This window comes from Imperialibacter sp. (genome assembly GCF_048007035.1).
Classification (GTDB): Bacteria; Bacteroidota; Bacteroidia; order Cytophagales; family Cyclobacteriaceae; genus Imperialibacter.
In genome coordinates this window covers 6074095-6131765 of record NZ_CP180355.1, presented here as the reverse complement: position 1 = coordinate 6131765, position 57671 = coordinate 6074095, and the positions used below count along the sequence as shown (strand labels likewise).

The 57671-nt window shown below is 48.0% G+C and carries 39 protein-coding genes (2 of these 39 only partly in view); 17 read left to right on the top strand and 22 right to left on the bottom strand.

Annotated features, from left to right (window positions below; genetic code table 11):
• From ACMVP2_RS26000 to ACMVP2_RS25955, 10 genes are all read right to left on the bottom strand, one after another.
• Nucleotides 1–4160: the 5' portion of an efflux RND transporter permease subunit gene (locus ACMVP2_RS26000; RefSeq protein WP_416865757.1), read on the bottom strand. The gene continues 574 nt to the left of window position 1, outside the view; the window shows 4160 of its 4734 coding nt (coding positions 1–4160); the start codon lies at nt 4158–4160; its stop codon lies off the left edge, out of view.
• Nucleotides 4153–7320: an efflux RND transporter permease subunit gene (locus ACMVP2_RS25995; RefSeq protein ID WP_416865756.1), complete on the bottom strand. Its 3168-nt coding sequence runs from the start codon at nt 7318–7320 to the stop codon at nt 4153–4155. Before ACMVP2_RS25995 ends, ACMVP2_RS26000 begins: the two co-directional genes overlap by 8 nt.
• A 416-nt stretch (nt 7321–7736) precedes the next feature.
• Entirely contained in the window at nt 7737–8987 is a 1251-nt protein-coding gene (locus ACMVP2_RS25990) for an efflux RND transporter periplasmic adaptor subunit (RefSeq protein WP_416865755.1), read from the bottom strand.
• 23 nt (nt 8988–9010) lie between these two features.
• Entirely contained in the window at nt 9011–10534 is a 1524-nt protein-coding gene (locus ACMVP2_RS25985; protein ID WP_416865754.1) for a TolC family protein, read from the bottom strand.
• 5 nt (nt 10535–10539) lie between these two features.
• Entirely contained in the window at nt 10540–13878 is a 3339-nt protein-coding gene (locus ACMVP2_RS25980) for a hypothetical protein (protein ID WP_416865753.1), read from the bottom strand.
• Nucleotides 13875–14765 carry an ABC transporter ATP-binding protein gene (locus ACMVP2_RS25975; RefSeq protein WP_416865752.1) on the bottom strand — a complete coding sequence of 297 codons (891 nt, stop codon included), beginning with the start codon at nt 14763–14765 and terminating at the stop codon, nt 13875–13877. The genes ACMVP2_RS25980 and ACMVP2_RS25975 overlap by 4 nt, the downstream gene beginning before the upstream one ends.
• A gap of 98 nt (nt 14766–14863) precedes the next feature.
• A complete protein-coding gene (locus ACMVP2_RS25970; RefSeq protein WP_416865751.1) occupies nt 14864–15550 on the bottom strand; it encodes a GIN domain-containing protein in 687 nt (228 codons plus the stop codon).
• Between the two features lie 5 nt (nt 15551–15555).
• Entirely contained in the window at nt 15556–15912 is a 357-nt protein-coding gene (locus ACMVP2_RS25965) for a GntR family transcriptional regulator (protein WP_317491811.1), read from the bottom strand.
• Between the two features lies 1 nt (nt 15913).
• Nucleotides 15914–16711 carry a hypothetical protein gene (locus ACMVP2_RS25960; RefSeq protein ID WP_416865750.1) on the bottom strand — a complete coding sequence of 266 codons (798 nt, stop codon included), beginning with the start codon at nt 16709–16711 and terminating at the stop codon, nt 15914–15916.
• Nucleotides 16701–17531, bottom strand: coding sequence for an ATP-binding cassette domain-containing protein (locus ACMVP2_RS25955; RefSeq protein WP_416865749.1), 831 nt, complete (start codon nt 17529–17531; stop codon nt 16701–16703). The genes ACMVP2_RS25960 and ACMVP2_RS25955 overlap by 11 nt, the downstream gene beginning before the upstream one ends.
• Before the next feature lie 39 nt (nt 17532–17570).
• Here ACMVP2_RS25955 and ACMVP2_RS25950 point away from each other — a divergent pair, with 39 nt between their 5' ends.
• The gene (locus ACMVP2_RS25950; RefSeq protein ID WP_416865748.1) at nt 17571–18149 is read left to right on the top strand and encodes a hypothetical protein; all 579 of its coding nucleotides are present in this window, start codon (nt 17571–17573) and stop codon (nt 18147–18149) included.
• A 91-nt stretch (nt 18150–18240) separates the two neighbouring features.
• The gene (gene trxA, locus ACMVP2_RS25945) at nt 18241–18600 is read left to right on the top strand and encodes a thioredoxin (protein ID WP_350071107.1); all 360 of its coding nucleotides are present in this window, start codon (nt 18241–18243) and stop codon (nt 18598–18600) included.
• An 80-nt stretch (nt 18601–18680) separates the two neighbouring features.
• On the opposite strand, the gene ACMVP2_RS25940 is transcribed toward trxA, so the two are convergent.
• The 5 genes from ACMVP2_RS25940 to ACMVP2_RS25920 form a co-directional block, all read right to left on the bottom strand.
• Nucleotides 18681–20156, bottom strand: coding sequence for a nucleoside hydrolase-like domain-containing protein (locus tag ACMVP2_RS25940; protein ID WP_416865747.1), 1476 nt, complete (start codon nt 20154–20156; stop codon nt 18681–18683).
• A gap of 235 nt (nt 20157–20391) precedes the next feature.
• On the bottom strand, nt 20392–21699 hold the full coding sequence (locus ACMVP2_RS25935; RefSeq protein ID WP_416865746.1) for a nucleoside hydrolase-like domain-containing protein: 1308 nt from the start codon (nt 21697–21699) through the stop codon (nt 20392–20394).
• Between the two features lie 175 nt (nt 21700–21874).
• Nucleotides 21875–23356 carry a DUF4038 domain-containing protein gene (locus ACMVP2_RS25930; protein WP_416865745.1) on the bottom strand — a complete coding sequence of 494 codons (1482 nt, stop codon included), beginning with the start codon at nt 23354–23356 and terminating at the stop codon, nt 21875–21877.
• Nucleotides 23357–23470: 114 nt separating this feature from the next.
• The gene (locus ACMVP2_RS25925) at nt 23471–24853 is read right to left on the bottom strand and encodes a hypothetical protein (RefSeq protein WP_416865744.1); all 1383 of its coding nucleotides are present in this window, start codon (nt 24851–24853) and stop codon (nt 23471–23473) included.
• 118 nt (nt 24854–24971) lie between these two features.
• On the bottom strand, nt 24972–26579 hold the full coding sequence (locus ACMVP2_RS25920) for a DUF5060 domain-containing protein (protein ID WP_416865743.1): 1608 nt from the start codon (nt 26577–26579) through the stop codon (nt 24972–24974).
• 248 nt (nt 26580–26827) lie between these two features.
• Between ACMVP2_RS25920 and ACMVP2_RS25915 the strand changes: the two genes are divergently transcribed.
• From ACMVP2_RS25915 to ACMVP2_RS25850, 14 genes are all read left to right on the top strand, one after another.
• Nucleotides 26828–27439: an RNA polymerase sigma factor gene (locus ACMVP2_RS25915; RefSeq protein WP_416865742.1), complete on the top strand. Its 612-nt coding sequence runs from the start codon at nt 26828–26830 to the stop codon at nt 27437–27439.
• A 54-nt stretch (nt 27440–27493) separates the two neighbouring features.
• Nucleotides 27494–28486, top strand: coding sequence for a FecR family protein (locus ACMVP2_RS25910; protein ID WP_416865741.1), 993 nt, complete (start codon nt 27494–27496; stop codon nt 28484–28486).
• Nucleotides 28487–28562: 76 nt separating this feature from the next.
• Nucleotides 28563–32108: a SusC/RagA family TonB-linked outer membrane protein gene (locus ACMVP2_RS25905; protein ID WP_416865740.1), complete on the top strand. Its 3546-nt coding sequence runs from the start codon at nt 28563–28565 to the stop codon at nt 32106–32108.
• 7 nt (nt 32109–32115) lie between these two features.
• Nucleotides 32116–33684 carry a SusD/RagB family nutrient-binding outer membrane lipoprotein gene (locus ACMVP2_RS25900; protein ID WP_416865739.1) on the top strand — a complete coding sequence of 523 codons (1569 nt, stop codon included), beginning with the start codon at nt 32116–32118 and terminating at the stop codon, nt 33682–33684.
• A gap of 333 nt (nt 33685–34017) precedes the next feature.
• A complete protein-coding gene (locus tag ACMVP2_RS25895; RefSeq protein WP_416865738.1) occupies nt 34018–34806 on the top strand; it encodes a DeoR/GlpR family DNA-binding transcription regulator in 789 nt (262 codons plus the stop codon).
• 187 nt (nt 34807–34993) lie between these two features.
• On the top strand, nt 34994–36409 hold the full coding sequence (locus ACMVP2_RS25890; RefSeq protein WP_416865737.1) for an L-fucose/L-arabinose isomerase family protein: 1416 nt from the start codon (nt 34994–34996) through the stop codon (nt 36407–36409).
• A 42-nt stretch (nt 36410–36451) separates the two neighbouring features.
• Complete coding sequence (locus tag ACMVP2_RS25885) at nt 36452–37276, top strand: transketolase (RefSeq protein ID WP_416865736.1); 825 nt, start codon at nt 36452–36454, stop codon at nt 37274–37276.
• Between the two features lie 5 nt (nt 37277–37281).
• The gene (locus ACMVP2_RS25880; protein ID WP_416865735.1) at nt 37282–38259 is read left to right on the top strand and encodes a transketolase family protein; all 978 of its coding nucleotides are present in this window, start codon (nt 37282–37284) and stop codon (nt 38257–38259) included.
• A 5-nt stretch (nt 38260–38264) separates the two neighbouring features.
• Complete coding sequence (locus tag ACMVP2_RS25875) at nt 38265–39227, top strand: D-ribose ABC transporter substrate-binding protein (protein ID WP_416865734.1); 963 nt, start codon at nt 38265–38267, stop codon at nt 39225–39227.
• Between the two features lie 20 nt (nt 39228–39247).
• A complete protein-coding gene (locus ACMVP2_RS25870; RefSeq protein WP_416865733.1) occupies nt 39248–39868 on the top strand; it encodes a DUF2291 domain-containing protein in 621 nt (206 codons plus the stop codon).
• A gap of 2 nt (nt 39869–39870) precedes the next feature.
• Entirely contained in the window at nt 39871–41391 is a 1521-nt protein-coding gene (locus tag ACMVP2_RS25865) for a sugar ABC transporter ATP-binding protein (RefSeq protein WP_416865732.1), read from the top strand.
• Nucleotides 41388–42362, top strand: coding sequence for an ABC transporter permease (locus tag ACMVP2_RS25860; RefSeq protein WP_416865731.1), 975 nt, complete (start codon nt 41388–41390; stop codon nt 42360–42362). Before ACMVP2_RS25865 ends, ACMVP2_RS25860 begins: the two co-directional genes overlap by 4 nt.
• 77 nt (nt 42363–42439) lie before the next feature.
• Nucleotides 42440–42802, top strand: a complete 363-nt coding sequence (locus tag ACMVP2_RS25855; RefSeq protein WP_416865730.1) for a four helix bundle protein — start codon at nt 42440–42442, stop codon at nt 42800–42802.
• 76 nt (nt 42803–42878) lie between these two features.
• Nucleotides 42879–44357, top strand: coding sequence for an FGGY family carbohydrate kinase (locus tag ACMVP2_RS25850; protein ID WP_416865729.1), 1479 nt, complete (start codon nt 42879–42881; stop codon nt 44355–44357).
• A gap of 130 nt (nt 44358–44487) precedes the next feature.
• Here the strand turns inward: ACMVP2_RS25850 and ACMVP2_RS25845 are convergent, their stop codons facing one another.
• The 7 genes from ACMVP2_RS25845 to ACMVP2_RS25815 form a co-directional block, all read right to left on the bottom strand.
• A complete protein-coding gene (locus ACMVP2_RS25845) occupies nt 44488–45972 on the bottom strand; it encodes a mandelate racemase/muconate lactonizing enzyme family protein (protein ID WP_416865728.1) in 1485 nt (494 codons plus the stop codon).
• Nucleotides 45973–46228: 256 nt separating this feature from the next.
• Nucleotides 46229–47746 (bottom strand): SusD/RagB family nutrient-binding outer membrane lipoprotein, encoded by a 1518-nt coding sequence (locus tag ACMVP2_RS25840; protein WP_416865727.1) that lies wholly within the window; start codon nt 47744–47746, stop codon nt 46229–46231.
• 11 nt (nt 47747–47757) lie between these two features.
• Nucleotides 47758–51324 carry a SusC/RagA family TonB-linked outer membrane protein gene (locus tag ACMVP2_RS25835; RefSeq protein ID WP_416865726.1) on the bottom strand — a complete coding sequence of 1189 codons (3567 nt, stop codon included), beginning with the start codon at nt 51322–51324 and terminating at the stop codon, nt 47758–47760.
• Between the two features lie 42 nt (nt 51325–51366).
• Nucleotides 51367–52371 (bottom strand): FecR family protein, encoded by a 1005-nt coding sequence (locus tag ACMVP2_RS25830; RefSeq protein WP_416865725.1) that lies wholly within the window; start codon nt 52369–52371, stop codon nt 51367–51369.
• Nucleotides 52372–52470: 99 nt separating this feature from the next.
• Nucleotides 52471–53067, bottom strand: a complete 597-nt coding sequence (locus ACMVP2_RS25825; RefSeq protein ID WP_416865724.1) for an RNA polymerase sigma factor — start codon at nt 53065–53067, stop codon at nt 52471–52473.
• Between the two features lie 386 nt (nt 53068–53453).
• Entirely contained in the window at nt 53454–54566 is a 1113-nt protein-coding gene (locus ACMVP2_RS25820; protein ID WP_416865723.1) for a type 1 glutamine amidotransferase domain-containing protein, read from the bottom strand.
• A gap of 84 nt (nt 54567–54650) precedes the next feature.
• Complete coding sequence (locus ACMVP2_RS25815) at nt 54651–55691, bottom strand: helix-turn-helix domain-containing protein (RefSeq protein ID WP_416865722.1); 1041 nt, start codon at nt 55689–55691, stop codon at nt 54651–54653.
• A 199-nt stretch (nt 55692–55890) separates the two neighbouring features.
• On the opposite strand from ACMVP2_RS25815, the gene ACMVP2_RS25810 reads away from it, so the two are divergent.
• On the top strand, nt 55891–57671 hold the 5' portion of the coding sequence (locus ACMVP2_RS25810; RefSeq protein ID WP_416865721.1) for a M13 family metallopeptidase. Its footprint extends 241 nt past the window's final position; the window shows 1781 of its 2022 coding nt (coding positions 1–1781); the start codon lies at nt 55891–55893; its stop codon lies off the right edge, out of view.

The window sequence follows — 57671 nt, the reverse complement described above, 5'->3', positions numbered from 1 at the left end:
TCCCGTTCTTTCTTGTTGCTGATTTTCCGCAGGATGGCCTGGTAGTCGAGGAACTGGTAGGGCGTCATGTTTTCGTAGGTGCCAAAGGCCTGGGGCAGGTAGCCGATAAGGCCCTGGAGCTCTTCCCGCTTCAGGGTGGTGTCGTGGCCGTTGATCCAGATTTTGCCATAGCTTTGGTCCATGATGCCGCACAAAATCCGCATCAGGGTGGTTTTACCAGCGCCGTTAGGGCCCAGCAAGCCAAACATGCCCTGTTCAATGGTGAGGCTCACGCCCTTCAGCGCTTTGAACTGCGACTTTTTGGGTTTCACAAAGGGAATGGCCAGTACCAGCTGCCAGTACAGGCGCCGGAGGCTCTTGAAGCGACCGGTAATCTGCTGCGGGTCGACCGCTTTCTTTTTCAGCTTATTGGCCATGCGCACCAGGAACAAGCCAATGAACCAAAGGACGATCAGCACAATGCCTAAGCCTTTCACCTGGATGTCGGCATAGAGGTAAACGGCGCTGACAATAGGGAAGACCCAGTAGAGGAGTCCGCTCAGGAAGCTGAACAACCGTGGCCGTTTGTCACCCGCCCACTGCTCCACATCGTGGAAGATGGAAAGCAATAGCGCATGCAGGCCGATCATGAACACCAGCTGCCAGAAGGCTTTGTCGAGGAAGAAGTAGATAAAATAGACGAGGAAACCCATGAGGGCCACCTGCCAGATGAGGTTTTGGAGTATGCTCTTGCCAGTGATGATTTCTTCGCCCCGCTCGTCGAACAGGTGCTTGTTGCCTTTCCATTCCCTCAGCCAGCGGCCGGGCCTGCCATACACCTTGGTGAGGTTTTGCACCTCAATATGCATTTTCTCGTTTTTGCCCACCATTTTGGCATTGGCCTGGCGCAAAGAGGTCATGATGAAGTGGGTGCCACCCGGCACAAGGATCAGCGCCGACAGGAACCAGATGGACTGCCAGAGAAATCCTTCTATCTGAGTGAAGATGAGGATGGCCAGGGCAGCGATCAGGGCAATTTGCCCAAACTTGGTCACAGGCTTTAATCCACGGAACCAGTCGAGCACACTTTCGAAGCCCGCACTCATGGTGGGGATGTAAATCAGCGTGAGGATGGTGGCAAAGGCCAGTCCGCCCATCACGGTGATGGCAAAGGGCTGCCCAATGCTGACCACGTATTCTGCTTCACCCATGGCCAGTGGCAGCATGGCCACAATGGTGGTGATGGACGTGATGAGGATGGGCCTGATGCGGGAAATACCGCTCATGATCAGGGCCCTGTATTTGTTGTAGCCCTGGCGGCGCAGCAGGTGAGAATAGTCGATCAGGATGATGCCGTTGTTCACCACCACGCCCAGCAGGATCAGGAAGCCGATGAGGGTGTTGGCGTTGAGCAGGGAGTTGCCTGTTAAGGTAAGCCCGATAAAGGCCCCAATGGCAGCCAGCGGAATGGAGAACATGATCACCACGGGCAGGTAAAGCGATTCGAACACAGCCGCCAGGATCATAAAGATGATGACGATGGCAGCTGCAATGAGGAAGTAAAACTCGTCGAACAGCCCTTCGTCGTGCACCACGTCCACCACTATGCCGGAGGGGATATTGATGCCCGCCACTATCTGGTCGATTTCCAGCCGGGAGGCTTCCAGCAGCGACTCGGAGTTCACTACTTCGTCGATAAAGCTGTAGGTGATCTCAATGCGCTTTTCCTGGTTGAGGCGCCTGATCCGGCTTTCCCCGGCGGAGTAAATGACCGAACCCACGTCGGCAAGTGTGTGGGTAGCGCCTGCGGCATTGGTAATAGGCATTTCCCGCAGGGCTTTCATGTCTTTGGCACCCACTTCCACCTGGTCCTGCGTGCGGATGGTGATTTCAAACTCTTCGTCGCCGCTCACAAAGTTGGAGCCGGAGGCAAAGGAGGGCTGAAAGTCGTTGAGGCCGGTGGACACGTCCTGCTGGGTGATGCCGTTTTCGCTCATCCGCAGCTGGTCGAACAAAATATGGGCTTCCGGCCGCTCCGGACTCACATTCACTGTGCTGCGCTGCACCGACTGCAGGCTGGCAATGAAAGTGTTGATGTCGTTGGCGATGGATTGCATCGCTTCAAAGTCGTTGCCTTTGATGATGACCTGCTCAGAGGCCGTGCCAATGCCCAGCATGCGCTCGAAATCGTCGGAAGGAGAGAAGCCGCCACCATCCTGGCCTGAGGTGGCAGGTGGCTCGTCGAGGGAGATGTCGAGGTTGTCAAAGTCGTCGGCAATGGCATTGAGTCGGGTTCTCAGGTCGGCGGCAGAAATGGTGTCGAGCTTGTTGAAGCCTTCCACCACCTGCACCGTAAGCACCGAGCTGCCTTCCGATACCTGGCTGATGAGCTTCTCTACAACAGGAATGGCCATCACCTTTTCTTCCACCTTTTGCGTGAGCAAATCAGTAGAGGCCAGTGTAGCACCCTGGGGCATGGTTACGAACATGTTCATGTTCTCGGTTTCCACCTCGTTGAGGCTGGCTACACTGACCAGCAGGCTGAGGCCAATGGTGATGAAGAAGAGCACGATGCCGCCGATGATGGTAAAGGCGGGCCTCCTGAAGCACGACTTCAGGATGACCATGTACATCTGGATGGTGCGCTGACGGATAGAAGCGTTTTTGATTAGCGGGGCTTTTGCCTCGTCAGTCTTGTCGATGGCCGCATGGGCCAGCATGGGAATAAGCACCAGGGCCACTACCAGCGACACCAGCAGGGTGGAGATGATGGAAACGCCGATTTGGGTGCCAATAGTGGTCGCCAGGAAGTTGGTAGAAAAAATAAAGGGCAGGAACACCGTGACGGTAGTCAAAGTCGCTGCGATGACTGAGCGCATTACTTCTTTCGTTCCCTGTACCACCGCTTCTTCGGCTGGCTTTTTGTTCACCACATGGCGGTAGATGTTTTCGATCACCACCACGCTGTTGTCGAGCAGCATGCCTATGGCCAGGGCCATGCCAATCAGCGTGAGGCTGTTGATGGAGATGTCGTAGGCGTAGAAGAAGTTGAAGGCCGTGTACACAGAAATGGGAATGGCCAGGGCTATGCTGAGGATGAACTTGAGCCTGCGAAGGAACACCCACAGCACGAAGATGGCCAGCAGTCCGCCCGTAATGGCCAGTTGCTGAATCTGGTCGATGTTTTTGCTCATCGCCTCGGCCTGGTTGTTCTGCACCACTATCTGCACGTCCATGGGTTCCAACTCTTCGTTGAGCTCGTCGATGGCGGCGAGTGTCTTGTCAGAAAGGGCAATCAGGTTGGCTTGCCGGTCTTTGGACAGCCTGATGGACACAGCGTCCTTGCCATTGACCCGGCTGAGCGTGGTTTGTTCTTTCACGCCAAAGAAGACCTGGGCCACGTCGCTGAGGAGCAAAGGGCCTTTTTCGGAAACTACCAGGCTTTCGATGTTCTTGATGTCTTTGAGCTCGGCGGTGACGTTCACAAACACTTGCTGGCCATTGAGCTCCACCTGGCCTACAAAGGCGCTCTTGTTGGAGTTTTGCGACAGCACGCCGCTGATGGTATTGGGCGTGATGCCATGGGCTTCGCACACGGCGTTGTCCATGATGATCTCCACAGTCTTTTGCCTGCCCCCAAACACTTCCACGCCACCCACACCGTCGATCTCGTTGAGACGATCGGTGATGTACTGGTCGGTCACATTCCGTACCCTGTCCACACCGCCGCTGCCCAGCACCTGTACATCCATGAAGGCATTGGAGAACTGGTCGGTGTCTACTTTGATGATATTGACAACAAACTCCGGCGTGAGGTCGGCTTTAATGCTCGCCACCTTTTGCTCCAGCTTGAGGTAGGCGTATTTGGTATTGGTGCCCTGCACAAAGGAGATAAAGATCATTCCTTGCCGGCTGTCGGCCGTGGCGCTGATCTCGTCGATGCCTTCCAGGGTGCCAATCACGCCTTCCAGCGGAATGATGGCCTGGCTTTCCATGTAGGTAGGGTCTACCTCCGAGGCGGCATTCACCTGCACAATGAGGATGGGCAGCTCCACATTGGGAAAGAGCTCTACGGGCAGCTTGTTGTACGAGATATAGCCCATCACCGAAAACCCGATGAAGAGCATCGATACCAGCACTTTTCGCTTGATGATGGTATGTAAAAGTCCGTTGTTAGGCATGAGAGGCTTTGGTGAGGCGGCGTTTTACATGGGCCAATCGTTCGACAATGTTTTCAATGGTTTCGTAAAAACAAGGAATCACGATCAGCGTGAGCAGGGTGGACGTGATCAGTCCGCCAATCACCGCTACGGCCATGGGCGCCCGGAGGGCGGCGCTTTCCCCAAACCCGAAGGTAAGAGGCAGCAGGGCTAAAATGGTGGTGAGACTGGTCATGATAATGGGCCGAAACCGTCGCTGGCCTGCATCGAGGATGGCGTCCCGGATGGGCATGCCGTCTCGTTTGTTCTTGTTGATGCTGTCGACCAAAATAATGGCGTCGTTCACGGCAATACCCGCCAGCATGATGATGCCGATAAAAGCCATCATGTTCAGGGGCATGCCCAGGATAAAGAAGGAGAGGAGGGCACCCACACCCGCCAGCGGAATGGTGAGCAGGATGGTGAAGGGGTGGAGTAGTGACTCAAACTGAGACGCCAGCACCATGTACACCAGCACAATGGACAGGATGAGGGAGAAGGTGAGGTTCTGCATCGATTCCCGGCGCTTGAGCTCCTGGCCTGCCACGGCGATCTTGTACTGAGGCGGCACAGTCAGGAAAGATAATTCGTCTTCGAGGGACTTCACCACCTGATCGTAGGGCTTCTCCTGGTTCACCCGGGCACTGATGAGCACCACCCGGTTTTGGTTCTTGCGGTAAATGGAATTGGTGGCATACTCCGTGGTGATGCGGGAGATCTCGCCCAATGGGATTTCCTGCTCACCGCTTTTGATGCGCATATTATCCAGGTCGGCCAGCGATACCTCGGGCACTTTGATCTCAATGTCCTGCATTTCGCCGCTCCGTTCGATGGTGCCGGCATGCTTGCCTTCCAGCTGGTCTTTGATTTGGGTAACCACGTCTTCGATGGACAGCTTGAACAAGCCAGCTCTGTATTTATCTACATCCACCTGGATCTGGGGCACGCCCTGCTCCAGGTTCGACACGGGCTCGTAGATATCTGCGTTGCGGGTCATGATCGCTATTACTGAATCGGCCAGCGGCCCCAGGGTTTTGAAGTCGGTGCCGCTAACTTCTACTGCCAAAGGCATTTGCTCATCACCCAGCACGGCGTTTAAGGCACTTTCATCGTTGGAAAAGGTGGCTTCCAGTCCCGGAATGCTTTCAAAATAGGTAGACAGCCTGTCGGTGATGGCTGCAATGGCCAGCTCAGTGCTTTCGTTGAAGATCAGCTTCAGGTTGGCCTGGTTCTCTTCATAAACGTTCTCGTTTTCAATACCGGACTGGCTTTGCTCTGGCCCGATATGGGCATACACCTTGTCGAGCTGCCCGTCGAAAAGCTGAAACAGCTGGGCTTCTACCTGACCTATCGTGGAAGAAGTGCGGGCGAGTGCCGTGCCATTGGCCAGCTTGATGTCTACCGAGATGGCCCGTGTGCCCGACTGCGGCATGTATTCGCTGCCTATTACCGACACCAGCTGAAACGAGCCCACCACAAGCACCAGAGAAGCGATGATAAAGGCGATGCGGTATTTGAGCACCTTGTCAAGGAAGCTTCGGTAGCGGGTGAATTTCAGCGGCTGTACTTCCAGTACTGTCTTGTCGTTTTTGAAGACCCTGGCAAAGAGGGTAGGAATCACCAGAATGGCCACAGCCAGAGACGATACAAGTGAGAAAGCCACCGTCCAGGCCTGGTCACGGAACAATTCACCGGAAGGCCCCTGCAGGTAAACAATGGGCAGGAACACAATGATGGTGGTAAGGGTAGAGGCGGTAATCGCTCCACTCACCTCAGCCGTACCAGCAACGGCAGCATCCACAACGCTGAGGCCTTCTTCCCGTTTCCGGAAAATGGCTTCCACCACCACAATGGCATTGTCGACCAGCATGCCAGCGCCCAAAGCCAGACCACCCAGCGTCATTACATTCAGGGTGAGGCCATTGAAGTACATCAGGTTAAATGTGGCGATAATGGAAACAGGAATGGCGATGCTGATGACCAGCGTAGACCCGATTCGGCGCAGGAAAACAAAGAGCACCAGCATGGCAAACAGGGCACCGTACAAGCCCGACTCTTTCACTTCGTCGATAGCTCCCTGGATGAACCTTCCCTGGTTTTGGATGATCACGAACTCGTAGCCGGGCACGGAGGTCTTCAGGTCTTCGAGTACCTCGGTCAGCTCGTTCACGGCGTTCACCGTATTGTACCTGGTTTCTTTGTAAATGGACATGCCCAGGCTTCGGCGCTGGTTCACCCGCACAATGCTGCCGGCTTCTTTGTCCATGATTTTGAGCTTTGCCACTTCCCGAAGGAGCACTGGCGATTCATTGCTGTTTACTGACTGATTATTAGTGGTTTGTGTGGCTTCAGCTGAAGTAGTTGTTACGGGTGTAGTACTGGCAGCAGCCTGACGAGTAGTGTAGCCCACCACCAGACTTTCGAGGTCTTCAGGGTGCTCAATGATGCCGAGGCCTTTGATGATGTATTTCTTGCCCAGCTCTTCGATGAACCCACCGGAAACGTTGCGGTTGTAGCTTTGGATCTTGGCGACCAGGTCGTTCACTGTGAGCCCAAAAGAGGCCAGCAGGTGAGGGTCGGTCTCCAGCACAATCTCTTTTTCCTGCTCTCCCGACAGGCGCACTTCGGCAATGCCAGGCAGGCGGATGAGCTCGTTCCTGAAGTTGGTTTCGGCCACCCTGCGCAGGGCGTCGAAGTCGTTGGAGGCCGGGTTGTAGATCCCCAGGATCATGACCGGTGTGGCATTGGGGTCAAACTGGGAAATGGCGAACTCGTCGATGTCATCATTCAGCGAAAAGCTCGACAGCGACTTCTGCAAGTCGAGAAAGGCCTCGTCCATGTCCTTGCCCCAGTCGTAGTTGACGGTGACCCTGCCATAGCCCGTCTGGCTGATAGAGCTGACCTCTACGGCTCCACTCTGACGGATGGCAATGGACTCAATGTTCTCGATGAACTGCTTTTCAATCTCCGATGGAGGGCGTATGCCAGCTTTGAGCTCCACAAAGAGGGTGGGGTTCTTCAGGTTGGGGAACAGCTCTATCCCCAGCTTGTCGAAGGAAATGGATCCAAGAAGGATGACCGCCATCACCATCATCAGAATGGTAATAGGATAGGAAACGGCCAGGGAGACTATTTTTTTCAAGGCAGGAGGGGGTTTGTTGTGTAAAGTGAAAAAAGAGGCTTCGAAGTGAAGTTGACGTGCTTCGACGGTGATTTTACCCCGGCCCTAAGCCGGGCACCCCTAAAGGGCGCACCTGAGCGATTCGCTTCCAGTTGGCTACCGAATCCGCTGTTTAGGGTACGAACTATAGGAAACGAAATGGTCCACCACACGCCCTTTAGGGTAGGGGGTTGAAATTCGGCCAGGGAGACTATTTTTTTCACGCTTTTGGGGTTATTCGTTAAATGTTAATAGTTATTGGTTACTTCCTTCTTTCCCGGGCCTTTGCTATTTGACCCGGCGGCTGACGGTTTCCTTCGCACGTCCCATCGCTACCGTACCGACGCCTGATATCCCGACTTCGGTCTTCCGTCTTCCAACTTCGGTCTTCTCACTTCCTACTGAATCACACTTACCTTGCTCTTATTCCTCAGCGTTTCAAAGCCGGTCACCACCAGCCGGTCGTTGAGCTTCAAGCCACTGAGCACTTCAATGACGTCCTGGTTTTCCAGCCCTGTGGTGATTTTCGTTTCCGTGGCGATGCCATTTTCAACCGTGAATACCACTTTGCCATCCTGGCGGGAAATGATGGTTTCCTTGGGGATGACGATGGTGCTGTCACGCTGCTCAGAAAGGATGGCTGCTTTGATGAACATGCCGGGGCGGAGCAGTTTCTTGTCGTTGTTGATCTGTAATACGCTTTGAAAGGTCCTGGTCTCCGTGTCAATGACCGGGGAGATTTGACTGATCTTGCCCACAATGGTGTCTTTGGCCATGTTGTAGTTGGTGATTTGCACCAGCTGATTGAGCGTGACCTCCGGCAGGTGCTTCTCAGGCAGCTTCACATCCATAAGCAGGTGTTCGTACTCCATCACTTTGAAAAGCTCCTGGCCCTGGTCGATTCGCACACCATCGGTATGGTAGGGAATCGATACAATCACCCCAGTAAAGGGCGCTTTGACAAACATTTTGGCTTTCTGAATCTCTGCATTTTCGTAGTTGTATTTCGCATTCACATAGTCGATTGACGCCTGGTTGAGCTCTGTTTGGGTTACACCTCCTTTTTCGAACAGCGACTTTTGCTTGTTGAGGTTGTTTTCTGAGACCTCCAGGCTTAGCCTTTTTCCATCCAGCTGCAGGTTGTTTTCAAACTCCCTGTCCTCCAGCCGGATAATCACCTGTCCCGCCCGCACAGCATCACCAAGGGCAAAGGGTCGGCCAGTGGCGGGATTGGTTTGAAGCCTGTACAAACCAGTCAGCTCCGATTTGATGCTGCCTTCTTTCGAGGAATACACCGTGCCGGTGGTTTCGATAAACCGGGAGATGGACTGTGGTTTGATGATGGTGACCGAAACAGGAATTTTGATCTCGGTTTGGATATTGGATTCCTCGTTGTTGCAGGCCATTGTTGCAGTCATAATCATGAGCAGGAGGAATGCTCTGGAAAAGTTGATGCTCTTGAAGAACAAGAAAAAAGACCGTCCACCATCATCCTGAGCCATTTCTGCACTGGAAACTGCGGTGGGGGAAATGGCGTGAGGATCCCCTGGCAGGAGATTCCTACGCCCTTGCAGCCCGCTGCCCATCGCTATGGGCTCTGAATGACGGTCTTTTTTCGTGTTCTTCGCTGTGTATGTCGTCTGTCTCATATTGAGTATGATACTAGTGGTTCTTAATTAGAGTTAGGAATAACAGGTTGCTGATTCTCAAAATCGTAGAGTGACAGAATCTTCATGTTCAGCAACTCAATTTTATAGTTGATGAGTGCGCTGGCCAAGGCACTTTTCTTGTCCGACAGCTGACTCTGAAAGCGGTTGAGGTCGATGCTTGTCAGGTCGCCATTGCGGTAGCGCTCCAGGTTGATCTCGTAAGTCAGCTGCGCATTCTTTACGTTTTGCTGAGCTATTTCTATCTGATTCTCCAGGTTCTGCAGGCTCCGGTAAGTCTTTCTGATATTGATAATGATATCGTTCTTCTGGTTTTGCAGGTCTACTTTGGTGATCTCGAGGTTAGCATTGCTGGCTTCCATACGTGCCTTGTTTTCGCCCCAGTCCCAAATAGGGATGGAGAATGAGATCGCCACTCTTGGGTTGACAGTAGGGGAGTCATACACCTGCGGGGCATTGATGTTGTCGCCGAAAATACCCATCGACAAGGCCACGGCTCCCTTGAATTCGTTCAGTGATTTGGTTCTGGTGAGTTCAAACTGTGAGCGTTCAATGTCGATGGTGCGCTGCCTGAGCTCCACCCGGTTGCGTAAGCCCATCTCAATGGCCTGGTTGAGGTCGACCTCCCGGGTCACGAACTTGATATCGACCTGTACGGCGATCTCCTCATCGAGGCCAATGCCCAGCAGCAGCTTCAGGTCGTCGGCTGCATTGTCAAGCGTTACCTGGTTGTTTTCCAGCGTTGAGCGGGAGGTGGCGAGGTTGAGTTCTGCCTGGTAGAGCTCTTCCATGGCGAGCAGGTCGGCGTCTACTTTGTTTTTAGTGATTTCGTAGCTGATCTCCTGATTTTCCAGTTCTGCTTTGGAAATCTCCAGGCTGTTCTGACTTTGGTAGAAGGAATAGAAAGTCTGGGTGACGTTTCGCTCCAGCGTGAGCAGCTGAAGGGCATTGCTGATTTGTGCATTCTCCAGGTTGAGCTCCAATTCCCGTGTCTGCAGCTTGTTTCTGTTGTAAGTGAAAATGGGTTGGTCTACCTGTAAGTATAAATTATTACTGTAGGTCTTTGTTCTAACATCTTGAAATTCAGAATAGTTATCTCTGTAACCAAACCTATTGATAAGGGAAACAGTGCCATCGGTAGCAGAGATGGGCTGAGAAACCGAAAAGTTAGCAAAGGAGTTATAATCCTCGTTGGTGTTCCACCGGGAAACCAGGTCGTTGAACAGCCTAGTCCGGTTATAATCGAAGGGCGTCACGTCCAGCCCAAACCTCGACTTCATTGCCAGCCGCTGGGCATCGAGGCTTTTTCGGTTGCTGTACAGGTTGAGCCGGGATTTCTTGATATCCGGACTGCTGGTTTGCGCTATCTGAATGGCCTCTTCCAGCGTGAGCACTTGCTGGGCAAAAGCACCCGATACCATCAGCAGATTCAGCACGATGGCTGCCACTATCGCCCCAAGTATGAGGAGTGGCCGGTGGAAGGCGTTTGGTTTCATAGCATTCGCTTTGGTTTGTCTTTTAAAGCTCATATCGTTTATTGTTTCACCCATTTCACGGCGTCGGCATACACGGTTCCCAGCTCACAGTCGTCTGAAAGCACCACCTTTCCGCCTGTGGTGCTGAAGTAGTAGGAGCCGAGGTAGTTCCAGCCCGACTCCGCTTTCGAAATATTGAATTTGATGTCGTCGCTGCCGTCGCTATGTTGGATGGTATAGTTGTAGTCAAACTGTTTGTTGTTGTCGTCCCGCCCGTTGAACTCATTCTGGTTCTTGCCCATCATGTATACATACACGTCGTAGAACCCTTCGTCCTGCAGCGAGACCTCCCAGGTGGCCAGTTTGTCGCCGCCGCCTGCCCTTGTGAAATGGGCTGACCGGACAGACTTGCCATAGAAATTGGAGCCCGTGGTGGCCCTCCATTTCGAACGGGAGCGGTGCCAGTTGCCAAAGTATTTCTGATCAGAGGGGCTTTTGCTGTCTAGATAGGCCCTCAGGTAGGTAGGTTCCACGGGGCTAAAGGTGTTGAACCCCGAATCCTCGTTGTCGACGATCACCTCGCTTTGGCTGGTGGCCACGGCAGGCGGTAGCACTCTTTCACCTTCGAAAAGCGTAGTCAGCTTGCGGGGACTGAATATGCCTGTGGACATGGTGATCACCGAAGGGATATTCCTCGAAATGAGGGTATTAATCGTTATTTTGTCAGGCTTCTCATCCAGCACAAAGCCCAATTGTTTTGCTTCGCCTACCCTGATGACGGAGAGGTAGCCTGGCACATCCTCTTTTACCTGCTGACTCTCCCTTCGCCGGGAAAATTGATTGTCGTTTCCACTGTCATCTGCATTGAATTTTACCTCAATCACCCCGTCGTTGTCACCGGTATTTTTAATGTCCAGCAGTATCTGATAGCGTTTTCTGTCGCCGTCGAGCACCTCAAACTTCTGAACATCGGCTATTTCAAACGCTGGTTGTGCGGTGCTGAAATACACCTGCCTGATGACAGGGTCAATGTCGAGGCCAAAGTGTTGCTGTAGCGCTGCCCTGAAATCTTCATAGTTGGTCAGCTGATGCCGGTGACTGTTGACCCAGTTCTGCACAAACCCCTTGAATTCCTCCTGGCCCAGCAGCTGTCCCAGGTAAGCAAACAGGTATTGCCCCTTCAGCGAAATTGATTTGCTGATTTTGTTGAAGTCCGTTTCGTTGGTCAGGATGTCGTTGATCATCGACTTTCGCAGCAGCTCGTTGCATTCCTCTTCGAAAGAGATGCCATTCATGTTTCGGGAATAGTCATTCTCGGCCTGCAGGTCTTTTCGCAGGAAGCTGGAAATGCTTCGGTTGAGCAATGGCCAGTCGCTGCTCACAACGCCGGAATTATAGCTGTACAAATGGGGGAAAAGCGAATAATCAGGCTGATCTTCGTCACGGCCACCATAGAACCACACAGTACCCGACTGCTTGGTAAAGACCTTTTTTATCAAATCGTTGAAGACATTGGCTTGTTTTTCCTTGTCGCTCAGCACCTGGTTGTCCCGTTTGGCTTGCTCGTCCATGTCCTTTAGCTGCCTCCTGAAATCAAATTCCCTAATATCGCCTCCTTCTTCCGGCCAGTACACGGTTTCTGGCTGCAGATAGGCCTGCTGGCTTTCGTAGATTTTGTTATAGGCAGTGAACAGGACGGGCGTTTCCACAAACTGCAGCCTCCGAAAAGGGTAGGTGATCTTTTGCCCATACTCATATTCATTCACGATGTCACGGATGAGTAAGCTGAGCGTGTCGGTCAGCTGGCCGAGGTGTTCCGACGTATAATTGCCGTCGGGGTAGTGATAGACTGCGTAGGTCACGCTGTCAACAGTGAGCTCCTTTTTTTCGTAGGCACCAATGGCCAGCGAAAGCTGCGGAAGAGGGTATTCGGGCTTAAACCGGAAAACACTGCCGTCTTGCGTCACCTGGCCCTGTGAAACGGGCATCAGGCCTTCATTGGTTTTCACTTCCAGCGCAAAATCGACAAATGCCGTTCTTCCCTTCCTGGGCGACTCCCGGCTATAGCCAATCTGAGTGTCAGGGTACCATAGCACGTCCGTAGTCAGCAGTACATAGTCGGGTTGCAGGAAGGCATACTTCTTCGGCAGGGAAAACATCAGGTAGTCCTTTGGCGTTTCGTATCGGTCCTGACCCACTTCGAGGTGGGCCACCGACTCCCATATTGTGCCCTGGTAGTCTATTTTCACTTTGGCTTCTTCACCGGGCTGTATGATGATGCCACTGCCGGCCGACACCACCTGCAAATGCCTCTCAAACTCCACGCTGCGATCATTCACTGTGAAGCTGCTAATGTCCAGGCCAGGGTTCAGTGTGAAGTAGAAGCTGGTCAACGGCTCTCCGTGGTTGTTCTTCACTGTTAGGGTGGAAGAGGACACAATCCTGTTTTCAACCTGCTCAAGTTGGATGTGGTGTGTGAGAATGTCGATGTTAGGTACTTCAGCCCATTGCCCGTTCACCGCAATCATGTCTTGCCTGAGAGCGATCGGTGTTTGCCGCATGTCGAGCAGGTGAACCATGATAAACGACGAAACACCCACCAATAACACGCCGATGAAGCCTGTCACCAGCTTGGTTGTTTTGTGGCTGGCGAGGCGATCAAGGAAGAAGGCAGTCAGGAACAGGGAAGCCACGCCGGCCACCAGGTAGAACGACCTTTGCCACAGGGCCAGGTCAAGGTGAGCAAAGCCGGTGATCTCTGAGGCAAACATGGGCAGCCTGAAGGCCATGAAGTCGAAGATGTAGGAGAACTTATCGAAATAGTAGATGAGCTCTACAGCTGACAGCCCCAGCAGCAGCACGATGGTGATGGGCTGGTTGCGCAAAATGGTAACAAACAGAAAGGCAATGCCAGTGCAGAAAACGACCGTCGGCAAGCTTATCAACAAGGGATAAACGGCAAAGGCCAGCGGATTGAAAGTAGTGTTAGGGTTGGTGAGGTTGATGATCAACGGGATACACAAAAGCACCAGGTTCAGCCAGAAGAAAAGGTTGAACAGGGCCAGTGCTTTGCCCAGCACATAATCAAGGTTGGAAATCGGCCGGGCGAAGAATACCTCGTTGGTATCGAGTTTCTTGTCTTTTTTGATCAGACCGGTGGCCAGGAAAACCGCGGCCGCAACCTGCGCAATGCTGATCATGGCCATGGTGGCGTAGGGCATCATCCAGCCATTGGAAAGCTCAAACCGTCGGGGGGTGTCCACTTCAGAGAAAACCGCCAGGTTAAAAATGAATACGAAGCCGATGCCAGCCAGCGACACGATTCGGAAAAACCAGTTGCGCCAAACCACTTTGGACTCGTAACGGGCAATGGTCAGTATGTTCGAAATAGCACTCATACCAGCGAAACGCCCAATTGATTTTCCATAAAATAGACGTAGGCGTGCTCCAGATTGGGGTTCACCGTTTTTGCCTTTGGATGCGGTTGATCGGTAGCGATGAGCTGTGCCTCCCATTGGCCCTCCACGGGTATGGTAGACACGACCGAATACTTGTTTTTGATCTCCGTAAACTCTTCGTCCCCGAGTGTTACCTGCCACACGTGGCCACGCACCTGCTCAATCATGCCTTCCGGTGAGCCTTTGAAGGCCACTTCCCCTTTGTTGAGCATGGCCATGTTGTGGCAGGTGCTGCTGATGTCGCCCACAATGTGGGTAGAAAGGATGATCGTAACGTCCTTCTGGCTGAGGTCGGACAGGATGTTTCTGAAGCGAATCCGCTCCTCAGGGTCAAGGCCTGTGGTGGGCTCGTCAATCACCAGCAGCTTGGGGTCGCCAATCAATGCCTGGGCAATGCCCAACCGGCGCTTCATACCACCGGAGAGCTTGTTGGCCATGCGCTCCCGCACATCCAGCAGACCCACCTGGTCCAACAGGTGGTCTACCTTGATCAGCCGGTCTTTCTTTTTCAGGTTGGTCGCCAGCCGGGCGGCGTAGTCAAGAAATTCCCAGGTCTTCAGCTTGGAGAAGAACGTAAAATCTTGAGGGAGGTAGCCGATCATCGCCCTGATCCTGTGGCGGTGCTCGTTGATGTCCATTCCCTCAATGAGTATAGACCCTGAGGTAGCACTTTGCAAAGTCACCAGCGTGCGCATGAAGCTGGACTTGCCAGCGCCGTTGGGCCCCAGCAGACCAAACATGCCGCTGCCTATGTCGAGGTCGACATTGCGTATGGCTGCGTGCCCGTTGGGATAGATTTTTGAAAGCCCTCTTATTTCAATGTTCATCAGCTACAGTATACTTACAATAGGTGCTTGTTTTCTTTCTTAGATTACAAGCTTGGTTCTCTGGAATACGAATTCAAATCGTGATACACAGTCCGTCCTTAGTCCTGGATTTGGATTTTGCTGCTTTTGTCTTTAGTGAATTGTATGTCATCAACCCCGTCAATCCTCAAATAAGAGTCATTAAGTATGCTGCCACGAAGCTGCACAACCGGTGACCAGATCATCACTTTCGAGTGATCCATCTGCACTGATAGCGAGTTCACGCTTAAACCACTTGCATCCAGGTTCGCATTGTCTGACGCTGCTATACTCAGGCTCGTTACATTGACATCTCCATCTATTCTGATGCTGCCACCGGACTGAGTAATTGACAGCGTCGGCTGACTAAACTTCGTTATACTGGCCGATGCCCTGGTGGCTTGCAACCCTCTGAATGTATTTTCGGTCACAAAGACAGTCACCTGAACCGGCTTTCCACTGATAATTTCGTTGATTTTGAGGTGCAAAGTGTCTCCTGTCATCTCGTAATTGAGACTCGATAGAAAACTACCATCAATGCTTTTTACTTCTATGTGCGGCTCGTTCGACGAGCTTATGGTTACCCTGTGTTCCGAGTCTGACAGCACAATGTACCCGACGTTGCCAAGGGGTGCTTTTTCAACTTGCACTTCCGTACCACTCAAATCTCTTTTGTATCCCCGAACACGGATCTCGGTGAACGCTGCCATCATATAAATGAGGATGAATCCGAAGAACCCGATAAGTATCTTATTGCTGAGCTTCATGGTGGTCATTTTAAAGTTTCAATGTGTTTTTTCAATTCGCTTGACGTAATGCCAAGCATGGCCGCATGGCGCAGGAAGTCGGGGAGTACCTTGCTGAAGAACTCCTGCTTCTTACTTTCGAGAATAATCTTTTGAGCGTCTTTGTTCACAAAGTACCCAATGCCTCTTTGGTTTTCGATGATGTCCATGGCTTGTAATTCACTATAAGTTCTCATGATCGTATTGGGGTTGACACCCATTTCTGCCGCCAGCTCCCGCACGGAGGGAATCTTCTCCCCAGCAGGAAACTCACCACTCACCACCTTGTCGGTGATGGTGTCTGCGATCTGCAGAAAAATGCTTTTACCGTTTTGAAATTCCATACTACACCTCCCTTTCTTTAAGTTTCCTGTAGGCCACAAATAGCATGACCGCATTGGCAATGATCACCGCTATGGCGAAGAAGCGGAAAGCAGCACGCTCACTTGTTGGCACGAGCCACATCCCTTCTTCAGGGTCAGGGTGATATTGATTGAGACCCAACGGTTCTGCCACCAGATAAATGACCGTAGAGTAGAAAATGACGATGACAGCCACCGAGAAAAGTGTTTTGACCAGGGGCTGCTTTGAAAACATGGCAGCACCGGTGAACGGAACCACAAACAGCAGCAAGCCCATGCCCGTGATCATCACAATGAACCAACCGACGGAATCAATCCCATTTGGCATTTCCACTGCAACCAGTTGTTGAATGCCAATAGGGTCGAAGGAAAATTCAGTGAACAGCGTGAAGAAGTATCCCTGCAGGTTAAAAGTGATCCAAAACAACAACGGAAGCACTAGCAACATGAGGCCAATTCTGGTGATCAATTCGAATACGAATTTTTCCGTCAGCGAGGCAGGCACCAACAGGTAGTTCATTGTGCTTTCTTTCGAACGAAAGGCCGGAAATGAATAGCCCACATAGAGTAGCCCAAACACAATCACGAACCCTATAAGGAATCCCCTGAAATTGTCCAGATCATGAGGTCGAAGCCCCTCGCTGGCCTGAACGAACGACAGCAGGATAAATACCACACCAACATAAGCCCCTGCGGAAAAGCCCAGCAGTTTGTTGTTATGAACAAAGTGCTGCCTGCACAGTAGCAGGAAACGACGGCTGTTAAATATATTACTGGACATAGCTTTTCAATTTTTCATTGCCATTCAAAATGGCGTTAAACAATAATTCGATGTCTACAGACGAGCTGCCATTTGCTTGAGAAGTAATCACTTTGTAGCCACCTGGCACCATTTCGCTGTAAAGTATGTCATCTCCTTCAGCTGTCGAGCTGTTGGAAAAATGAAGCCGTGACGAAATATCGAAAAGGTCTTTCTGCATGATAAACTGGCCACTGTCGAGCATAATGATGCGGTCAATCAGGTTTTCCACGTCTTTTACCTGATGCGTGGAAATAATAACGAGTTGGTCCTCATCCAAAGCCCCTGCCAGTATCCTACGAAAGATGGCTTTAGAGGGTATGTCGAGCCCGTTGGTGGGTTCGTCAAGCACCAGTAGTCGGCATTTTGTAGAAAGTGCAAAGCAGATCAGAAACTTCTTCTTTTGGCCGTAGGAGAGCTTCTGTAAGCTTTCGGTTTCAGGAAGCTCAAAGTCTTTCAGCAGCCTTTGGAGCAGTGCGCCATCAAACCTGGGATAGAAATCCGCATTGGCTTTGATGAAATTAGCAATTGAGATTCCTGGTAGGTAGAACTCCTCCGATACGAAAAACATGTCCTCAAGAAAGGAGGGTTGTCGCTTCCCAGGCTCGTAATTGTTCACGTTGACCGTGCCGCCGTCGGGGAACAGCAATCCGATCATCAGCTTCAATAGCGTGGTTTTGCCGGCGCCGTTCTTGCCCAGCAAGCCAACAATGCTGCCTGCGTTGATCTGGCAGTCAAGCTCCCGAAACAGCGGTCGGCGCTTGTTGCCATAGTTAAAGTTGAGATTCTTGATGTCAATCATTGTATGTGATTTACTGTATTACTTCACTAGTACGGTGCAATGGTAGAAAAGGTTTTTTGGAAATGCAAAAGGAGGGGGGAGTTTTTTGAAAAAGGTGGGAAGTGGGAGAAAGAAGACATTCGGATATTCAGACGCTCGGATGTCCAGATAGGAGTCGGGAGACGGGAGAGCGAAGACAGGAGATGGAAGAACGAAGATCGGAGTCGGGAGAAAGAAGACATTCGGATGTTCAGACGCTTGGATGTTCAGAAAGGAGTCGGGAGAAGGAGACAGGAGACCGAAGTGAGGAGTTGGGAGAAAGAAGACATTCGGATGTTCAGACGCTCGGATGTTCAGAAAGGAGATCGGAGAGCGAAGACGGAAGACGGAAGACTGAAGACCGGAGTCGGGAGAAATAAGACAATCGGGTATTCAGACGCTCGGATGTTCAGAAAGGAGACGGAAGACCGGATTGCATGCAAAGCCGGCAGGCTTGACAAGTCAGTGAAGATCTTGTTGTTCGTTTTAATTGAATTATATATCACGCAAAGGCGCAAGTTTGCTGGAGCAAACCGCAAAGTCGTTATATGCTATGCTTTGAGCCTTAGCCCCTTGGCTGAACGGAAACAGGTTTTGTGATGTTGACTCTGCTTCTTCGGCTTACGTGACATGTGTCACAAAATTCCTTCAGAAGAACTAGTACTTTTGTAGAAACTTAAAACAAGCAACCATGGCAACTGTCAAATTGACTACACAACAATTCAAAGACGATGTTTTCGACTATACTACCGAAAAAGAGTGGAAATACAAGGGGGAGAAACCAGCGATTATCGACTTCTACGCCGATTGGTGTGGGCCCTGCAAAATGGTAGCACCGGTGCTTGAAGAACTTTCCAACGAGCACCCTGAGGTGACCATCTACAAAGTTGACACCGAGGTAGAGCAGGAGCTGGCGGCCGTTTTCCAAATACGAAGCATTCCCAGCATGCTCTTTATACCCATGACAAAACAGCCGATGATGCAGGCTGGTGCTTTACCCAAGCATACGTTGAAAGAGGTCATTGAAAAAGAGTTGGTGGCCTCGGCGTAGGTCTCCATTCGAATGGCCTTTAGAAAGAAAAACTGCACAGGATCGCTGTGCAGTTTTTTTTGTCCTAATGCCGATGGCATCTATTCCTCCACTTTGATCATTACACGCTGATACCGTGTCAACCTGGGCGTACCGTGGTCGGTAATGGCGAGAATAACATGAATTGTGCCAGTGCCCGGAGCCATCACCCGAGACTTCGGCACCACAAACCAGGCGTTGGGCTGATCAAAGTTCTGAATAGGGATTGGCTGTCCATCTCTCGCACTGGAGGCTGGGAAAGTACCCGCTTCATTGTAGTAGAACCATTCATACGACAGGGCGTCGCCATCGGGATCGCTCGACCCAACGGCACTGAGGTTAACACGCTCCCCGATTCTGGCCGTTAGCTGAGCAGGATGGCCCAGCTTTGCTACTGGTGGATGGTTGGCTTTGTCAACGGGCTGTATTGTCCAATCCATTCTGGCCGAAAAGTCGTTCTGAAAAGCGCCTCTCCAGCGCCAGATTGTGGCGTGATTGGTGGTGTGCCACTTGCCGTCAGTACCCAGTACTTCGTCCTGGGCGTCGCTCCAGAAAGGTCTGCTTTCTGCATAGAGGTGCCACTTCTGCAAGCGGGGCGTATAAAACTCATACCTGCCACCCCATCCACCCCAATCGGGGTGCTCGGGGCTATTGAGGCCATTGCTTATCAGATTGAGAAAAGAAGGAGTGTCACCCTCCATCAAATATTCCCATCTTGGGTACTCTTTTCCCAGCGGGCCCTTCTTGCGAATATTGCTTTCCAGCCACTCATTGGTCACCACAGAAAAGTCGGCTCCGGTAAAACGCCCGTGGAAAATTTCTCCGCTGATGCCACTCCATGTAGCATGGTGATAAGCGCCTCCGGCGCTGAAACCGGGACTTACCACATAAAACAAGTCTGGGAATTCCTTTCGCATCCATGGGCCGGCATCGTCCTGATCAGAAATAGTATAGACACGGAGCTTTTTTACAAAACGAGCCAATGCATCTTTTGACCTGGTTTCACGTACCTTCCACAGCGCCTGGGCCAGCACACTGGAACCGCCCCATGCAGTGACCCAAAGCGGGCGTGGGTCGTCACGATCGGCCGCTTTAATTAGTAATTCGGAACCAGGAGAGTCTTTTCCTTTGCCTACGCCCTCCATGCCATAAACCGGCAAACCTTCGGTAATGATCTTCGCCAGTTCGTCGTGAGTAGGAAAGCCGGGCTCGTGGGTTTCCAGGTTGTCACTCACCATGCCGTAGGCGTTCACTATTTGACGGATCCGCTCCGGAGCTACCCTGTTCTTTTGGTGAATGGATGTGGTGGCCACCAAACCCTCGACATCGTATTGGTTGGCGTACACTAAAAACCGAACCATGGACATAGCGTCGTCGGGTTCATTCTCAATATCGGTGAGAACAAATACCCTCGGCTTCTCCTGAGCGGTAGCCAGGCTTGCTGAAAAGACGAGGAAAGCCAGCAAGGCCAGAGTCACCTTCATGGAAAACTGGCTGAGAAACCCTGGCGAGTTTTGTTTTGCGTTAATAGTAGGCATTGAAGTAGGTTTATTTGTTTGCAAAATCAATTAATTTATAAGTTTCTACAGATTTTCACCACTTTGTTAGGCCCAGTGTGGTTTGGTTAAGAGGTTCGGTGTCCCAATTCTATTTTTTACCCCAAACCCTAAGCCGGGCGCCCCTAAAGGGCGAACGAATTGTCACTAGTAGGCCCCTTTAGGGATGAAGGGTGAAATGCTCTCAACCAAACCACACGAGGCCTTAGTCCCGCACTTATTCTTCCAACCAGGAAAAGCGCTCGGCCCAGTCCGAAAGGAAGTCCTCACGCCATTTCGATACAGTTTTAGCTCCCTGGTATTCTCCTATGTATAAGTCCTCCCCGGTGCGGTCGCTCCACCAGTTGTTGAGTGGGATGTTATCGGGGTTTTCTATTCCCGGCCAGGGGTTGGCGCTTACAAAGGCACCCTTTTGCCCATCAAGCTGCTTTGAGGTGCTGCCAATTACATATTCCCATTTCCCAATTTTCTGAGGTACAAACCGTACTTTGTATACGCCATTTCCCTCATGAAAACCTCTGATACGTTGCCTGGAAATCTCCATCCAGATTTCAGGGTTCTCACCACCATCTGCTTCACCCGTGTCAAACGTCCATTCCATGAAGCTGTAGGTAGGCACGGTATCCGCCACCGTTGTTTGTTGCTCAAAATTTCTGACAGCGCCGTAGGGCAATGGAGTAAAGCTACCACCCCAGCTTTCGCCCTCGGGGTTGTCGGGATCACCGTTGAGTAAGTAAGCCACCGTAGGCGTGTCTCCCATTTTGATTGAACCTTTGTAATAGTTGCCAAAGTCGGCCCCAAACGCTCCTTTGTCCTTGACCATGTGCTCATAGAAGTTGTCATTGTCCATTTCCGGCCGGGCATCTGCATCCAAAAACCAACCACGGTAAGTGCTATTGGCTTCGATCATCCACAGGTCAGGAAAATTTCGGGCGATGTACTGATAGCTATGAACGCTCCATTTCTTATTGGGGCCGCCAATCCAATACACCCTTATTTTTGCCGCTATTTCCGGGGCGTCGTGCAGTGCTTGCGCTACATCTTCGATGCCTCCCCACATCAACACCCAGAGGGGCTGGTCGCTATCCATTTTCGCTTTTTCTATGATCCACTGCGAGCCTTCGGTCGGTTGGTCCCATCCCTGGGCAGGAGCTGCGTCTTTTGCGCCTTGCTTCGTTACAGCCCTCAATATGTCGGGGGTCGGGAAATTGGCGTGTTGCTGAAGCTTTGGCAGGTCTCTTTCATACAGGTCAATCATTTGCATGATATGTTCCTTTCTACCTGATCCGTAGGGGGATGAAATCAGGCCCTCTGTTTGGAACCTGTCGGCGTACATCAGGTAGTGGATCATGGATTGAAAATCATCCGGGTCAGTTCCGCCAATATCGGTGCTGACAATTACCCTTGGTTTTTCGCTAGTTACTACATCTTTGGTTTCCTTTTTAGGATCGGACGAACACCCGATTAAAAGAACCATAGCGATGAACATGGGGGCTATTGAGGACGAAGCAGGAGGGAAGTTCATGATCTTACCATATAGTTGGGTGTAATAGATATAACAACAAAACGAAAGCAAACGAAACATAAAGAAACTATAAAATACCAATACATAGCAAGCATTGAGCAAGCGGACGCCGGGAGGGTAGTGAAAAGCTCTCCTTTGACGATGTAGCTTTTCTCTTCAAGGACACTTGAAACTTTTAGTCTCTCATGCGAAGCACCAATATGGCATCTTCCCAGCCATTGGGAGGAATCATATCCCTTACTTCGCTTTTGTCAAAACTACCTGCATCTTCTTTTTTTCCATCACGAGGATAAAACCACTGTGCATTGGCCGAACCGCTCATCGTATTTTTGATATGTGCACCGGAGTTATTAGAAAAGTAAACCAGCACTTTGTTGCCTGCTGAATGGACGACACTGGGTTTCAAGCTCTCGCCTTCACCAACAGAACCTACTAGAATTCTTCCTTCAGGAACCCAATTAAACCACTCATGCTCTAGCAAAAATGCTTTAGTAACGCCTGCAAAATTAGCCCCGCCGGGAAAATCAAGAGCCTGTTGCCAGGAGTAGCCACAATTGTAATCCCCCTCTGTTCCACGCATCGACCAAATGGGGCCTGCACCATAGGTGTGCCCGGTTCCTCCTCCAAAAAAAGTATGATAGATCTGCCTTCTCACTTTAACCGGAGTTACCCATCCGCATTCATGGTTGTACGAACCATATTCATACGAGCCCTCCAAAAACAGACTTGGTTTTGGGCTGTCAAGTTGATAATCGGTGATCATCATTGGATAAACCTGATCTACTATTCTCCATACCTCCACACCATTGGCTGTAAGCCATTCATCTTTGTGGAACCAATTGGACGAATTAAAAGTGGCGTCACCATCGGGGTGGTAAGTCATGAAAACTTCCTTCCAGGCAGGATGTGCCTGATTCCAAACAGGTTTTTGTCCTGTTACCCCATTTGCAATTCCCTCCGCCATCGCTCTGAAGATGGAACGCTTGTCAAATTCCTGAAAAACATGATGTGTATCGTACGCTTTTACCTGCGCTTTGGCATCTCCACCTATTACCCAAAGAATATGCGGTTCCGCTTTGTAACGCTTCCCTAAAAAAGCACCATAGGTTCTCGCTTCTTCTTCATTAAATTCCTGATGGGAGCCATTAAATTGCTCGGTAACATAAGCCCGTCCCCAACAAGGCAATAGTGCCAGGTACATATTCCGCTTTTTTATGGCCGCCACTATATAATCTACATGATCCCAGTAGTCGTTTGGAGCATCAGGACTTCCTCCTTTTACTATTAAGGGCTTAGAAGTGTCAGGGGCGTCTTCCTCGCCTTCGAAGGGTCGGTGTCCATAGGCATTGGAAGCATTGTGCGGGCCGCTTGGAATGCCGCCACCATGTGGATACCAATACACCACTGATTGAATGACAGTAAAGCCGAGTTTTTGACGATTGTCCAGGTATTGATCGACTTCCTCTCTTGTTAGCTGTTGAAACAATCCCCAACCAGTATCACCAATCCACAGAAAAGGATTACCATCTTTATGCTGAATGTAGTGTCCGTTAGTTGATACTTCAAGTTTACCATGTTCTTGCCATGGCGATTGTGCTTTTGCTTGATAGATGGATACAAATAGGATGCAAACGATAGCTAGATTGCGTAATTTCATTTTATAGGTGTTTATTAATACAATTCATTAAAGGCTATTCTGACTCTGCCATTACTTTACCAAGCGCTTGTTACGGTATGCTAACTCTGCTTCTGTAGTGGCTTAAGCGATGTTCTATTCTTTAGAAGATGACAACCATGCCCTGTTCATGTCTTCGACAAACTTGCTTGCATCCACTCCATTAAATTGAATGACAGTTAGACTACCCACCGCAAACTCTCCCATGGTCGACTCGTCATAGTCGGATACATAGTAACCAACACCGGGAGTGAATTCAATAGCAGGCAGTGCGTCCCAATCTTCTTTGGTTTCTTTGGCAATGAAAATGGATTTACCTTTTCGAAGTCCATGAAGCTCTTTGAGCGGCATTTGAGACTTAGCCATAGTGCCCCAGGTCACTGTAAGCTCATCTTTAGGAATAGTAGATTGATACCATGCGCCGTTGTAGCTAAATGTAAGCCCAGGATGCGTTGCATTGACGTAGTCTTTTACCCAATACATAAAATCATATTCTGAAATGTAGGGGGCTTTTTCGTGGGCATCTACCATGTTGTCAACAAACTTGCTGGCATCATCACCACTGAATTGAATAATAGTGACTGGTCTGACTTTAAAATTCCCCATGGTGGATGAGGAATAGTTGGCAACATAATATCCGATGCCCGGGTAGTATTTAACCCCTGGAAGGCTAGTCCAATCTTCCTCGCCTTGTTTAGCAATGAAAAGCGATTCGCCTTCAGTGAGCCCCTCAACCTCTCGCAATTCTGTTTGTGTTGGAGTTACCGGCCCCCAGCTCAGTATGAGGTTATAGTCGGGAATTGAAACTTGCATCCAATCATTGTGATGATCATAGGTGGTGTTTTCGTAATTGTCTGGTATGTATTGCTTTAGCCAAACAGCAAATTTAGTTTCGACGTCAGGGTGAATCTTTTCTTCGGAAAGTGACAACCAGGCCTTGCTCATGGCTTTAACAAACTTGCTTGCATCGCCACCTCTGAATTGAAGTACAGAAAGCTTCGCTACTTCTAAACCACCCATGCTAGACGAGTCGTAGCTCGGAAGATAGTAGCCTACTCCTTTAGTATATGCTACGTTTGGTACATTAGTCCAATTGTACGCTGTTGGTTCGGAGATGAAGATGGACTTGCCTTGATAGTGTCCATGAACTCCTTTTAAAGCCAATTGTTCCTGGGGCAGAAACGCCCAACTAATAGTGAGATCCAGTTCCGGAATAACCGCTTGAAACCAGTCTTTGTTATCGACCACTTCAACATCAGGGTACTGACTGGGGATGTATTCTTTGAGCCAGTTGGTAAATTGGAGACCATTTGCAGGCGTTTCCTCTTCGGTCAATACTTGATCGGAGGTTTTCTTTTCACTGGAACATGAAGCAAAACCAACTATCACCACCACCACGATGAGGGCAGACAGACGAGTAAATATTTGTCCCTTTTGTTGAAATTGGGTAGTACCTTTCTTATTTGTTATATGAGCCATTGTAGTTTTTTTAAATTCAATTTGTAGTAGATGTGTTCAAGATTTGAAGGTTCGGACTTGTTAAGTCCGGGCCTTTGTTACGCTTACTTAATTTTCGTTTCCTGTCGAATAATGCCTTTTAGTTTGAAATAAGCCGAAGTGCCGTAAAGGGTATTTCAGTCTCAAATAGAAACTTACCTGGCTTCACTACTTTGGGCGGATCGATTGTCATATTCCATGTGTCGATTACTTCCAAAGTATAATCTTTTGTGCCAACAAGGTTTAGTTCAATCGACTGTGCGGAGTCTGCGGCATAAGTCAAATAGTACTCGCCTTCTTTGGCCAGGGTGTAAATGTTATTATTGAGCTGCTCAATCAGCTCATTCGAATTTTTGTCAGGAATTGTGTCGGGAACGGCCAGCCCGGAAAGTGATACCAGTTCAGGAGTCATTTCTGTAACAGGTGCCTCTTCCATAATTCTCCTGAAAAAAGCTATCCTGTCAGGACTGTCACCCATTAAAGTTCCTCCTTTGGCCCACCAGCGCACTTCCGTTTCGCTGTCAGAGTCATTTTTAAAGGTGTCTCCATGCATACCATACACACCACTGAGGCCAGCCTGCCAGAAATAGCTGGTCATCTCTTTGGCTGTCAACCTGCCCCAACTACTCGGCACATCCCCTTCATAGCGCATTTCATCAAATAGCACTGGCTTTTGGTACTGTTTGCGCCACTTTATCGCATTGAAGAAAAAGAAAGTCTGTGTGCTAACGTGGGTTACCCAGGGGCGGGTGTGGTCATAAAAATGGCTTTCATCATGGTACCAGTTATGTATGCTGCGAAAGCGCTGATGTGGGTCTTCTTTTTGAAGCAATGTGCCAATTCCTTCCCAGGCAATCGTTTCCTTAATTCTCGGCACATCCCACTCGTTGGCCAGCGACCACCAAACATTTCTGTAGGCTGATAGACGGGCAATCATGTAGCGAACGTATTTTTCATTCATTTCCTTTCCCATTTCGCTATATCCCCATCGGTCGTAAGGGTGAAAAAGAATGACATCGGCCTGAATCCCCATTCCCATCAATTGCGCCACCCTCTTGTCAAAGTTTTGAAAAAATTCGTAGTTCGGTTGCGTGAGATCGTTAAGGCTGTCCTTTTTTTGAAAAGGGAGGGCCCAGGGCTCAGTGTCGTTTCCATAACTGTAGCTCTTGGGAAACACACACATGCGTATTTTATTGAAAGGTGACTTAGCCAGGGTATTGAGCGTCTTTTCCTGGATGCTTTGCTTGACGCTCGTCCATTGATAGGCTGTGGTTCCAACAGAATAGAAAGGTGTTCCGTCGGCATATTCAAAATAGTAAGTGTCCACTATCTTCAATGGCCCATGATTGTTTCCGTTGGGTTCAATGCATTGAAATGACCCTTTGCTGTCGTTCAATTCCCCCTGATTGCTTCGGGTAACGTATGTCCAACGTCCTTGCTCGTCTGGTGAGAACCTTATTTTGTAGCTGCCATTTCCGTCATAAAACCCAGGGACAGTCACGGTCTGTGGCCCATTTGTGAAAGTCGCTTCAAAGCTGTTGTCCATAAAAGGGCTTCCTTCCGATGGGCCTGCCATATCTAATTCGAAAACACCCCATTGTTCGATAGTTTGAAGGGGTTCTTCCGATTGACACGACACAGCGAGCCAGGACGCAACCAAGAGCAAAGTGACTGCTCTCCATATTTTTCTTGTTTGAATTTTTTTCATGGTTAGGATATCTATAAGTAGGGAGTTTTCTACTGAACCGAATAATACGCCAGGCTGCTTTATCGGCTGCTTTCAGTTAACTGGCTAGTGTTTATTAGTGAATTCACTCGATGAAAATATTTGGCTGCTTCTGTCTTCGTTAAACTGGGTTTATGTTTGCTTATGAATGCATGCTAAAAGAAAAAATAAGAAAATAAAAGAAAGTAAATGAAAATTTATTAGTTTTATTTGTTTCAAACTTATTTCACATGCCTACACCCAAGCGAAATGACAAGATCTTAGAGAGCATTGTAGACGGTGGTTCAGACAGCGTCATGAAGCGTGAGGAGTTTCAAACCATTTACAACGAATACTGGGAATCACTTTATGCAATTGGATACAATAGGTTGAAGTCAAAGACGGAAGTAGAAGACCTGATTCAGGAGCTTTTTCTGGAAATCTGGAAAAATTTTGAACACATCAGGATCAAAGAGAATCTGCGTTTTTACCTGTATTCAGCCATAAAATACAAGATTATTGACCATTTTCGTAAGAGAAGGCTGGACCAGACAACCTTGTCCGAATGTTCGCCACATCTGCTGGTGGCATCCTCGTATGAGCCCGACGAAGTGCTTTCCTTTAACGAGCTTAGTGATAAAATCAAGGCAGGGGTTGAGGAACTTCCGGAGCGCTGCAAACTCATATTTACGATGAGTAGAGACATGGGTAGAACGTCATCCGAAATAGCAGAGGAGCTTCAGGTTTCGAAGCGGACTGTTGAAACGCAGATATATCAGTCTCTAAAGCACCTAAAGGCACAATTAAGCAAATATACGGCAACTATTCTTTTTCTATTTGTTGCGTTTTTAGCTGATAAGTAAAAAAAACACAAATCTCACTACGTAAGATGACCTCCTTTTACGACTTACTACCTGATGAAGCTCGAGCATTTTAATAACCACGTTGAAACATTGGCCGCTAAAATTCTGACTAACACCGCGTCGGAGGAAGAGTTGAAGCGCTTTAACGACTGGTATGCCGGTTTTGATGATGCCAGGGTCGAGCTAGTTTCTAATGAATCGAGAGAGGAGCTTAAAAATCGACTTTTAAGCAGGATAGAGGCCGAAGTCGCAAACTTGCAGCCAAAAAGACAACAGAGATGGCACCTTCATAAAGTAGCCGCAGTCGTCTCTTTTTTGGTTGCATTTGCTGGAGTTATGTATTTCATCTCGTTCAATGTTGAAAATCGCAATGATGCCTCAGGCGATGTTGTTTATGAATCTAAGTCTACCGAAGCAGGGCAAAAGAGGGTGATTAGATTGCCAGATGGAAGCTCGGTAAAGTTGAATGCCGGGAGTACACTCAAATACCCAAAGTCGTTTTCGAGGAGCAATAGGAGAGTGGAGCTGGTTGGTGAAGCATTTTTCGACGTGTCAAGAGATACACTGAACCCATTTGTTATTGACCTTAATGGGGGGCAGGTTAAGGTTTTAGGGACGTCTTTTAATATCCGTAGCTATGCAGCTGAGCCCGACGTGGCGGTGGCAGTAAAAACCGGGGAGGTGATAGTGACAAACAGTTTTTCAAATTCATCGGTTAGGCTGATGCCTGATGAGTTGGCGAGTTACGTTCCCAACACAAGAGAAATCACAAAAACAAGGATTCAAAATACGAATGTAGTTTTCGGTTGGCGGGAAGGGAACCTGGTCTTTAACGAGGCCGGGCTTCCCGCTATTTTGAAGGCCTTATCCAGTTGGTACGGTGTCACTTTTGAGGTAGAAGGAAGTGTGAACGGGGGTAAGAAACTCAATGCAAATTTTAACAATGTATCCCTGGAAGAAGTGCTCACATGCCTTTCACATAATTACGAATTCAAATATGAAATCAATGAAAAACAAGTAACCATTAAATACCAGGAGACTAAATAGAAAAAGCCGGACGTGAGTTTGGGGAAACTGCCCGGCTTTTAAAGTTAAGTCTTTGACAACTTAAACTATAACAATTATGAATGCAAAATTACGAAAATTAATTTTACACGTGTCAAAGTTTGTGGCGTATGTAACAATATTTTGTTACTCGCTCACAATGGCTTTCGGCACTGAGACATCCGCCCAGCAGAAGCTGCTTGGAGAAATCTCGGTTGATTTGGCTTATCAAAAGACAAGTCTTATTGACGTTATCAAAGAGTTGGAAAGCAAAACCGACTTTTCCTTCGTTTACTCAAAAAAAGAACTGGCAGAAAAAAATGTGTTGGTTCCTGAAGGGGAGTGGAAGATGGATGTATTAATGTACTCGATATCTTCTCAGGCAAATGTGGCCATCAGAAGAGTCAATCAGCAAATTTCTATCAAACCCCTAAAACCGGATGCCAAAGCACCCAGCGTTGAAGAGGACATCAGGGTGAGAGTTGGAGTGTCGGGAAAAATAGTCGATGAAAATGGTGAGTCGATAGCCGGAGTCACAATTGTGGTGAAAGGCACCTCCACCGGAACAATTTCAGACGCAAATGGAGCCTATTCCCTAGAGGTTCCCGAAGAGAATTCTGTACTTATTTTCTCATTCATTGGCCACGTTACCCAGGAAATTAGCGTTGGCGGACGATCAGTAATAGACGTCACCATGGCCGTCGATGTTTTCTCATTAGAGGAAGTGGTAGTTACCGCCCTGGGTGTTGAAAAGGCATCCAAGAAATTAGGCTATGCGGTGACCTCCGTTAACACAAAAGACCTGGTCGATAACCGAACAACCAACGTGATGGAATCACTTGAAGGTAGGGTTGCAGGATTAAATATTACCCCTCCAGCTGCTGGTGCAGGCTCCAGTATGCAGGTTCGTCTGCGTGGGCAGGCTGCATTTGCGGGAGCAAATAATTCCCCTCTTTTTGTTATTAATGGTTTACCCATTGATCAGGGTGCCAGGGGTGTTAATGGTCGTGACAACAACCGGGACCTTGGAGACAATTTACAAAACATTAACCCCGACGATATAGAAAGCATGACTGTGCTGAAGGGTGCAACTGCTGCGGCTATTTATGGTTCCAGAGCTGCCAACGGGGCAATCATCATCACAACAAAATCGGGACGTAAAAACCAGGGTATTGGCGTCGAGTATTCAGCCAGCTACTCAGCCATGGAGGCTTTGAATTTTATGGACGAACTTTTCCAGACAGAATATGGCGCTGGCGACGGAGGACTCAGGCCACAAGACAAGGGGTCGGCAGCATCCCAGGGTCACTATGGATGGGGAGAAAAATTGGACGGTGCACCGACTATCAATTTTGACGGAGTGAGCAGGCCTTATTCTGCCTATGAGGACAGGCTTTTTGATTTTCTCCGCACAGGATCCAACTGGACCAATACCATTGCGTTGTCAGGCGGTGGCGATAAAGGAAGCTTTAGAGCATCCTATTCCGATGTAGACGCTAAAGGCATAACCCCGAATAATGAGTATAAAAAGCGAATTTTCAATGTGGGGTTAAACCATGACATCACCAGCAAGCTGAAAATGCAATTGAATGTCAACTATGCAAATGAGGAAAACATCAATTCACCCCAGATAGGAACGCAAGGCCCCGGAGCTGTAAACTTCTTTACGAGGATGGCGATATCGAACCCACTTGAGTCCTATAAGCAAAGCGCTGTCGATCCGGTTTCCGGGTCAGAATACAGGGAATCTGGTTTCTTTGGTACCATTGTTAACCCTTATTATTTGCTGGAAAAAGGGATGTATTTTAACGACGACCGCAATCGATTGCTGGGAACCACTACACTTAGGTATCAAATCACAGATTGGCTGTATGCCCAGGGAAGATACAATTATGACCAATCAAACAATTTCGCTGAATGGAACGACGTGGCCGGCATTGGAGATTCTGACTTGTTGAATAATGATGGCACTTATGGTGGTAGCTATAACATTAGAAACACCATGACAAGGGACATCAATTCAGACTTCCTGATTGGTGGAAATAAGGAATTTGGAGTGTTTTCGGTAGATGCGAGCGTTGGTGGAAACACCTACAGAACCCAATGGCAAAGAACTGAGCAGAATGCACGCAATTTCACGGTGCCAGAGCTGTATACCTTGCCCAATGGTACTTTGCGTGACCAGGGCATTACCCCCTACAACTACAGCGTATCCCGTGTTAATTCTCTCTACGGCTGGACAGAGTTTGGCTATAACGGAATGCTTTACGTGAATTTTACAGGCAGGAACGATTGGTTTTCTGTTCTGAATCCTGAAAATAATTCAAAGTTCTATCCCTCCGTTTCGGGAAGTTTCATTTTCTCCGAAGTGCTTCAGAGCCAGCCATGGCTTTCCTATGGTAAGTTGAGAGCTTCGTGGGCGCAGGTAGGTAGTGCAAATGGCGTAAATCCGTACGACGGACGACTCACTTATTCAATTCTGGCCAATCAGTTCAATGGTCAAACTTTGGCCGGGGTTTCAGGTCAGGCCGCACCAAACACTGCTTTGCAACCATTTACTGTAACAGAGAAAGAATTGGGTGTAGAAATGAGGCTGTTTGAAGGCAAGGTATTGGTTGATTTAGGTGTATTTGAAAAAATAACCACAGACCAAATACTTAACGTACAAATTTCTGAAGCATCGGGGTTTGCTGAATCCAAGCAAAACAAGGCTTCATTGAAAAACGCTGGCTTCGAATCACTACTCCAGGGCTCACCAATTGAAGCAGGCAATTTTAAATGGACAAGCTCGTGGAACAATACAGTTCTTTCTACCGAAGTACTGGATCTTGGCGGGCCTGAAAGCCTCCTGCTCATATACTTTAATGGCACAGGAAACGAGTTTCTTGGAGAACTGCGCTACACAGTGGGGATGCCCATGAATCAGCTGTATACCAGGTCCTACTTGAGAAATGATAACGGTGACGTGGTTCTTAATTCGGCTAATGGTCGTTTGCTTGCAACGAATAGTTCTACACCTGGGGCAGAAAACACCAACGGTTTCCTTCCGGTAGGCAGTTCAATGCCAAAGCTTACAGGTGGGTGGGCAAACACCTTTAGCTATAAAAACTTGTCACTTGGCGTTCATATCGACTATAAGTTTGGCGGCACTGTATTGTCTTCGACCTGGCTTAATACTACCCGTCAGGGACACTCTATACTGTCTCTGGAAGGTAGAGAAGGCGGGCTGGTTTACCCTGGAGTGATTAACACAGGCACACAGGAAAACCCGGTATATGTAGACAACAACATTACTGTGCCGGTTTCAGACTTAAGGGCTTTTTATTCAGACTATAGAAACCTTCAGATAGGTGACCCTTTCACATTCAAAACAGACTTTGTGAAGCTGAGGAATATATCGCTTTCCTACAATTTCACTAGTGCCTTGAGTAAAGTTGGCGGTTTGGATTTTATCAAAGGACTTACAATGACAGCAGCGGTACGTAACCTTGCCATCCTCTACAAGGATATGCCAGGTTTGGATCCTGAAGCCATTCAGTCGTCTGGAGATTTCAGGGCAGGTTACGAAAACTCCTCCCTGCCTACCACACGCAATTACACATTCAGTTTAAATGTTAAATTCTAGAAGCGATATGAAGACTATAAAAACTTATATATTTCTTTTCACTGCCTTTTTTCTTCTAGGCAGTTGCGACAAAGATTTTGTAGAAATCAACACAAACCCCTATGCGGTAAATGAAGTCGATCCAGGGTTATTGTTTGCAAACTCTCAGCGATTGGCACATATAGGTGGTTGGGCTGGCGAACACACAATCGTTCAGCATTTTGTGAACGCCTATAATTCAGGTGCCACACTTGGATTTAACTTTAATGCCGACATAGATGGAATCAGCAACCCGCAGTGGGATGCTTCCTACCCCGATGCGCTTAAAAACTTAGGGCAAGCCGTTGTGCTTTTGGGTGAGGATGGCGCTCAATCGAACTTGCTTAGTATGATAAGGATATGGAAGGCACAAATTTTCATGGGATTGGTAGATCATTATGGCGATGTACCCTATTTCAATGCTGGCAAGGCTGTCACCGACGGTATCTTTTACCCTGAATATGACGATGACGCAGCAATTTATGATGACCTGTATACTGAGATCACTGCGGCATTGGCTGCCCTTAATCCGTCGGGTGACTTTGTGTCAGCGGATCTCTTTTACGGCACCAATGGTTCTGTTCCTTCGGGCGATGCATCCACCCAGGTAGCAAAGTGGAAAAAATTGGGAAATTCGCTTTTGCTGAGATTGGGGATGAGGTACTCGAAAGTAAATGCATCATTGGCGGAGAGTATCGTGTCTGAGGCGGTAGCCGGCGGCGTAATGACAGCAAATGCTGACAACGCTTATCTCACTTACGACGGCTCTCTATATTCAAATGGTGGAAATGCCTCTTTACGTAATTTCTCCTACTTCAATTATGCAGCGGAGCCTTTGGTGGATCAGCTCAAAAGCACCAATGATCCGAGAGGAAAGTATATTGTGGCCAGCTATGACGAACCCGCCGCCATTACCGACGGCGTTCCTGATACTGTGCTGGCCAACCAGTTTGGTGTTCCGGTTGGGGTGCTAAGTGGCACTATTGCTGCGGATATTGCGATGACAACCTACAGAGGCCCAAAAGGTGGCGGGTTGAACTATTCACAAATGAACATCTACAGCGTAGCATCTCCGGTTGCCCCAAGGGTGTTTGTTACCTATGCTCAAACGTCATTGCTTTTGGCTGAGGCAGCTGCGATGGGCTGGATATCCGGAAGTGCTCAAGATTTTTATGAAGATGGCATTGCAGCAGATATGCAATGGTATTCGCAATACCCCAACTCAGAAGTTACAACGTCTGAAATTGCCACCTACCTTTCTCAGCCGGGCGTTGCATTTGATGCAGCGAATGCCCTGGAATTGATCAACACGCAATATTGGGTTGTGAATATTAGCAATGGCTCAGAGGCATTTGCCAATTTCAGACGGTCAGGTTTTCCCACATTGAGTCGCAACGATTTCGATGATTCATTGCTGGCCAACGGCGGCGATGGGTTTGTGCGCAGAATGTCTTACCCTGATCGTGAGAGCTCGGCCAATGAAGCAAATTATTCAGCCGCAGCGGCAGCCATGGGTGGTGATGTGTTGACCTCAAGAGTGTTCTGGGACAAACCATAATACAATACGCATTTAGTCCAGTTTAATTCAGGCGGCTATGATGTGACATAGCCGCCTCTTTTTTTCAATTTAACAGGCTCGTTTGCCACACAAATTCAATTGAAAACTGCCGACTTCATCCCACAACCCGGCTGACATCTAGCTGGAAGCGTTCAGAAGGTCATACCGACTTGGATTCCGTTAAACCTGGCCAGTTTTCGAGGCGAAAAGACTGCCGTTTGTTTATGGAGAATTATAGCAGAAAATAGATATATTTAAAAACGTTAAAGAAAGTAAACGAAAAAAATAATAAATAAACGAAAATATCTATTTTTGTCAAACGTGTAATTCAATATGCTACCTAAGCAACGAAAAGATAAAATATTAGACCTGTTAAGGGAAGATGGTTCCGCCAAGGTAATCGATTTGGCCAGGATCTTTAAGGTGACAGAAGTGACGATCCGCCAGGATTTGGAAAAACTGGACAAACAGGGGCTGGTTGTTCGGGAGCATGGTGGCGTTTACCTTAAAAACGTTGAAGATCAGGTGCGAAATTTCTCCTTGATCAATCAGGACAACCTGAATGAGAAAGAAATTATAGCGCAAAAGTGCCTGGAGCTTATTCATCCGGGAGATGTAATCATCCTGGATTCAGGGTCAACCACTACCGAAATTGCCAAGAAGATTAAGGACATCAGTGGCCTCACCGTTATCACCAATGCATTGAATATAGCATTGATGCTGGGTGCCAATCCGAACATTGCCGTGGTGATGACAGGAGGGGAATTCAAGCCGCCCACCCTCTCACTTACGGGGCAAAAGGCCGCTGATTTTTTCAAAGGACTAAATGTTCAAAAGCTGTTTCTCGCAACATCGGGAATTTCGTTAAAATCGGGCCTGACCTATCCCAGTATAAGTGACCTTGTAGTTAAGAAGGCCATGATTGAAGCAGCCGAAACCACCTATTTGGTGGCTGATTCTACCAAGATGGGAAAAAGTGCGTTTGCCAGCCTTGGGGCATTGTCGCTTATCGATTTTATCATTACTGACGAAGGTATTGACGAAAAACACAAACAGGTCTTTAAAGACAATGAGATCGAACTGATCATTGCCGAAAAAGGTGCTAAAAATGAATTCAAATAATAGGTCATGGAAAGAGACTCCGCCTCGGCGGAACGATGTGGCTGATGGAAAATTGATTTAATACAGATGAAATAGCCATAAGGATAACCATACCCAGCGGAATGAATAAAGTCGGCAGACAGGCGACTATCACTTCTGAAAGGTCTTGGCTATTCCATCTGGCCGCTAAAAATTAAGTTTTATACAGATGAAAAAGCAGAATATCACATTAGGAGTCATTATTGGAAACAGGGACTTTTTTCCAGACAAGCTCGTTTCAGAAGCAAGAGTAGACATCCTGAAGGTGCTTAAAGAGCAGGGCTTCAATGCGATCTTACTTGGTGAAAATGACACAAAGCTTGGTGGTGTAGAAACGTATCAGGATGCACGTAAATGTGCTGACTTGTTTGTAAAACACAAGACCGACATTGCGGGAGTACTGGTGGTGCTGCCCAATTTTGGCGATGAAAGGGGAGTGGCAGATACGCTTCACTTGGCTGATTTGAAAGTACCTGTGTTAATTCAGGGGTATCCCGACGAACTAAATAAACTGAACGTAGCAAACAGGAGGGATTCGTGGTGCGGAAAGATTTCAGTTTGTAACAACCTGTACCAGTATGGAATCAAGTACACCATCACGACCAAGCATGTTGTACATCCTACTGATCCCTCGTTTGTTGACGACTTAATGAAGTTCGCTTCGGTTTGCCGTGTAGTGAAGGGCATGAAAAATGTGCGCATTGGTGCTATTGGTGCCCGGCCAACTGCTTTCAATACGGTGCGATACAGTGAGAAGATTCTCCAGAAAAATGGCATCTCAGTTGTCACATGTGACTTGTCGGAGATTCTGGGCAACGCCAATAAGTTGAGCAATACCGATCAGCGTGTTAAAGACCATCTGGAGAAGATTCACAACTATGCATCAAGCGGAAAAACACCTGCGGAGGCGATGTTCCAGATTGCGAAGCTTGATGTGGTGCTGAATGACTTCATGCAGGCCAATAACCTGGATGCCAATGCTATCCAATGCTGGACATCATTGCAGCAAAATTATGGTTGTAATGTCTGCACAAGCTCCAGCATGTTCAGCGAGGGGATGATACCCAGTGCCTGTGAGGTGGACGTAACCGGAACCCTCAGCATGTATGCCTTGCAACTAGCTTCGGGCTCGCCAAGCGCACTTGTCGATTGGAACAACAACTATGCTGACGACGATGATAAATGCGTTTTGTTCCATTGTGGCAACTGGGCAAAATCGTTCCTGCCCGATATTGAAATCAGCAATGCACCTATTCTCGGCACGACCGTAGGAGTAGAAAACACCTATGGCGCATTGGACGGCCGAACTCCCGCCTCACCATTAACATTTGGGCGAATCACTACTGACGATACCAAAGGGGTGATGAAGGCCTACGTAGGCGATGGTCAGCTGACTGACGATGAATTGAAAACTTTTGGCAACAGGGCTGTTGCCAAAATTCCGAACCTTCAGGGTTTGATGCAACATGTTTGTAAAAACGGTTTTGAACATCATGTGGTAATGAATGCATCACAAACTGCTGCTGCTTTAAAAGAAGCATTTGAGAATTACATGGGATGGGAAGTTTATCACCATGTTGGATAATAGATATTCTGTATTCACACTGAATACTACTAGTAGAAGAAAATGACAGATAGAGAGTTAAAGTTGAAGTCCGTATTGTTGAGGAAGAATCTTCTCAAATATATTTATAAGGCGAAGGCTGGGCACACAGGAGGAAGTCTTTCATGTATTGATATCCTGAATGTGCTTTATAACCGGGTGCTAAAAGTTGATCCTGCCAATTTCCGTACTCCTGACCGTGATCGATACATCCAGAGTAAAGGCCACTCCGTTGAAGCACTTTTCGTCACGCTGGCAGATAGAGGTTTTTTTCCAGAGTCGGATTTGGAAACGCTTTGCCAATACCAATCACATTATATCGGGCACCCCACCAGGAAAGTTAACGGAGTGGAGCAAAATACCGGCGCTTTGGGACACGGTCTGCCCATTTGTGTAGGAGAGGCTATTGCGGCAAAGCTGGACAATAAGGAGCACCGGATATTTACCCTGCTGGGCGATGGCGAATTGCCCGAGGGGTCTAACTGGGAGGCGATTTTGTCTGCTGCCCATTACAAGCTAGACAATCTTTATGCTGTTCTTGACAACAACAAACAGCAGATCACCGGCTCGAATAGCGAGGTGATGAACACGGATTCTGTTCGGGAAAAGCTGGAGGCCTTTGGCTGGGCGGTGAAAGAGGTAGACGGACACAACCTGAAGGAGCTGGAGGCTGCTTTGAACAGTGGCCCATTTGAAAAGGGGAAGCCTAACTTCATTATCGCTCACACCATCAAGGGAAAGGGCGTAAGCTACATGGAAGGTGTAATTAAGTGGCATCATGGTGTACCCACTGCCGAGCAGTTTGAACTGGCTCAAAAAGAACTGGATGAAGCAGGAGCATTAATCTAAAGGTCATGGAATTAGATATTATAGAAGAGAAAGGTTTGAAAATGGGTAAAGCCAATCAGGAGGTTTTTGCCGAGACCCTGGAAGCATTGGCTGCCGCAGATAGAGATATAATAGCAGTAACCAGTGATTCACGTGGTTCGGGAAAGCTGGTGCCGTTCGGACAAAAATTTCCATCACAGATTGTAGAGGTGGGCATCGCTGAGCAGAACCTTGTGGGCGTTGCTGCTGGGCTGGCGTCCGCAGGAAAGAAAGCGTTTGCGGTATCTCCGGCTTGTTTTCTTACAGCTCGTTCACTTGAGCAAATTAAAAATGACGTGGCCTATTCTGACAACCCGGTAACCCTGGTTGGAATCAGTGCGGGCGTGAGTTATGGAGCGCTTGGCACCACACATCATAGTTTGCATGACTTTGCCGTGTTACGGGCCATCAACAATATGATTATTGTGGCTCCCGCCGACAATTTTGAAACTGAGCAGGCTGTGCGCTTTGCTGCTGCCTTGAATAAGCCTGTCTACCTTCGATTTGGTAAGAAGGCGATGCCATTTCTAAATGAATCAAACCATGAGTTTGAGTTCGGAAAAGGGCGTATTGTAAAAGAAGGGAATGACCTGACAATTATCGCTACGGGAGAAACAGTTTACCCTGCCTGGCAGGCGGCCAAGTTTTTGGAGGATACACATGGCGTGAAAGCAACTGTAGTGAGCATGCACACAGTGAAGCCACTGGATACTGATTTGCTTGATACATTGATCCCCGACGGTAAGCCGATCATTACGGTAGAAGAACACATGGTCAATGGTGGTTTAGGTGAGGCCTGTGCTTCGTACCTGTTTCAAAAGGGAGCCAGAAACGCCTTCCATATTATTGGCATACCCGATGAGTACACTGTGACGGGTTCACAAGGAGAAATTTTCAGCCACTACGGCATATCACAGGCGGGCATTGCGAATCAAGCTAAGGTGCTTTTAAAAATAAACCAGTAGTCAAAATGAAGATACCTGCTCCACTACTTCGCCTATGTTTTGTTTTGTTTACTACGGTTTTATTGTTGGGTTGTGGTAATTCAAAAGACAAATCGGTTGATCAGCCCAAAAAAGTGGCAGTGATTATCTCAACGCTTAACAACCCCTGGTTTGTAGTACTAGCCGAGACTGCCGCCAATCGGGCGAAGGAGCTGGGATACGAGGCGACTATTTTTGACTCCCAGAATAACACAGCGCTCGAAACCGATCATTTCGAAAATGCCATTGCTTCCGGTTACGATGCCGTCCTTTTTAACCCCACCGATGCGGATGGTTCTATTGCCAATGTGAGGATGGCAAAGAAGGCAGGCATTCCGGTCTTCTGTATGGATCGTGAAGTCAACGCAACGGACGCTGCCACCAGTCAGATACTATCAGATAGCTATGCTGGTTGCGTGGCAATAGGTAAATATTTTGTGGAAAAACTGAATAAACATGGCAAGTATGTCGAGATACTTGGAATGGTGGGCGATAATAATACTTGGAGCCGTTCGAAGGGATTTCATTCCGTTGTTGATCACTATACCGACCTGAAAATGGTGGCTCAGCAAAGTGCCGACTTTGACAGAAACAAAGCCATGGAGGTAATGGAATCGATACTACAAGTTCATCCCGATATCAACGGCGTGTTTTGCGGCAATGATGCCATGGCAATGGGCGTTTACCAGGCGCTGGTATCAGCTGGGAAAGCCGATCAGGTGATGGTGTTTGGGTTTGACGGAGCCGATGACGTGATCAACTCTATTCAACAAAAAAAGATATTGGCAACGGGCATGCAGTTCCCAAAACTCATGGCTAAAACAGCGGCCAATTATGCACAAGAATACTTTAATGGCAAGCGGGATTTTGCGCAGAAAGTGCCGGTGACTGTTGAAATGGTCAACCAGGAAAATGTCAACGAGTATTCGGCTTACGGGAGCGATGAGTGATCAGTAACTAGTAATGAATAATGGGTAAAGGAATAAAATATTTTGCAGGAGTTATCATTGCCGGACTGGTGATTTACAATTCGGTATACTTCCGTCCGTTGGATGAAAAGCTGGCAGAAGGCGATGATGTGGCTTTTGACGCCAAATCCTTCGTTGATGGCATTTGGTCCACTGATTTGCTGGCGGTTTATGATTCAGCTACAGATGTCACAACTCTTTTAAATGAGCTGAGAGAAAACCCTGCATCTACATTTACAGATAAAGGGCAGGCCCTTGGCATTGGCAATATTGGTTACTTCAAGGTGCAAGGCGAAGGTACTGTGCTCAGTGTCAATGAAAACAATGTATTGCTGCAGGTAGGCGACGAAATTGTTGAAATAGAAACAGAATTCATTTTTGGAAATGCTGTTCGTGATGCATCCGGACTTATTAAAGTCAACGATTATGACGAAACAGCTGATTTTAATTCGATCTCAGAATCGATCAACGATAAAATAAGAAAGTATGTGATTCCGGGTTTTAGAGCCAGCGTGAAGCAAGGCAATAAAGTGAGCTTCAAGGGTGCTCTTGAGCTAAATAAGGCGCATTTGAATCTGAGTCAGACTGAAGTCATTCCAGTGTCCATCCAAATTATTCAATGAAGATGGAAGCTCTTCTTGAAGTCCAAAATATTACCAAGAAATTCTCAGGAGTTACGGCACTGAACCAGGTCAATTTAAGACTTGGTAAAGGCAAGGTGACGGCACTGATAGGAGAGAATGGGGCTGGTAAATCAACTTTGCTTAAGATCATGTCGGGTATATACACCGACTATGAGGGAACAATTAATTTCAAAGACCAGGTTGTCCAGTTCTCGAAGCCAAGAAATGCCCAAGACCTCGGTATTTCCATTATCCACCAGGAGCTAAACCTGATTCCTTACCTTACGCTAGCGCAAAATATTTTCCTCGGACGAGAATTGATCAACGCATTCGGTTTTCTGGATGAGGCGAAAATGAATCATAAAACAAGGGAGCTGCTTGTCCGATTAAAATTGGACGTTGATCCCGATGCCCTGGTGAGTTCATTGAAAGTAGGTCAACAGCAGATTGTAGAAATTGCCAAAGCCCTTTTGACAGAATCGGAGGTGTTATTTATGGATGAGCCCACCTCGGCAATTGGTGAAAGTGAGGTTGAAGTGCTGTTCACCATTATCAATCAGTTAAAGGCTGAGGGCAAGTCTATTGTTTATATATCGCACAAGCTGGACGAGCTTTTTGCCCTAGCCGATGACTATGTTGTATTGCGTGACGGACAGGTTGTTGGTCAGGGTGAGATGAAGCAAATTTCCCGGGAGAAACTGATTACCATGATGGCCGGTCGTGAGGTCAAAGTAAATAAGAAGTCAGAGAGGACGATATCCCAAGAGCAAGTACTAAAGGTACAAGACCTACTCCTAAAAAACCCAGAAAACCCTCTGCGACCAATTCTGAAGAACATCAATTTCAGTTTGAATAAGGGTGAGGTGCTGGGCATCTATGGCTTGATGGGTGCAGGCCGTACCGAACTTTGCGAAAGTCTGTTTGGGCTTCACCACCGGTCATCAACAGGAACGATAATATTGGATGGAAAGGAAACCAGCTTTAAATCACCAGGTCAGGCGATTGATGCTGGAATGGCATTGGTTCCAGAGGATCGAAAAAAAGATGGCATTGTTCCCGGAATGTCGGTGGGTGAGAATATAAGCCTTACGGTGATAGACAAGGTCTCAAAACTCGGTTTGCTCAATGCGTCGCTACAATCAAGGCTATACAGCAAGCATGTAGATGCGCTGAAAATAAAGGTCAGTTCCGAAAGCCAGCTCATCAAAAATTTGAGCGGTGGCAATCAGCAAAAAGTAGTTCTGGCAAAATGGATTGAGCGCAACCCAAAGGTGCTTATGCTCGATGAGCCAACCCGTGGCATCGACATCAACGCCAAGAACGAGATTTACGAGCTGATCAAAAAACTTTCCCATTCTGGTATATCAGTACTGGTTGTGTCATCGGAAATTCTTGAGATACTGGCTGTGTCAGATCGAATATTGGTCATGTCCGAAGGTCAAATCACAGCGGAATTTAGTAGTGAGGAAGTCACAGAAAATAAGATAATGAATGCCTGCATTCCGGAAAATTTGAACAAATGATATCGCTTAAAAAATATTTAAACCTTGCCCGCTATCAATCACTGATTGCCTTGTTCTTCTTGTGCCTGGTGTTGGCCCTGATGACAGACAATTTCATGACCGCAGACAATTTCTGGAATGTAATGCGGCAAATTTCTGTGAACGTCTGCATTTCAGTGGGAATGACGCTCGTGATTCTAACCGCAGGCATCGATCTTTCAGTGGGGTCTGTTTTGGCATTGTGTGGTGCGATCACCGCCGGACTGTTAAAGAATGGAATCGGCATCCCATCGGAAAATCTATTCATTGGCTTCACAGTCTTTGGCGTAGTGGTTGCGGGAATATTGTCGGGTGGTGCGATGGGTTTCATCAACGGGTACGCCATTACGAAATTCAAAGTTCCTTCTTTTGTGGCCACCCTGGCCATGCTTACTATGGCACGAGGCTTTACTATGCTATGGACCAAGGGCCATCCCATCACTGGCCTTGGAGATTCGTTTGGTTTTCTTGGCACTGGTTGGTTTCTCGGCATCCCTATGCCGGTTTGGATTTCCGGCATCATCGTACTCGGTGCAGTTATTCTCACGAGCAAGACCCGCTTTGGCAGGTATGTTTACGCCATTGGCGGAAATGAAAATGCTGCACGACTATCGGGAATTCCAATTACAAAAATCAAGATATGGGTTTACGCTTTGGCGGGAATGCTAGCCGCTGTTGGTGGTGTATTGGTTACTGCACGATTGGACTCAGCACAGCCCAATGCCGGTATTAGCTATGAGCTGGATGCCATTGCCGCTGTTGTAATCGGAGGAACTTCCCTGTCGGGTGGCAGAGGGTCAATTTGGGGCACTGTTTTAGGCGCAATGATAATAGGCGTGCTTAACAACGGTCTTGTATTGCTTGACGTGTCACCATTCTGGCAGCAAGTCATCAAAGGTTTGGTGATACTTATGGCTGTAATCATTGATAAATCGAATCAGAAAGGTGAGTGATCAGAAATGAGTGAGCAGTGATGAGGGTGGGGAGCGGTAGTTAGTTGTCTATAAAATGAAAACTTGAATCCTTTATTATGTTTTTAAATTTAGCTCATACTAAACTTGATGTCTTTCAGCAATCACGAAAGCTGACGCTGGAATGCTACCGAATCACGAAAGTGTTTCCTTCTGATGAAAAGTATGCCATGGTGCAACAAATTAGAAGGGCGGCTTTGTCTGTTCATTTAAATATTGCTGAGGGCTGCTCACGCAGGTCATTGGCAGAGAGAAGGAGATATTTTGAAATCGCTCGTGGTTCCGTTATTGAAGTGGACACTGCATTCGATATCGCAGAGCAACTTCAATATGTAAAGCTAAAATCAATAGAGCACTTAGGTGAGCTTATAATAAGTTGTTTTAAACAGTTAACAGGGATGATAAGTACGAAAAATGAGTAATCAGTTGACTTAAAGCTACTACAGATAGCTACTGCTTATTCATTACAGCTCATTCATCATTCATCACCCACTACACATGCCTTACATATTAGCCATAGACCAGGGAACGAGCAGCACGAAAACAATTGTTTTTGATACGCAGGGAAAAGCAAAATTCAAAGCTACTGAGCTCCTCAAGACACACTACCTCGAGGGCAACAGAGTGGAGCAAGAGCCCGAAGTGATTTATCAAAATACACTGGCCTCTGTCAGGAAATGTCTCGATGGATTCGAAGCAAGTGGGGGAGATGTGAAGGAGATCAAAGCTTGCGGTATTTCGAATCAACGTGAAACATTTCTGCTTTGGGATAAAACGGGAACACCTCTTTACAACGCTGTTGTATGGCAATGCAAACGATCTGTCGAAGTTTGCGATCGGCTCAAAAGCGAAGGACTTGGGCCTAAGATCAATCAAAAGACCGGTCTGATCATCGACCCATACTTTTCGGGGACGAAAGTAATTTGGTTGTATGAGAACGAACCCAAAATTAAAGAAGCTATTGATAAAGGTCAGGCATACTTCGGAAATGTAGACTCGTGGTTGCTGTACAAAATGACCGGAGGCAAGTCGTACATGACCGACTACACCAATGCTTCCCGCACCATGTTTTTCAATTTAAAGGATTTGCAGTGGGATCGTGAGTTGTTGGCGGACTTCGGATTGTCGCAGCTAAACCTACCTGAGGTGAAACCATCATCTTTTGCTTTTGGTGAAACCAATTTCGATGGCTTGATCGATCATCAAATGAGCATCTCTGCTATGATCGGAGATTCTCATGCGGCTGCCTTTGGTGAAGGTTGTTTTGAAGTGGGGAATGCCAAGGCAACCCTGGGCACAGGCAGTTCAATTTTGATGAACATTGGTAGCACACCAAAGGCTTCTCAAAATGGCATGGTAACAACCATCTGCTGGAGTATGGCAGATCGGGTGGACTATGCATTGGAGGGGATTATTGTTTCGGCAGGCGCTACCATTGAATGGGTAAAAAACCAATTGGGGCTATTCGAAAATACGGGTGATCTAGAGAAAATATGCCTTTCATTGGATGACAATGGTGGAGTATACATTGTGCCTGCTTTCAGCGGTTTGGGAGCCCCACATTGGGACATGAATAGAAAAGCAAGTGTGGAAGGCTTGTCGTTTGAGTCGACCAAGAACCATGTAATACGTGCAGCCGTTGAGTCGGTGCCTTATCAAATCAAAGATGTTATCGTGGCGATGGAAACTGACTCAGGGACTTACCTTACCGAACTCAAAATAGATGGAGGCATCACATCTAACAAATTCGTAGTTCAATTTCTGGCAGACCTGTTAGAACGTAAGGTTACGAACATTGAAATTACCGATGTTTCGGCGTTAGGAGCGGGCTATCTCGCTGGTCTGCATGCCGGCGTTTACGACAGCATAGAAGCGCTCAAATCCCTGAATCAAGGCACGAGAAGCACCTATGCCGGTGCCGATGCTGAGAAAGTGAGAAATAGCTACGAGGGCTGGAAGCGTGTCACTGCTAAGTAAGCGGGCAAGGTGCCTTTCGGTCTCATAAACAAATTAAGGAGGCAGATGCCCCGGTCGGTGTAGCCATCGCTTCAACCAACCTACGGACAGAGGTCGATTGAAGCGTTGACAATAACACTGTTACTTCATTTTAACTCCATGTCCTGTCGTGAGAACGCTTCATATCCCATTCCTTGGTCGGAGCAAAGTAAGAGGCATCACGGGCATCCAGATGCTGTTTTACCACATCGTCCACCAATTCAATACCAAGCCCTGGTGCGCTGAGAGGAACGGGGGCAAAGCCTTTGTCAATCAGCTTTCTTCCGTCTGTGGTTTTCACCATGCCTTCCCACCATGGCAGGTCAACGGAATGATGCTCCAGTGCCAAAAAGTTCTGGGTGGCGGCAGCACAGTGTACGTTGGCCATAAATGAGACTGGCGTGCCAGCCTGGTGCATGGCCATGGCGATGCCCTTTTCTTCGGCATAATCGCCTATCCGTTTGGTCTCAAGCAGGCCACCTGAAGAGGCAAGGTCGGGGTGGATGATGTCCACGGCGTGGACGTCGATCAGTGGCTTGCAATTTTCCAGCAGATAGATGTCTTCACCAGTGGTAGTTGGCGTTTCCAAAGCATCGGTGATCGTTTTATGTTGCTCGGTATATTGCCATGGCACCATGTCTTCAAGCCAGGCAAGACGGTATTTTTCCAGGGATTTGCCCAGCCGAATCATGTTGTTCAGGTCGAAATGGCCATAATGATCGGTAGACATTGGAATTTCGTCGCCCACCACGGCACGTACGTCGGCCACCCGTTGGGCCAGTATTTCAAATCCCTTTTCCGTCACCTGGATGCCTGTAAAAGGGTGCCTGGCATTTGCGTACGACATAAAGTCACCAGAAAATTGTGAACCGTTCGACCTCCAAAATGCCTGGTTGACCAGCGTACCTGGAATATCTCTAAGTACGTTAATGGAAACGTCCATTTTCAGCCAGGTATAACCCTGTTCAACGGTGCGGTACTTTACTCTTTCCTTGAAAACTTCCAGATCCGGCGACTCAGGTGTGTCGGCATAGATTCGTACTGTGTCCCGATACCGTCCACCCAGGAGCTGCCAGGCCGGAACATTGTAGGCTTTGCCGCATAGATCCCAAAGCGCCATTTCCACCGCACACACGCCGCCTGCCTGACGCCCCTGTCCTCCAAACTGCTTGATGATCTTAAACACCCGTTCTACGTTGCACGGGTTTTCTCCCAGTATTCTGCTCTTAAGCATCAAAGCATAGCGGGGATCAGCAGCATCTCGCACTTCGCCAAGGCCGTAAATACCCTGATTGGTATCAATCCGAATGATGGCAGTGCCACCCATTACGCCCGTAAGGCAATAACGCATGTCAGTAATTTTGAGGTCCGAGGGAGCAGACGCCTTCTGGACTTTGGAGGTGGTTTGTGCCATGCTGTCCTCAAAGGACAAACTCATCAAACCGGCGAGCGACAAACCTCCCAGAGCAGTTTTCTTTAAAAAACTGCGCCGGTTGTCTGGAGTTTCTGCGTTGTCAATTTCAGCCTGGCGTACCAGTGCAGCTTCTCTCTCCCGCTGCTTGTTCTTTTGGATAATTTCCTGTAGTACGTTTTTCATGGGGTTTGTTTTTTTATTTGGATGATCTTTTGGAGCAATTCATTGGAAATTGGAATACATAACAGTAGCCGGTAGTGTTCTTTGGGAACTTACTCAACTGCATCTCTTTGTGCAGGTACCAGCAACTATTTTACAAGATTATGAGGGGTGCGACGTGTTTTGATTTACCACCCTCAGTTTTTGGCACTTACAAACGAGCCAAAATAGTTGGGTTGTAAGAGGTGTTTCCATCCAACCTCTCACAACCCGGCTATTTTTATTTATCCCACCATACCTTGGTTTCAAGGTCATCGGCCCCCTGAGCAGCAATGGCTGCATTGACTTGCTCGGTGTTTACTGAAATCTCTGAGTTAGGGTAGGTGAGGCGGTTGATGAATGTCACTTCTCTTCCCGGAAAAGGATTCGGTGACAATGCTGGGAAACCGCTCCGTCTGAAGTTGGCAAATGCCTCTGGCCCGTTCAAGAACGAAGCAATCCAGTATTGCGTGTTAATTTGCTCCAGTTCTGTACCAGCACCCAACGGATTTGCTGCCACGTAGCTGTCTCTGTCGGGAGCGGCCACTGCCGAAGCGGCATCAAAGGTAGCCAGTTGATCCATATGTGCACTAATGCCAGCAGCAAAGTACTGGGCTGCCGTGCCCGACGTAATCCAACCCCTGACCCTGGCTTCTGCGAGTAGCAGATTAGTCTGTGCTGCCGTTACCAGAAATGCCGGAGAACCTAATTTAGCCATCCTGCGACGGTCAACCTGGCTGTAATCATAAAAGCTGGCCAGTCCGTCAGCTTCAGCTGCTCCGGTCACGGTTCCGTTGTCATGGCCTAATGGCATACCGATCTGATCTGCTGCCGCATTTGAGCCTACCTCAACCACCTGCGTGGGCCCTGAAGTGGCACCTACATAACGAATGGCTATGGCCGACAGGCGAGGGTCGTTTGTAGATTGCAAGGCATCCACGAACGGTTTTGCCAGGTAGAAGTTAGCTGCCTCAGTAGAGTTCAGTGTATTCCCCATGGGATTGGCGTAGTTGGCGTCATGCCTGATAAACGCATTGTTGTCATTGGTAAGGATCACCCCGCCGTTGAATGCTGCTGCTACAGTGGATTGCGCTGTGGCCGGTGAAACTTCACTGAGTCTCATTCCAGCTCTAAGCATCAATGAATAACCAAATTTTCTCCATTTTTCTACATCTCCACCAAAAAGCACATCGGCCCTCTCCACTCTGCCGCTGGCGCTTAGTGCGGCAGATGCTTCCTGTAGCTCCTGGATGATCTTCGGATAAATGGACTCCTGCGTATCGTAGGAAGGAAAGAAAATTTGCGTGTTGTAGCCGTCTCCGCCTTCAGAATAGGGGATGTTACCGTACGTGTCGGTGAGCACCATGAAGGCGTTGGCCTGCAGAATTCTTGCCATACTTACAAGATTGGTTCTGGCCGGGTCTCCGCTGGCTTGTGCAATCACGTCCTTTGTGTTCCGAATCACGTTTCTGTAATAGTTTTGCCAGTTGCCCTGGGTGGATGCCCGGTTGTCCTGATTGTAATTGGCCCCGGTAAGCACACCTGAGTTGGGGGTCACAATTTGTTGTACAATGCCAATCTCGTACACAAGCTGTGCAGTTTGAAAGGAAGAGTTGAGAACGGCCCTGTTCAGTATAAAAGCAGGATCGATGGCTGTAGCAGCTGTTTTGCTCACGTTCATTTCGTCAAAGTCTTTGTCACACGAGGTGATGAAGACAAGCGAAAAAACCATTAGAAAGAGTCTATTAATATTTTTCATGATAGGGCTGATTAAAATTTAACATTTAGGTTGAAACCCATGCTTCGGGTAGTGAGAAGACCTGGCGATTCCATGCCAACCAAATTGTCGGAACTGTAACCAAAGCTTTCGGGGTCAATGTTGTCCACCCATTTTTTCAGCAGAAACACGTTGTTGGCGACCAGATTGAGTCTCAAACCTTTGATAAATGAGCTTGGCTCAAAGAACCTGGTGAAATCATACCCGGCAGTTATTTGGCGCACCTTCCAGTAGCCGCCATTGTACACCACAGGCTCAATAAGTGCCTGCGACCGCACTATTTCCCAATACGACTGCACCGGCGCCACCACAGCATTCACGTTGCCGTCGATGTCAACGCCATCGCCCACAACACCGTTCTCTCTGCCTTCAAGTGTCGCCTTGTGGAGACCATGACGGTAGGCATTGAAGTTGGTGCCAGATAGCATCTTGTTTCCCAACTTGAAATCGATGAGGAAAGAAACGCTAACTCCCTTGTAATTAAAGGCATTGTTGAAGCCGCCAACCCATTTTGGAAGTGCGCTGCCAAAATTGACTAGCTCCAGGGTTCTCAGGGGCAGGCCATTCGTTCCAAATATCTGGCGACCGCTGTCATCTCTTCTGTAGCCAAAGCCGGCAATCTGCCCCATTTCTTCACCCACTATTTGTCTCAGTTCGCCATTGAATACGTGTGTACCCACGGTAATTCGTTCTCCAGGCGTGTCGGTGAGCAGGCTGAGTACCTTGGTAATATTGTAGGCCCCATTAAAGGTGAAGTCCCAGGAGAAGTCACTTGTCCGTATAGGACTGAAATTGAGTAACATTTCAATTCCTTTGTTTTGACTTTGGCCGCTGTTGATGCGGGAATCCACAAAACCGGAAGCATCAGATATTTGAGCAGAAACGATCTGGTCGGTGGTGATCTTTTTGTAAACTGCAAGATCCAACCCAACCCGGTTGTTGAACATTTTCAGTTCGATGCCCAGCTCGGTTTCAGCTATTTCCATAGGCCTTAGGTTCGGGTTGGGTACTGTGCTGCCGTTTGAACCACCAACTGGCTGCCCAGCACCTGCAGGGTTCAATGCCAGGTTGGAGTTAACCCCGTAGAACAAGACGTTGGAATAGGGGGGCACGTCGGTGTCGCTACCCACTCTTGCATAAGCAGCCCTGAACTTACCAAAGTTCAGCCAGCTGGGTGCGTCGAAGGATTCGGAAAACACATAACTAGCAGATACTGATGGGTAGACTATACTTCTGTTCGCTTCAGACAGCGTGGAAAACCAGTCGTTCCGTAGTGTTGCATTCAGGTAAACAAAACGTTTGTAGTTCACCTCGGCTGACCCGTACAGTGAATTCACGCCTCTCTCAGACAAGTCGTAAAGTGGGTCCTTGGCCCGACCGTTTTGAACAGTGTAAAGCCCTCTAACAACAAAATCGGTCACTTGTACGCTGTTAAGGTCTGACCGCCGGTACATCTGGTTACCACCAGCGGTAATATTAACCCCGATGTCGCCAAATTCTTTTGTTCCAGAAATCAGGAAGTCGGAATTGATCTCTCTAAACCTGCGTGAATCCTGCGTGTACAAGCCATTGACAAAGCCAGCTGGGGCTGTTGCACGTGATGCCTGACCCGTGGGGAAGTTGTTGTATTCCTGGTCACGAGACCAGTAGTCCTGACCAACACGCCCTTGCACGAAGAGCCAGTTCGTGATGTCGTATTTGACGGAAATATTACCGAATACTCTGTCCCGGCGGATATTCTGAAACTGATCTGATAATACGAAATATGGATTTGTTCTGTTTCTAAAACGTGAGTATACGAATTCATTTCCATCTGCATCGTACCTGTTGGCATTCAACACATCCAGAGGCATCGAATTTGACATTGCCATCAGTGAGGTGGGGATGGTGTTGTCTTGCTGTCCAACGTTTGGAGGGTTTTTGTTATACTCGTTGGAGTAGTTGATGTTTCCCTTAAAGCTCAGCTTGTCTGAAAGGTCGTAGCCAAAACCCAGATTAATTGTTTTTCTTTCGTAGGTGTTGTTGGGCACTATTCCCTGGCTGTTCATGTTGGCAAACGACAGGTTGAGGCCACCTCTATCGGAGTTCGCAGCCAAAGATACCGTGTTGGTCAGGTTTTGGCCGTTGCGATAGAAATCTTTGAGCCTCCCTCTCTGCGGTTCATACGGTACAGTTAGTCCGTCAAACAATACATGGGTCATGCCTGGCTGGAATTTCTCACCAAAAGACCACTGACCCGATGTGGGGTTGGCTGTTGTTGGGCGGACACCGTTTTCACCCTGGCCGTATTCGTATTGGTAGTCGGTGAAGTCGAGGGGTGTATCGTTGGTGTAGTTCATGTTGTAGGTAACACCAAGACCTTTCGCAGCTCCTCTTGATTTGGTGGTGATCATGATGACTCCATCCTTTGCACGAGAACCATAAAGAGCTGACGCTGCCGCTCCTTTCAATACGGTCATGCTTTCAATGTCATCGGGGTTGATGCTGGAGAGCCCGTCCCCACCATCGGAGGTGTTTCCACCGCCTCTTACGCCAATGGAGCTGTCAGATCCGGAATTGCCAGGGTTGGAACCAAAGTTTGTATTGTCAATTGGCACACCGTTGACGACGATGAGAGGGTTGTTTTGGCCGGAAATAGAGGACTGGCCACGGATACGGATTTTTGAAGTGCCTGCAGGGCCTGTTCCAAGACCGGAGATGCTCACACCAGCAACCTTTCCGGTCAATGCATTCATCATGTTGGGCGTTCTGTTGATTGAAAGCTCATCAGAGTTAATTGTGGATGTGGCATAGCCCAGGCTTTTGGCTGACCTTTCCAAACCGAGGGCTGTTACTACCACCGTCTCCAGTGACTTGACGTCCAGTTGCAGGGAAATGTCAATTACACTTCTTGCTCCCACGGTCACTTCCTGCGTGGCATAACCAATAGCAGAAAAAACCAAAACCGTATTCTCATCAGGCACCGAAAGTGAATACTTTCCAGCGGCGTCAGTAGATGTGCCGGTGGAAGATCCTTTCAGGATGACGTTCACACCCGGAAACCCGTTTCCATTTTCATCTTTTACGGTACCGCTTACCGTGAAATCAGGCTCGCTTTCCCGTTTTTGCTTCCGACCTGATTTGGAGTAGGCCTTAAAATTGAGGTTGGCGGTAGGAGAGGTGACGCCGGCTGATAGGTCAGGGGCCCTCGATGCCGACGCAGATTCCGAGAGTCCTGAATTCTGGAGGTTTTTTAAGGATATCACGTAGAATCCAGAACCTGCCTTTTCATAATAGAGCTCTGTTTCTCTCAAAAGCTCACCAAGTGCTTCCTCCACGTTTCGTTTGTCAGACGACGGTGCCTGCACTTTCTTGCCTTTCACCCATTCATCCCGATAGGCAATTGACACATTGAACTTTTTCTCAAGCTGTTCTAAGCCCTTTTCAAGTAAAATAGTCTCATTCTTGATATCCGCAATCGATTGCGGGTTAAAGGCAGAAGCAAGCGCTTGCTGGTACTGTGACGCAGCCTGATGCGCCATCACACAGGTAATAAAAACAATCAGATAAAGCTTTCTCATAGTAGTTTAATGTAGGTGTTATCATTTTTTAAGTCGGTATTATCAATTCTTTAATAGGTAGTAGTCTTTTCTCTTTTCTACTTTCAGCTGAAAAACCTTGGCGACCTGAAGCACGAAGCTTTCTGAATCTCCCACAGGCATTGACCCTGACACAGTTTGCTCAAGCATCGACTCCGTCTCGACACGGATGGTCACTCCGAAGTTGTTGCTCGCCATTTCTATCATTTCAGCCAGCGAGGTCTTATCAAGGATCACCCTTTTATCCGTCCACGCAGCATAAACCTCTGTGTTTACCTGGCGTTTGCTGAATTGCTTATTTTTATACTCCACCAATTCACCGGGTTGCATCAAGATTTTTTCTTCCTTGTTTTCCCCCGGGAAACTGAGTGCAATTTGACCAGTGTTGAGTACCACCTTTGTGTCGGCCTTACGGTGATATACATTAAAGCTGGTGCCAAGTACTTCCACTGCTACCCCGTCCGCCACTTTAACCCTGAATGGCTGGTGGCTGCGGGTGTGCACCACTTCGAAAAATGCTTCCCCGTCCAGCCAAACCTCTCTCAGTTCCTTTTCCTCCCAGTTGTTTCTGAACTCAATACTCGAATTAGCATTCAGAACCACTGAAGAGCTATCCGGGAGTAGTATTTGCTTGGTTTCACCGTAAGCAGTCTCGTAGCGAAAGGTGGCGTTCCGATATACGATTAAAACTGCGGACAGCCCGATGGCTACCAGGGCCACCACAGCCGCAGCAGACCACAACCATCGTCGACGGCGTGGTTCGGCCTGGATGACTCCTGCAGCATGATGAGGATCGTTTTTTATGTTGTTCCAAAGCCCTGATACTTCCGAATCAGAAAGCGCATACGCCGGAAAGTCGAGCTTTTTCAGCAGAGCAATAGCTTCTTCAACGTCGGTAGCTTTGTCCGGATGTTTTGCGATCCATTCCCTCCAAAAGGCATTGCTTTCGTCGTTGGGTTTCCAAACCCAGGTTCGAAAGGAATCGTCCATTGCGAAGTCGTTCGCCGAAAAGTGGTAATAGTCTTTCACTGGAAACTTATTTAATACTTAGAAGAGAAGAGCATCGTCTGTTTCTCATCATTTTTTTTGAAATAATTTTTTATCACGCTAGAAATGCCCGAAAGGAACTCAGAAGGAGGGATTATCCTTCAGCTTTTTCTTCAACACTGTCAGTGCTTTTGATATCAGGTTGTAGACGGAATCCACATGCACCTCCATAATAGAGGAGACTTCATGATAGCTTAACTCGTTGAAAAACTTGAGAAAAATGGCTTCCCGTTGCCGTTTCGTCAGGGCATCAAAGCTTAGCTTCAGCAGTTCAATCTGTTGCTTTTTTGTTTCCCCGGCAATCATCGATTCTTCGGTGGATGGAATGAATTCAAACATGCTGTCGGGGTTGCCTTGAAATGGGAGAGTAAATTTCCGGTTGGCCATGATCCGGCTGATGAGCAGTCGGCGGAAGGATTTGAACAGGTAGTAATTCACCGAACCAGCTACCCCCAGGGTTTCTCTTTTGCTCCACAGCCTGGCGAAAAGCTCCTGGAGGCAGTCTTTGACCAACTCTCTGTCACGACAGTTGTGCATGCCATAGTTGAAGAGCCTGTTCACATGCCGCTTGTACAGCACAGAAAATGCCAGTTCGTTACCTGCCTTGAATTGCCCCCAAAGCACTTCATCATCAAGCGACCCTGCCTCAGTTGTCGATATGGGGGACCGGCTATTCAAAGAAGTGTGATGGATTAATGAGGTTTGTTGGAATAGTGTTTCTGGTGGAAGGCCATACCTCTGTCGCTGCATGAGAGAATTTCACTGGCACCGTATCTTTCACCCTGAAGAGAGCGCTCACCATCCCTATTAGCATTTTCTTTCCGCTAGTTGGTTGAAGGTCCGCAAGTCAGGGCTTCCAAGTATAGAAACCCCATGATGTCCCGGACGGCAACTTAAGAAGGACACCATCATTGCAGACGCTATGACATTGAATATACTACTATAAGCGCAAAGGAGCTAATGAATAAGCAAGAGAAAATTGTTTAAACCAGTCTTCAGTAGCGACTTTGCGCTTGATTTTGAATAGAATAGGGAAATGACGGTTTTAGCAAGACCCTGTTTATTTATATTGATTTGTTGATTACAGCATCATTACTAAATGATAGAAGTTGTATTAGCTCGATTGCCTTAAGAAGATCGAACTGCATAGCTGCCACGATGCTATGCACAGCCAGGAGCTCTCTGTCAATGGCATTGATGTTGGAAATACAGTAGTTGCTCAGTGTTTTCTTCGCCTTGTCGTAGCCCCCGGTTTCGTAAGCTTGTAAAATGGCGACACTGCTTTCTTCCGTAGTTATTTCCCTCCGCTTAGGTGTGTAGCCGAGTTGTTCCACGACGCTTTCCGCTGTGCTCCATGTAGACCAGGGATTTTGCCCGGTTACCAAATTTTTCTCACTGCTCACCTGATTCAGGTACATGCTGCCCTCATTAAAATTGGCACCTTTCTCCATCAACTTATCCTGAAGAAGGAATGGGAAGATATCTCTGGCATCCGGTATCAACAAGAGCTCTTCCTCATTGGTGAAACTGCTTATTGTTTTGTTGGCAATCAATGGCTCACCGTTACCTAGTGTGACGTTAACAAAGGCTGCCGGCCCATGGCAAACGGCTCCAATCACTTTTCCAGATTCATAATACCCACGGACAAGGGATTGGATGTACGTATTCTGCGGGAAATCGAACATAGCGCCTTTGCCGCCCACAAAGAATACCGCCTGATAGTCGTCTGGCTTTACATCTTGCATCGCCAAACTGTTGGTTACCTTGTTTTGTGCTACCTCATCATTTAGAAATGCGTAGTCGTATTCCCGCATGTCGTCGGCATCTATCACTACCGGCGGTGAGCCTCCCAATGGGCTGGCTATCTCAACCTCAAACCCGTTTGCCTGAAAAATATAGTAGGCTCTTGCCAACTCTGTTAATTCATAACCTGTCGGTTTTTCGCTGTTACCCATCACCGCAGTGCTGGTAACGACTGCTAAAATTTTTCCCCGGTTCGGAGCTTTACCTTCGACCAGGTAGGGGAGGTTTTCAGGTTGTGTTTGCCGCAGCACTTCTTTTGATACAACCGGGGCCGGGAGCAGACTCAGGAACCAGTATCCGAATGAAACCAGGGTGATGATCAATCCCCCGACCACCAAGGCAGCCCATTTGATAATTGTTTTCTTTTTTGACATAGCATTTTCATAATTGTTTGAGGCAAATGTGAACCTATGCTAAGTCAATAGCTTTCGAAATGACCATTTCGATAGATTAAACTATCATTTCGTTAACTGCTTACGGTAAGTCTGAGGGGTTTGTCCTGTTTGATTCTTGAAAGCGGTATTAAAGCTTGAGATGCTATTAAACCCTACTTCAAAAGCGATGGCTGCAATGGTCAGATTATTGTACCGGGAGTCCTGCAACAGTCGGGTGGCTTCCTGAATTCTATAGGTGTTGACGAAGCCGTTGAAATTCTTTTCACTCTTTTGATTAATGGCCATGGAAACCATTTGCGGGCTGGCATGCACTGCTTCGCTTAGTGACTTCAAAGAGAGCTCCGGGTTTGCGTACTGCGCCTCTTCCACAACGACTTTCAAAGCCCTATGGAACAATTGATCTATCTGCTCCTCAGAAGCTGGCGTTGTCTTGTACTTTGTTTGGTCGATCTTGTCCAGGTATCCTTGACGGATCACTTCAAAACTCACCACGTAAGCCACAACGGAGTATAGCACAGGTCCAACAATGTAAGGAACGGTGTCGTCGAAAAGGTTCAATACGTAGGCAACCCAAATGGCCAATAAGGCATAAAAAAGCAAGCGCAACAGTTTGTACACATCCTGATTAAGCTCCGATTTGTGCTTCCTTGTGTAAAGGACGCTGATGACAAGGTAGATGATGAAATGCAGATAGTAGGTTAGAAAAAGAGTGACAAATACCCATATGGGAAGAGTCTCAAGATCTGATTCTGTCAGCCATAGGCCAAAACAAACACCAGCGACGGCCGGAATGAAATGCGTCAGGTTTAGATTGTTGAACGGCTTTGCTTTCTGAACGCAAGATTGCGCAAAAAGATAGAAAAGCGGGCCAATGGCCATGATTGTGCCTAATCCCGTGAAGATCAGCTTGATATCTAGTTGCTCAGCAAATTCTAGGAAGACGGATTTACCAACTCTGAACGAGAGAACAATCAGCAACAAGCTCAACAGCTTGTTAGATAGACTATTTCCTTTGGTGTAAATCCACAGAAATATCGACAAGAACAACCCGTGTATCACTCCCAGGCCGCTTACAATAACCAATACAATATCATTTGCCGACATGGGCTGAAATTACTCAAATATTTATGAGTAAGTAAGTGAGGTTTGCCATCTAATAGACATTTGCCGCAGCGCACATGCCGCTGGCTGGCTTTTATTGAGGTTGCTAATTGTACGAAATCCATGAGATGCTTTCCACTAACGGAATAGTGCAATGTCCCGCATAGAATTCTTTCTAACTTCCGAAAAACTAACCAAACCTATGAACAGAATACTTTACTGCGTTGTATTGGCCCTTTTTGTGTTTGCCTGTAAAGAGCAAAAGCAAAGTGCACCACCAAGACAATATGTGGATGTGGCAGGACTTGATCCTTCCATCAAACCTGGCGACAACTTCTTCAACTACGTGAACGGCATTTGGTACGACACAGCAAGAATTGCTGACGATCAATCAGGTGTGGGCTCCTATAGCTTCCTGAATATTCCTCAGAAAAAACTGCTACAAAGTATTCTGGAAGAAGTGTCGGCAAGTGAAAATCCTGCTGGTAGCATTGAACAGCAAGTCGGAGACTTTTTCGCCTCCGGCATGGACACTGCCGCTATCAATCAGCGTGGATATGAACCGATTAAGCCTGTGCTTGCCAGCATCGATGCTATTACCGACCTGGCCTCGCTCATGACATTCGTGGCTGAAGAAGCAAAAGTAGACGATAATTCCATCATCAGCTTTGGCATTTCTCCTGACGACGCCAATAGCAGCATCAATATTGCTCATTTTGGCCAGTCAGGCATCGGCTTACCTGACAGAGACTATTATTTCAAGACCGATTCCTCTTCTCTCGGTATTCAAAGCGCCTACAGAGCCTATATAGCCACCTTGTTTGAGCTGACCGGCGACGCTCCTGATGCAGCGGCCAAAAAGGCTGACCTTGTTTACGATATTGAAAAGCAGCTGGCTACATCGCACAAAACGAGGGTTGAACGCCGAAATGTGAAGGAAAACTACCACAAAATGGCCGTAGCCGAACTTCAGAAGCAGCAGCCGAATATCGGATGGGTGGCCTTGCTTGAGCGCCTTGGTTTGGATACCGACTCCGTAGACATCAGGCAACCGGCCTATTTTGATAAGCTGAATGCCATGCTTGGCACTGTATCCATCAATGACTGGAAGGTGTACCTGAAGGCGAGCTCTATCACTTCATACGATCAGATACTGAGTAAACCTTTTGAAGATGCGTCTTTCGACTACAATAAGGCATTGTCGGGCCAGGCTACTGAAAAGCCAAGAGCGCAGGTGATTGCCAATGTTGTCGACAGACAAATGGGTTTTGCATTGGGCCAGTTGTATGTGAAGAGGTATTTTGGAGAAGATGCTAAAAAAAGGGTGTCTGAGCTGGTAAACAACCTGCAGAAGGCATTTGAAAACAGGATTACTCAGCTCGATTGGATGAGCGACAGTACCAAAGTGAAGGCTAAGGAAAAGCTGAATGCAATCACCAAAAAGCTGGGCTACCCTGACATTTGGAGGGAGTACGACGTTCAAATGGAGAGGGGTAAATACTTTGAGAACGTAATAGCTTTAAGAAAAGACGACTATCAGTATCAATTGGGGAAACTAAACAAAGCACCCTACCGGCATGAATGGGGGCCATCACCGTCAACAGTTACTGCTTACTACAGACCTTCTTTCAATGAAATTGTTTTCCCAGCCGGGATTCTCCAGTATCCCTATTTCGATGTGAATGCCGATGATGCCATTAACTATGGTGGCATTGGAATGGTGATAGGTCATGAGCTGACCCACGCCTTCGACGATCAGGGTGCGCAGTACGACAAGGATGGCAACGTTAAGAACTGGTGGACGGATGAGGATTTTGAGAAGTTCAGAGCCAAGACACAGCAGGTGATCGATCGCTACAGCTCATTTACCGTGCTGGACAGTGTGCACATCAAAGGTGCGATGACTGTGGGCGAGAACACAGCAGACAACGGGGGTATAGCCATTGCCTACGACGCCTTTAAACTAACTGAGCAGGGGCAAGA

What these genes read in the sequence shown, in the direction of transcription:
- ACMVP2_RS25990 (WP_416865755.1), bottom strand. Translation starts at nt 8,987, where the DNA reads ATGAGACAGACGACATACACAGCGAAGAACACGAAAAAAGACCGTCAT.
- ACMVP2_RS25985 (WP_416865754.1), bottom strand. Translation starts at nt 10,534, where the DNA reads ATGAGCTTTAAAAGACAAACCAAAGCGAATGCTATGAAACCAAACGCC.
- ACMVP2_RS25980 (WP_416865753.1), bottom strand. Translation starts at nt 13,878, where the DNA reads ATGAGTGCTATTTCGAACATACTGACCATTGCCCGTTACGAGTCCAAA.
- ACMVP2_RS25975 (WP_416865752.1), bottom strand. Translation starts at nt 14,765, where the DNA reads ATGAACATTGAAATAAGAGGGCTTTCAAAAATCTATCCCAACGGGCAC.
- ACMVP2_RS25970 (WP_416865751.1), bottom strand. Translation starts at nt 15,550, where the DNA reads ATGAAGCTCAGCAATAAGATACTTATCGGGTTCTTCGGATTCATCCTC.
- ACMVP2_RS25965 (WP_317491811.1), bottom strand. Translation starts at nt 15,912, where the DNA reads ATGGAATTTCAAAACGGTAAAAGCATTTTTCTGCAGATCGCAGACACC.
- ACMVP2_RS25960 (WP_416865750.1), bottom strand. Translation starts at nt 16,711, where the DNA reads ATGTCCAGTAATATATTTAACAGCCGTCGTTTCCTGCTACTGTGCAGG.
- ACMVP2_RS25955 (WP_416865749.1), bottom strand. Translation starts at nt 17,531, where the DNA reads ATGATTGACATCAAGAATCTCAACTTTAACTATGGCAACAAGCGCCGA.
- ACMVP2_RS25950 (WP_416865748.1), top strand. Translation starts at nt 17,571, where the DNA reads ATGGTAGAAAAGGTTTTTTGGAAATGCAAAAGGAGGGGGGAGTTTTTT.
- trxA (WP_350071107.1), top strand. Translation starts at nt 18,241, where the DNA reads ATGGCAACTGTCAAATTGACTACACAACAATTCAAAGACGATGTTTTC.
- ACMVP2_RS25940 (WP_416865747.1), bottom strand. Translation starts at nt 20,156, where the DNA reads ATGCCTACTATTAACGCAAAACAAAACTCGCCAGGGTTTCTCAGCCAG.
- ACMVP2_RS25935 (WP_416865746.1), bottom strand. Translation starts at nt 21,699, where the DNA reads ATGAACTTCCCTCCTGCTTCGTCCTCAATAGCCCCCATGTTCATCGCT.
- ACMVP2_RS25930 (WP_416865745.1), bottom strand. Translation starts at nt 23,356, where the DNA reads ATGAAATTACGCAATCTAGCTATCGTTTGCATCCTATTTGTATCCATC.
- ACMVP2_RS25925 (WP_416865744.1), bottom strand. Translation starts at nt 24,853, where the DNA reads ATGGCTCATATAACAAATAAGAAAGGTACTACCCAATTTCAACAAAAG.
- ACMVP2_RS25920 (WP_416865743.1), bottom strand. Translation starts at nt 26,579, where the DNA reads ATGAAAAAAATTCAAACAAGAAAAATATGGAGAGCAGTCACTTTGCTC.
- ACMVP2_RS25915 (WP_416865742.1), top strand. Translation starts at nt 26,828, where the DNA reads ATGCCTACACCCAAGCGAAATGACAAGATCTTAGAGAGCATTGTAGAC.
- ACMVP2_RS25910 (WP_416865741.1), top strand. Translation starts at nt 27,494, where the DNA reads ATGAAGCTCGAGCATTTTAATAACCACGTTGAAACATTGGCCGCTAAA.
- ACMVP2_RS25905 (WP_416865740.1), top strand. Translation starts at nt 28,563, where the DNA reads ATGAATGCAAAATTACGAAAATTAATTTTACACGTGTCAAAGTTTGTG.
- ACMVP2_RS25900 (WP_416865739.1), top strand. Translation starts at nt 32,116, where the DNA reads ATGAAGACTATAAAAACTTATATATTTCTTTTCACTGCCTTTTTTCTT.
- ACMVP2_RS25895 (WP_416865738.1), top strand. Translation starts at nt 34,018, where the DNA reads ATGCTACCTAAGCAACGAAAAGATAAAATATTAGACCTGTTAAGGGAA.
- ACMVP2_RS25890 (WP_416865737.1), top strand. Translation starts at nt 34,994, where the DNA reads ATGAAAAAGCAGAATATCACATTAGGAGTCATTATTGGAAACAGGGAC.
- ACMVP2_RS25885 (WP_416865736.1), top strand. Translation starts at nt 36,452, where the DNA reads ATGACAGATAGAGAGTTAAAGTTGAAGTCCGTATTGTTGAGGAAGAAT.
- ACMVP2_RS25880 (WP_416865735.1), top strand. Translation starts at nt 37,282, where the DNA reads ATGGAATTAGATATTATAGAAGAGAAAGGTTTGAAAATGGGTAAAGCC.
- ACMVP2_RS25875 (WP_416865734.1), top strand. Translation starts at nt 38,265, where the DNA reads ATGAAGATACCTGCTCCACTACTTCGCCTATGTTTTGTTTTGTTTACT.
- ACMVP2_RS25870 (WP_416865733.1), top strand. Translation starts at nt 39,248, where the DNA reads ATGGGTAAAGGAATAAAATATTTTGCAGGAGTTATCATTGCCGGACTG.
- ACMVP2_RS25865 (WP_416865732.1), top strand. Translation starts at nt 39,871, where the DNA reads ATGGAAGCTCTTCTTGAAGTCCAAAATATTACCAAGAAATTCTCAGGA.
- ACMVP2_RS25860 (WP_416865731.1), top strand. Translation starts at nt 41,388, where the DNA reads ATGATATCGCTTAAAAAATATTTAAACCTTGCCCGCTATCAATCACTG.
- ACMVP2_RS25855 (WP_416865730.1), top strand. Translation starts at nt 42,440, where the DNA reads ATGTTTTTAAATTTAGCTCATACTAAACTTGATGTCTTTCAGCAATCA.
- ACMVP2_RS25850 (WP_416865729.1), top strand. Translation starts at nt 42,879, where the DNA reads ATGCCTTACATATTAGCCATAGACCAGGGAACGAGCAGCACGAAAACA.
- ACMVP2_RS25845 (WP_416865728.1), bottom strand. Translation starts at nt 45,972, where the DNA reads ATGAAAAACGTACTACAGGAAATTATCCAAAAGAACAAGCAGCGGGAG.
- ACMVP2_RS25840 (WP_416865727.1), bottom strand. Translation starts at nt 47,746, where the DNA reads ATGAAAAATATTAATAGACTCTTTCTAATGGTTTTTTCGCTTGTCTTC.
- ACMVP2_RS25835 (WP_416865726.1), bottom strand. Translation starts at nt 51,324, where the DNA reads ATGAGAAAGCTTTATCTGATTGTTTTTATTACCTGTGTGATGGCGCAT.
- ACMVP2_RS25820 (WP_416865723.1), bottom strand. Translation starts at nt 54,566, where the DNA reads ATGTCAAAAAAGAAAACAATTATCAAATGGGCTGCCTTGGTGGTCGGG.
- ACMVP2_RS25815 (WP_416865722.1), bottom strand. Translation starts at nt 55,691, where the DNA reads ATGTCGGCAAATGATATTGTATTGGTTATTGTAAGCGGCCTGGGAGTG.